The organism is Streptomyces sp. NPDC002004, assembly GCF_053593975.1.
This window is the reverse complement of record NZ_JBSFDP010000008.1, coordinates 167,755-225,425: the sequence shown is the minus strand read 5'-3', so window position 1 is coordinate 225,425 and position 57,671 is coordinate 167,755. Positions and strand designations below refer to the sequence as shown.

Sequence of the window (57,671 nt, the reverse complement as noted above, 5' to 3'; positions counted from 1 at the left end):
TTGATCCTGTGCTGGGCGAGCTGGTCGTACTTCTCCGGCCCGGCCTGCGAGAGGTAGATGTTCTCGAACCAGTCGGTGAGCGTCCAGCCGTCGGCGCCCGCCACGGAGACCGGCGTGACACCGGAGTCGTAGATCTTCTGCGCGGTGGCCAGGAAGTCCTTCCAGGTCTTCGGGGCCGTCGCGCCGGCATTCTCGAAGACCTTGGAGTTGTACCAGACGAGGGACTTGTTGGCCGCCTTGAACCACACGCCGTACTGCTTGCCGCCGACCTTCCCGAGGTCCTGCCAGCCCCGTGCGTAGTTCTTCTGCAACTGGGCCGTCGCGTCCTTGCCCACGGGCTTGGCCCACTTCTTGTCCACGGCCTGCTTGATCGCTCCGACCTGCGGCAGCATCGCCACGTCCGGCGGCTCACCGCCCGCGATCTTCGAACCGAGGAAGTTGATGATCGGGTCCTGCGCCGGGACGAACGTCACCCGGGCGCCCGTGCGCTTCTCGAACTCCGCCAGCACCTTCTTGAAGTTGTCCTGCTCGGGTCCCGTCCACACGGCGGAGACCTCGAGCTTCGCCCCGTCGAGCCGGGGCAGCTTCACACTTCCCTGCGGAGCCGCCGTGCCGCCCCCGTTGTCCTTCTTCCCGCCACCGCCGCCGCTGTCGCACGCGCCCAACGAGAGCGCGAGCGCGCCCACGACGACCGCTGCCGCGGCCCGGGCGGCGGTTCGTCCGTGCCGCCGATTGAGGGTTGTGCTTCGCCGACGAAGAGTGCTGCGCATCACTGCCCCGTTCTCTTCTCCCGCGCGCCAACGCGAGTTACGAGCGCTGTCCCGTGCGATCTGGTCTACGCCGCCCATCCGGGAGCGGCAAGGGCGCCTCCCAGCCCGGCGATCCGATCGTGACGGGGTCGTGATGTCGCCCCGGCTGGGCCTGCCGGGGCAGAACACCCCCTAGAGCAGCGAGGGCACCGGGGCGACGGACACGGAGCGTGCGGCCCGCTCCAACGCGCTGGCCAGCAGGGCCAGGTCGGTGGGGCCGTTCCCCAACTCCCGTACGGACCGGCGCGCCGGCGGATCCCCCATCCGCTCCCATTCGATCGCCACGACGGTGGGCCGCAGGGTGGCGGTCCTCGGGATCCGCCCGGTCACCCGGCCCGCCTGGAAGGTCGTCGCCCGGCCGTCCCTGGCTCCCCGCACCCGCCCGCGCCCGGGCCCTGGCTCCTCCGGCCCCGGGTTCACGGCGTCCAGCTCGGCCCGCAGCGCCATGTGCCGTACGAGTTCCGCGTCCTCCATACGTCCCGCGCGCCCCGTGCCCGCCGCCACGAGGTGCACCCCGAGCCGCTCCCCGTCGCGCGCGACGGCCTCCAGTGCGCGGACGACCGAGCCGGCCGCAGGGCGCCCGGGGGATCCGAGCGGCGGGGCGAGCAGCGCGTCGACGTCGTCGACCACCACGACCAGCCGCGGCAGCGGCGGGCCGGGCTCCGGGCGGGCCCGGTCCGCCGGCGGGCGCAGGCGCAGAGTGGAACTGGTCGGTGTGTCGAGGTCGCCGCCGCGGAGCTGTGCGGCCCCCTTGATGCGCCGGGTGACGGCACCGGGGACCTCCCGCTGGGCGTGCCACTCGGCGAAGCCGAGCCGCCCGAGCAGTTCGGCGCGCCGCTTCAGCTCGCCCGTCAGCGACTGGGCGAACTCCCGCATCCGTACCGGGTCGTTGGCGGTGAGATATGTGGTGACGTGCGGCAGATCCGTACAGAGCCGCAGTCCTTCGCCGCGCTCGGAGCCGGTGGCCGGGGTCGTACCGCCGCCCGCGCTGTCCTTGCCGTCGATGAGGACGATCCCCAGCCGGTCCGGCCGCTCGGCCGCGGCGAGCGACGCGGCGACCGACCGCAGCAGCTCCGTCCGCCCGCTGCCCGCCGGACCCTCGACGAGGAGATGGGGCCCCTCGGCCGCGAGGTCCACGCAGACCGGTCCGCGCGGCCCGGCGCCGAGCACCGCCCAGGCCCGGCCGCCCAGGGCGTCCAGGTCGTCGGCCGCCGCGGCCCACCGCGCCATCAGGGACGCCGGGGTGGCCCGTGCCAGCCCCAACTCGTCGAGCAGCCGCGCCGCCTGGGGCAGCGGCGCCGACACGCGCGCCTGCCGCTCGCCCGGGCCGCCCTCCGTGCGCAGCGGCGCGAGCGCCCGTGCGAACCGCTCGGCCCATGCCGCCGACACCGCGTCCACCGTGGCCACGGTGCCGTGTCCCGCGATACTGCCCCGCGCCGTCCGCAGCACCCGCAGCGCGGTCGCCACGTCTCCGCTCAGCAGTCCGACGGCCCCGCAGGCCCGGAACGCGGGGGACACCGCGCACGCCGCCTCGTACGTGTCCGCCACCGGCGAGGCCGGTGAGGCGGCCGCAGTCTCCGCCAGGCACACCGCGTGGATGCCGGCGAGCGGTCCCTCGGTGCAGAGCCGCGCCACAGCGTCCCGCAGGTCCGCGGAGCCGGGGTCGCCGTCCACGACGACGACCGTGTGCCCCGCGGCCCCGGGAGCCGCGCCGCCGTCGCCCGCGGGGGCCTCGGCGAGGCGGTCGTCCAGCCGGCGCAGGAGTTCGTCGGTGCGGGCCACGGCCTGCTCGCGGTCGTAGGCGAGGAGGAGGCGGCAGTCCTGGCCGTGGGCGGGGCGCAGATGGGGCAGCCAGCCGAGCCACGACCACTCGGCGGTGCGCTCCTGCACGGGCCGGGAACGGTCCGTGCTGATCAGCACGATTTCCAGGGTGTCCGGCGCGTGCAGCGCCGCCAGCTGTGTGACCACGGACCGGGCGAGCCCGGTGAGCCGGGTCCGCGGGCCCGCGAGGCCCAGCGCGCCCGCCTCGCGCAGCCCGACCGTGACGGGCACCGCGGGCAGCAGCCCGGAGCCGTCCGGGGCGGGCCGGTCCGCGGTGCCGAGCCGGACCGCGAGCGCCTCCGGATGGCCCGGGACGCGCTCCCAGAGACGGGGCCCGGGGCCGAGCGCCGTCAGCAGCAGCGCCGCCGGGTCCGGCCAGACCTCCGGTGCCCGCCGCCGGGCGGCAGGCACGGGAGCGGCCGTCTCGTCCTCGTACCCGTCGCCGGGGTCCCGGCCTGCCTGGTCGCGGCCGCCGGCGAGCCGGCGTGCCCAGGCCGTGAGCCCGCCGCGTCTGCGGACGCCGCGGGGCACGGTCGTCCCCCGCAGCGGTGTGCCCACGCGAGTCCCCTCGGCGGTCGGGACGCCGCCCTGCCGGGGGACGAACGGCTCGTCGGCCGCGGACCGTGCGTCCGCCTCGTGGCTCCGCGCCTGCCCCTGGCCGGGCTCCGGCCCTTCGCCGGACGCGCCCGCGGCGCCCCATCCGGCCGACCCGTACGCATGGTGGGTCTCCGCCACCGCCGCGGGACGCGCCCCGGTCGGGGTGCCCGCCGGGCTGCTGCCTCCGGGGTGTTCCCCGGACGGCCCGTGCGGGGCGGCCCGCCGGGGGCCCGGTACGCCCCCGGCCGCTGCTGCGGTGCCGTCACCGGCGCCGTTCCCGGCGGGCGGGCCCGGCCGCTCCGCCGTTCCCGTCGGCTGCACGGTGACGGGCTGGGGAGCGGGGCCCGCGCTGCCTATCGCCTCCGGGTCCGCGGGCCGCCCGCCGGCCGGCTCCTGCGGCGGCCCGGCGGCCCGCACCCGGACGTGCCCCTCCCCGTCGGGCGCCGTCGGCAGGGCGGCGGGCGACGGGTCCGGTGCGGTCAGGCTCAGTGCCGACTCGCCGATGCGCAGGAGGGCGCCCGGCGCGAGGGGGACGGGGCGGTCCGTGACGGGCGCGCCGTCGATCGTCGTGCCGTTCGTGGACCCCAGGTCGCTGACCGTGACGCCGCCGTCCGCGGTGACCGTCACCGCGCAGTGCAGCCGCGAGACGTCCGGGTCGTCCAGGGGCACGTCCGCGTCGGCGGAGCGGCCCACGTCGATCCGGCCGCCGTGCAGCAGATGGACACCGCCGGCGTCGGGGCCTGCCACCACGTGCAGCTGGGCCGCCGCGCCTGCCAGGTCGGGGCCGGGGTCGGCGGGACCGCCGAGCGTCAGCACCGCTCCGTCGGTCAGCGGCGGCTCGCCGAGCACGCGGCGCTGCGCGTCCAGCCGCTCCGGACCCGCATAGAGCACGACCGGGCCCTCGCCCCGCTCGCCCGCCGCCGCGAGACCGGAGGCCACCGCGGCGAGCGGGGTGCCGGCGGGCGCCGTGACGAGCACGTCGCGCGCCGCCGCGCGGCCCTGCGATTCGGTGCGCGTCCCCTGCGGGTCTACGACGGTCAGCCGGATCTGCATCGCCGTCAGCGGTCCCTTCTGCGCGGGCGCCCGCCACGGGGGGCTGCGCTGTGATTCCCCCCACCGCACACGGGCACGTCGGCCAGTACTGGAGGCATCCTCGCACCTGCCGCGGACATCACGCCCGGCGGTCACCAATAAATGATCTTGATTGGTCGGCTCTGCCCGCAAAAGTGCCTGCACAGGAACGCCGTCTTCCCTTTGGGATCGCTCGCGGCAACCAACCACTCCCGTCGAACGTCTTCCCCGGAACAACGGCGTGCGCCCGGGAGCGGACGCGCGCGGCCGGTCCGGCCGGTGCCACGGAGTGCGGCACTACAGTGGGTCGGAACATCGGAAGACCGGGCACAGCAAGTGAAGCCAGGACCAGTCACAGCAAGCAGGGAGCGCATGACGTGCGGCCGGTAGGCAGCAAATACCTGCTCGAGGAGCCGCTCGGACGCGGCGCCACGGGCACCGTCTGGCGAGCCCGCCAGCGGGAGGCGGCAGGCGCCGAGGCGGCCGTGCAGGGCCAGCCCGGCGAGACCGTGGCCATCAAGGTCCTCAAGGAGGAGCTGGCCAACGACGCGGACGTGGTCATGCGCTTCCTGCGCGAGCGCTCCGTGCTGCTGCGCCTGACGCACCCGAACATCGTCCGGGTGCGCGACCTCGTCGTCGAGGGCGATCTGCTGGCGCTCGTCATGGACCTGGTCGACGGCCCCGATCTGCACCGCTACCTGCGCGAGAACGGGCCGCTCAGCCCGGTCGCCGCCGCCCTGCTCACCGCGCAGGTCGCCGACGCGCTCGCCGCCAGCCACGCCGACGGCGTCGTCCACCGCGACCTCAAGCCCGCGAACGTCCTGCTGAAGCAGGACGGCGACGGCATGCACCCGATGCTCACCGACTTCGGCATCGCGCGCCTCGCCGACTCGCCGGGCCTGACCCGCACCCACGAGTTCGTCGGCACACCCGCCTACGTCGCCCCGGAGTCCGCCGAGGGCCGCCCGCAGACCTCCGCCGTCGACATCTACGGCGCCGGGATCATGCTGTACGAGCTGGTCACCGGCCGCCCGCCGTTCTCCGGCAGCTCAGCACTCGAAGTGCTGCACCAGCACCTGAGCGCCGAGCCGCGCCGGCCCTCCACCGTCCCCGAGCCCCTGTGGACGGTGATCGAGCGCTGCCTGCGCAAGAACCCCGACGAGCGCCCCAGCGCCGAGAACCTCGCGCGCGGGCTGCGCACCGTCGCCGAGGGCGTCGGCGTGCACGCGAACGCCGCGCAGATCGCGGCCGCCGAGGGCGTCGGCGTGCTGCTCGCCCCGGACCCCGCTCCCGCGTCCGTCCCGGCCGACCCGGGCGCCGCCGACCCCACCCAGGTGCTGCCGACCGGCTCCGGCGGCGCGGGCGCGTACGACCCGAACGCCGCCACCAGCTTCCTCCCGCACACCGGCGGCGATGCCGACCCCACGTCCGTCCTGCCCCGCGGGGGCGCGGCGGACCCGACCGCGGTCATGCCGCCGGTGCCCCAGCACCGGCCCGGCGGGCAGCAGGGCGAGGAACCGCACCCCTGGCAGAACCAGCTGCGCGCCGCCCGTGACCGCAACGAGCAGACCCAGGTGCAGCAGTACCTGGACCCCGGCGAGGACCCGCTGCGCCGCCGCCCCCAGCGGCAGGTCGCGCGCCCGCAGCAGCAGCCCCGGCAGCCCCAGGGGTACCCGCCCCAGCAGCAGCAGCCGCAGCAGTACGCCCCGCGGCAGCAGCCCCAGCGGTACGCCCCGGCGCCGCAGGGCCGCCAGCAGGGGTACGCGCCGCCGCAGCCGCCGCCGCGTCAGCAGCCCCCCGCCCGTGCCCCGCGCGAGCCCCGGCAGCGCAGCGCCAACCCGATGAAGATCCCCGGCCTGGGATGTCTCAAGGGGTGCCTCTTCACGATCGTCATCCTCTTCGTCGCGGGGTGGCTCGTCTGGGAGCTGAGCCCGCTTCAGCACTGGATCGGCACCACGAAGGGGTACTGGGCACAGCTGTCGGAATGGTTCGACAAGCTGAGCTCGGCGATCGGGAACCTCGGGTCGAAGAACAACTAGTCACGGGCGTGGGCCGGCGTCCCGCCCCGGCCCACGACTCTGGGGATTTGTCGACATCCGCGGGGTGAATTCCCTTCCTGGTGAGAAGGTTGGCTCCCCGGGCGCGTAGTTTTAGCGCAACACGCGTCTGTAGGAGCAGCCTTGGCACGGAAGATCGGCAGCCGGTACACCGCTCATCAGATCCTGGGGCGGGGCAGCGCCGGCACGGTGTGGCTGGGCGAGGGGCCCGAGGGTCCGGTCGCCATCAAGCTGCTGCGCGAGGACCTCGCCGCCGACCAGGAGCTCGTCGGGCGCTTCGTCCAGGAGCGCACCGCGCTGCTCGGTCTCGACCACCCGCACGTCGTCGCGGTGCGGGACCTCGTCGTCGACGGCAACGACCTCGCGCTCGTCATGGACCTCGTCCGCGGTACGGACCTGCGGACGCGGCTCGACCGGGAGCGGCGGCTCGCACCCGAGGCCGCGGTCGCGATCGTCGCCGACGTGGCGGACGGGCTCGCCGCGGCGCATGCCGCAGGTGTGGTGCACCGGGACGTCAAGCCGGAGAACGTCCTGCTGGACATGCAGGGGCCCCTCGGGCCGGGCGGGGCCCATCCCGCGCTGCTCACCGACTTCGGTGTGGCCAAACTCATCGACTCGCCGCGCCGCACCCGCGCCACGAAGATCATCGGCACGCCGGACTACCTCGCCCCCGAGATCGTCGAGGGGCTGCCGCCGCGGGCCGCCGTAGACATCTATGCGCTCGCCACGGTGCTCTACGAGCTGCTGGCGGGGTTCACGCCGTTCGGCGGCGGGCACCCCGGCGCCGTGCTGCGCCGCCATGTCACGGAGACCGTGGTACCGCTGCCGGGCATCCCCGAGGAGCTGTGGCAGCTCCTCGTGCAGTGCCTGGCGAAGGCACCGGCCTCGCGGCTGCGGGCGTCGGAGCTCGCGGCGCGGCTGCGGGAGCAGCTGCCGGTGCTGGCCGGGATGCCGCCGCTGGACGTGGACGAGCCGGATCCGGAGGACGGGCCGGACGGCGAGGCCGGGACCGCGCCGCAGGGCGGCGCCGCTCCGTCGCCGATCGACCCCAGGGCGGGGCGGCCCGTGCGCGGGGCCGTGCCGCTGGTCCGTGGGGCGAGCCCCGACTCGAACCGGGACACGCACACGAGCATGCGGGTTCCCGCGCCGGACGAGCTCGCCGGAGGCGCGCGGGGCACCGCCCGTGCGCCGCGCGCCAGCGGGGCGCCCCGGCCCGGCTCCGCCCGCCACCGGTCCGCCACCCGCCGCCGTCGCGTGGCCCTCGGCGCGGCGGCCCTGGCCGTGGCGGCCGCCGTGGGCATCGGCGCCTGGGCCGCCACATCGACCGACGACCGAACCCCGCCGACCCACCACGCGACCCCGTAGCACGGGGTGCCGGTGCCGCTTCGGGTGCCGCTTCCGCCGTAGCGCCGGGCCGGCACCGCGCGGTTCACCACGGGTCCGCGTGGGGCGCGGTCCGCTTCGCCGTGGGGCGGGGGGCCGCGCCCACCGCTCCCCTCACCCTCCGGTACCCGAGGTCTCCCACAGCACCCCTCGCGTTCCAGGCACCCGCACCGGGGGCCGTGCCCACCCGTTCCGCCCCAGGCGGAACGCATGCCCACAGCGGTAGGTGGCCCGTGCCCAGCACCACCGCTCTACGGAGCGACCGTCCACAGCTGCTGCGCCACCGGCCGCTCGCCGTGCCGGCGATGGTGCGTATCCGCCACGAGGGAGAGCCGTCATCCGGCTGGAGGGGGCGTGGCGGGACCTCCGCCCGCAGTGGCCGGCGCGTAGACGCCGGGAGCCCGACGGGCTACGGAGGCGCGCAGGTCCGAGGACGGAGGTCCCGGCGCGACCCCGCCCCACGACGAAGCGGACAGCGCCCCCACACGGAGGACCCCCGGGACGGGGCCCCGGAGGGGGCCCGGGAGCGGGAGGGACCCTCGTGGGGGTTTGTCGGCGAGCGTTGCCGTTACGCTGGAGGCGTGGCAGTCGTCGATGTATCCGAAGAGCTGAAGTCCCTCTCCTCGACCATGGAGTCGATCGAGGCCGTCCTGGACCTCGACACGTTGAGGGCAGATATCGCCGTGCTCGAGGAGCAGGCGGCCGCACCGTCCCTGTGGGACGACCCCGAAGCGGCACAGAAGATCACCAGCAAGCTTTCCCACCTCCAGGCCGAGGTCCGCAAGGCGGAGAACCTCCGCGGCCGGATCGACGACCTGGGCGTGCTGTTCGAGCTCGCCGAGGCTGAGGACGACCCGGACACCCGCGCCGAGGCGGAGGCGGAGCTCACCGAGGTCCGCAAGGCCCTCGACGAGATGGAGGTCCGGACGCTGCTGTCGGGCGAGTACGACTCCCGCGAGGCCCTCGTGAACATCCGGGCCGAGGCCGGCGGTGTCGACGCCGCCGACTTCGCGGAGCAGCTCCAGCGGATGTACCTGCGCTGGGCCGAGCGGCACGGGTACAAGACCGAGGTGTACGAGACCTCGTACGCCGAGGAAGCCGGCATCAAGTCCACCACCTTCGCCGTGCAGGTCCCGTACGCCTACGGCACGCTCTCGGTGGAGCAGGGCACGCACCGCCTGGTGCGCATCTCGCCCTTCGACAACCAGGGACGCCGGCAGACCTCCTTCGCCGGTGTCGAGGTGCTTCCCGTCGTCGAGCAGAGCGACCACGTCGACATCGACGAGTCCGAGCTGCGGATCGACGTCTACCGGTCCTCCGGTCCCGGCGGCCAGGGCGTCAACACGACCGACTCCGCCGTGCGGATCACGCACATCCCGACGGGGATCGTGGTGTCCTGCCAGAACGAGCGGTCGCAGATCCAGAACAAGGCGACGGCCATGAACGTGCTCCAGGCGAAGCTGCTCGAGCGGCGGCGCCAGGAGGAGCAGGCCAAGATGGACGCGCTCAAGGGCGACGGCGGCAACTCCTGGGGCAACCAGATGCGTTCGTACGTCCTGCACCCGTACCAGATGGTCAAGGACCTGCGCACCGAGCACGAGGTCGGCAACCCGCAGGGTGTCCTCGACGGTGAGATCGACGGCTTCCTCGAGGCCGGCATTCGCTGGCGCAAGCAGCAGGAGAAGTAGTCGGACGCTTTGTCGACAAGGCAACTGTCGCCCCAAGGGCGGCAGTTGCCTTTCGTTTGTGGGGTTTGTGTCACAGTCGCGTGTGAGGCGGCGGCCCAACTCCCGCAATCCGGGCATCGCGTGCGCAACGTCCTTGACGTTGCTGTGAAATCTGGGAAGGCTAGCGTTCGGCATGCGCATGTCTGGGGCGCGTGCGAACTGCGGGGGCGGGCCTGAATGCTCCGCCCTCGGCGGCCGAAGCCCCCGTGTGCTGCTCCACTGACGATTTCAGCTACTGGGGGTAGCAGGTCTATGACCAAGAAGATGCGGATGCGCGTGGCGCGCATAGCCGCAGGTGCGGTGATCGCGGCCGGTGCGTCGCTGACCGCCGCGGGCGCCGCCTCGGCTCTCGAGATCAACGTAGGCGTGGGCGGTCTGGGCGTCGGCGCCCATGCCGACAAGTCCGGCATCGGTGTCGATGTCGACGGGCCGGACGGTCCGACCGGGACGCCGACCGCCGACCCGACCGAGATCCCGACGGACCCGGGCGAGCCCAGCGACGAGCCGACGACTCCGACGGATGAGCCGACGCAGCCCACCGAGGAGCCGACGGAGCCCACCGAGGACCCGACCCAGCCGACCGAGGACCCCACCTCGCAGCCGACCGAGCAGCCCACGAGCCCCGGCCACGGCGGCAACGGCGGCGGCCACGGTCACGGCAACGGTGGGGGCAACGGCAACGGCAACGGCAACACCGACCCCGACGGCGGCTCGCAGCCGGTCGAGCAGGGCCACGGCAAGGAGGCCCTGACGGACACCGGCTCCAAGCCTGCCGAGCAGGGCAAGGCCAACGGTGAGCTGGCCGAGACGGGTGCCGCTCAGACCACCTTCCTGCTGATCGGCGCCGCGACGATGATCGCCGGCGGCATCGGCTTCCGGATGCTGCCGCGCCTCGTGGGCGGCGGCCGCACCGCCGTCTGACCCGGATCGCGTCACATCCGGTCACACAGTGTGAGGCGCCAGTGACACGGGAAGGGCCCGGAGCGTCTGCTCCGGGCCCTTCTTCGCTTGTCGGGGGAGGGAGAGCCACGGTCTCGGGGCGTGGGTCCCGGTCGAGGGGCCTCGGCCTGCCCTCCAGGGGGGCGTACGCGCCTCTGAGTGCGCCGTGGCCGCCCGGGGCGGGCTAGGCGGTCTGGTGGGCCAGCAGGGCCAGCGCGGCGATCAGCACCGCGAGCAGCGCGATCAGCGTCATCGGGTTCACACCGGCGAAGAAGCCCTCCTGCTGCAGCCGCTGGCGGCTGGCCCTGCAGACGGGGCAGCGGCCCTCGTTCACGGGCGCCGCGCAGTTCGCGCACACCAGTCGGTCATAGGTCATGCGCCGTCCTCCTCCCGCGCGGCGGAGCCTGCCGCATAGCGTTCTCTCCGCACAACGCTCAGGGAAACGCAACCGTTCCCCCTACCACTGTGCCAGCTTCCGGGGATTTCGGCGCGGCCCGCCGTATCCTGCCCGGTCCCGGCGTATTCGGCACGTTCCGTTACGTGACAAATCGCGCAACCGGTGCACAACTACGGCCGTCGACTGCACTGTCGTACCGGCTTCGCGTATGGTCACGCTCACCTACCCCCGGACAACCGTGGTGCATCCGTGATCCGATTCGACAATGTCTCCAAGGTCTACCCCAAGCAGACCCGCCCTGCTCTGAGGGACGTCTCCCTCGAGGTGGAGCGCGGCGAGTTCGTCTTCCTCGTGGGTTCCTCCGGCTCCGGAAAGTCCACGTTCCTGCGGCTGCTCCTGCGCGAGGAGCGGGCCAGCCACGGCCAGGTGCACGTCCTGGGCAAGGACCTCGCACGGCTGTCCAACTGGAAGGTGCCGCACATGCGCCGCCAGCTGGGAACCGTCTTCCAGGACTTCCGGCTGCTGCCGAACAAGACCGTCGGCGAGAACGTCGCCTTCGCGCAGGAAGTGATCGGCAAGTCGCGTGGCGAGACCCGCAAGTCCGTGCCGCAGGTGCTCGACCTGGTCGGGCTCGGCGGCAAGGAGGACCGGATGCCGGGTGAGCTGTCCGGTGGTGAGCAGCAGCGCGTCGCCATCGCCCGGGCCTTCGTCAACCGGCCCAAGCTGCTGATCGCCGACGAGCCGACCGGAAATCTCGACCCGCAGACCTCCGTCGGCATCATGAAGCTGCTGGACCGGATCAACCGGACCGGCACCACCGTCGTCATGGCGACCCACGACCAGAACATCGTGGACCAGATGCGCAAGCGCGTCATCGAGCTGGAGCAGGGCCGACTCGTCCGCGACCAGGCGCGCGGCGTGTACGGCTACCAGCACTGAAGCGACGTACGTACCGAAAGGCTGAAAGCACGCGATGCGCGCCCAGTTCGTTCTGTCGGAGATCGGGGTCGGTCTCCGTCGCAATCTGACGATGACCTTCGCCGTCATCATCTCGGTGGCCCTGTCGCTCGCCCTGTTCGGCGGCTCCCTGCTCATGCGGGACCAGGTGAGCTCGATGAAGGGCTACTGGTACGACAAGGTCCAGGTCTCGATCTTCCTGTGCAACAAGGCCGATGCGGAGAACGACTCGCACTGTGCCAAGGGCGCCGTCACGGCGGAGCAGAAGGACCAGATCAAGCGGGACCTGAAGAACCTGCCCGTGGTGCAGGACGTGTTCTACGAGTCGGCGGACCAGGCGTACAAGCGGTACAAGGAGCAGTTCAAGGACTCCCCGCTGGCCTCCTCGCTCACGCCGGACCAGATGCAGGAGTCGTACCGGGTCAAGCTCAAGGACCCGCAGAAGTACGAGGTGATCAAGACCGCGTTCTCCGGGCGGGCGGGCGTGCAGTCGGTCGAGGACCAGCGCAACGTGCTGCAGAACCTCTTCAACCTGCTCAGCGGAATGAACTACGCGGCACTCGGCGTGATGGGCCTGATGCTGGTCGTGGCGATGCTGCTGATCGTCAACACCGTGCGTGTCTCGGCGTTCAGCCGGCGCAGGGAGACCGGCATCATGCGCCTCGTCGGCGCGTCCAGCTTCTACATCCAGGCGCCCTTCATCATGGAGGCCGCGATCGCCGGTCTGATCGGCGCGTGCGTCTCCGTGGTCCTGATCGTGGGCGGCAAGTACTTCCTGGTCGACCAGTGGCTCGCGGAGCGGATCCCGCTGATCAACTTCATCGGCTGGGACGCCGTGATCACCAAGTTGCCGCTGGTCCTGGCGATCGGACTGCTGATGCCTGCGCTTGCCGCGTTCTTCGCGTTGCGCAAGTACCTGAGAGTGTGATGCGTCACTCACGGGTGTGACGGTGTGGGATGTGACCTGGGCGCCGCGGGGTTCAACCAACCCTGCGGCGCCCTGCGTTGTCCTAGACTCACCGGCATGTCGGGTCCCGACCTGTTTCCCGCACCCCGCCGCATTCGCCGTGGGGCGGCCCTGACATTGGTCTTCGCGGGCGTCCTGGCCAGCGGGTTCGCGGTCGGCTCCTTCGACGGGACCCCCGGTCACGGCCGGAAGGTCCCCTCCCCGCGCGCGGGTTCGGCGAGCCTGTCGGCGGCCGCTCGCCAGCAGGCGGTGGCCGACGCCGCCGCCCAGGCCATGGCCGACGGCAAGTCCCCCACGGAGGCGGCCCAACGAGCCGTCAGCCGCAGCGGCGACCGCTGGGGCGCGGTCTACTCCGAGGGTCAGTACGAGGAGTTCGAGCGGGCGCTCGACGGCGAGTACACGGGCGTCGGCCTGTGGGCCAGGCGCAGCGCCGACGGCCGTATCGAGGTGACCCGCGTGCAGTCCGGCGGGCCGGCCGACCGGGCCGGGATCCGCCCCGGCGACCGGCTGCGCTCCGTCGACGGCGAGCGCGTCGACGGCCGCCCCGTCACCGAGGCCGTCGCCCTGCTGCGCGGCGACGGCGACCGGGACGGCGCCGCCCCGTCCGTGGCCGGGACCCGTGTCGTCCTCGGCCTCCAGCGCGCCGGGCGCACCTGGACCGAGACCCTGCGCAGGGCCACCCTGACGACCGACCCGGTGAGCGTGCGCCGGATCGGCGACGCCGTCCTGATCAAGATCGCCGCCTTCACCAAGGGCACCGGCGAGCGGGTGCGGTCCGCCGTGCACGAGGCGCCGCCCGGCGACGGCATCCTGCTCGACCTGCGGGGCAACTCCGGAGGCCTGGTCACCGAGGCCACCGACGCGGCGTCCGTCTTCCTCGACGGCGGCCTGGTGGCGACGTACGACGTGCACGGGGAGCAGCGCGCCCTGCACGCCCGGCCGGGCGGCGAGACCCGCAGACCCGTGGTCGCGCTCGTCGACGGCGGCACGATGAGCGCGGCCGAGCTGCTCACCGGCGCCCTCCAGGACCGCGGCCGCGCGGTCGTCGTGGGCACCAGGACCTTCGGCAAGGGCTCCGTCCAGATGCCGAGCCGCCTCCCCGACGGGTCGGTGGCCGAGCTCACCGTCGGCCACTACCGCACCCCGTCCGGCCACAGCGTCGACGGCCGGGGCATCACGCCCGACCTGGAGGTCGACCAGGGGGCCGAGCGGCGCGCCGAGCGGGTGCTGGGCGGTCTGGGGGACCACGCGTAGGACCGCGTCGTGACCCGCTGTGCAGACTCCGTAATGCAGTGGCTCGAAGGGCCCCCCGTGGTGCGAAAATGGCCGCACTATGGCTAAGGAAAAAGGGCGCAAGCTGATCGCGCAGAACAAGAAGGCGCGGCACGACTACCACATCCTCGACACCTACGAGGCCGGGCTGGTGCTCACCGGCACCGAGGTGAAGTCGCTGCGCCAGGGGCGTGCCTCGCTCGTGGACGGGTTCGTGCAGCTCGACGACGGAGAGGCGTGGCTGCACAACGTGCACGTGCCCGAGTACAGCCAGGGCACCTGGACCAACCACAGCGCCCGGCGCAAGCGGAAGCTGCTGCTGCACCGGGTGGAGATCGACAAGCTCGTGTCCAAGTCCCAGGAGACCGGGCACACGATCGTGCCGCTCGCCCTCTACTTCAAGGACGGCCGCGCCAAGGTCGAGATCGCCCTGGCGAAGGGCAAGAAGGAGTACGACAAGCGGCAGACCCTGCGCGAGCAGCAGGACCGCCGGGAGACGGACCGGGCGATCTCCGCGGCGCGGCGGCGTCAGCGCGCCTAGGGTGCCGCGGGCGGCCGGGGCTCACCCGGCCGGGGAATGAGCTGGCATCGTCCCGTGTTGGTCACGTACGATGGCATCGCACCTCACAGAGGGTGCGTGCTTTGAAAACACCACATGGGGATGATCGGTTTCGACAGCGGCTGTCGAAGCAGGGGAAGCGTGTCGAGGAAGCGGCAATGATCTCGTAAACCACGCGCCGAAACCAATAATCGCCAACACCAAGCGCGATTCCTTCGCCCTCGCTGCCTAAGTAGCGACTTGCGAAGTGTCAGCCCGGGGCTGTTCCCGACCCGGATCCTGGCATCAGCTAGGGGACTAAACTCCTAAACCCGGTCACGGGGTGTAGGAGGAAATCAAACAGTGGCTGAGCCCGTCGGAGACTTGTCCGCGTGATCTCCGGGGCTGAGAAAAGCACAGCGGACTGCACACGGAGAAGCCCTGATTCCGCACCGTTGGACGCGGGTTCGATTCCCGCCATCTCCACAAGACGACAGGCGACGTGTGCCCGCGAACTGCGCGGGCGCACGTCGCCTTCGTCGTTTCTGCGCGGCTGCGCCGCGCGTGCGGGGGCTTCGCCACCCGCGCCCCCGTGTCCGGGGTGGGCCGGAGAGATCAGGGGGCCGTGGGTGTGGCTGCCGGCGGTCGGTGAGGCGGAGGGTGTGCCCGCGAACTGCGCGGGCACGCGTCGCCTTCGTCGTTTCTGCGCGGCTGCGCCGCGCGTGCGGGGGCTTCGCCACCCGCGCCCCCGTGTCCGGGCGTCGCCAACCACGCCCCCCCGTGTCCCCAGTGGGCCGGGGAGTTCGCGGTGCCGTCGGGGTGGCTGGGTCGGGGTGGGTCCGGGAGGGCGAGTGGGCGGCGGGGCGGGTCGGCGAGGCGCCCTTGCCGGACGGCCCACGTGCGCGATGCTCCTGTGGCATGACTAGACGCGTGAGCCGCGCCCTTCGTGGGCGTCACTGGATCCTGACCGCCGTCGTCGCTCTGGCCGTGGTCGGTGCCGGCCTCGGGACCCCGGCCGGAGCGGCCGACGACCGCAGCGGACTGCCGGAGGCGATCGACACCCTGCTCGGCGACGCGCGTATGGCCGGCGGAGCCGCGAGCGTGATGGTCGCCGACGCCCGTACCGGCGGCCTCGTCTATCAGCATCAGGCCGACGGACGGCTGATGCCCGCCTCGAACACCAAACTGCTCACATCGGCGGCCGCCATGGCCGTCCTCGGTCCCGGTCACCGCTTCACCACCGATGTGCTGCACACCGGCGAGCGGCACGGCTCCGACCTCGACGGAGATCTCTACCTGCGCGGCACGGGCGATCCGACGCTGCTCGCAGGCGACTACGACAAGCTGGCACGCGCCGTCGCGGACTCCGGGGTGCGGCGGGTCACCGGACGGCTGGTCGCCGACGACACCCGGTTCGACGACCAGCGGCTGGGCTGGTCGTGGGGCGCGGACGACGAATCCGCCTACTACGAGGCGCAGATCTCCGCGCTGAGCGTCGCCCCCGACACCGACTACGACACGGGCACCGTCATCGTCCAGGCGACCCCCGGCACCGCCGTCGGCGCCAAGCCCCACGTCACGGTCACCCCGCCCAACCACTACGTCCGCCTCGACGTCCGTGCCACCACCGTAGCCAAGGGCAAGCCCGCCGGCCTCACCGTCGGGCGTGCGCACGGCACCAACACGATCACCGTCGGCGGCACGCTGCCCGTCGGCGGAGCAACCGCCAAGGAGTGGGTCACCGTCTGGGAGCCCACCGGCTATGCGGCGGCCGTCTTCCGGGACGCACTCGCCGCGCACGGAGTGCAGGTCGACGGCGGCACCCAACTGGGCCGGGCCACGCCCACCGGAGCGCGGACGCTCGCCACGCACGGCTCGATGCAGCTGAAGGACCTCCTCGTGCCGTTCCTGGAGCTGTCCAACAACATGCACGCCGAGTCGCTGACGAAGGCCATCGGATACGCGACGGCCGGAAAGGGGACCTGGGACGCGGGCCTCGCCGGCATCGGACGCTATCTGAAGGGCGCCGGCGTCGACACCGGCGCGCTCCGGCAGGTCGACGGCTCGGGGCTGTCCCGCGTGAACAGCATCCCCGCCCGGCAGTTCGTCCGGCTTCTCCTCAAGGTGCAGTCCGAACCCTGGTTCGCCGACTGGTACCGGGCACTCCCGGTGGCCTGCGACCCGGACCGCATGGTCGGCGGGACGCTGCGGACCCGGATGTGCGGCACGCGGGCGGCGCACAACGCGCGCGGCAAGACGGGGTCGTTGACGGGCGTCTCCGCACTGTCGGGGTACGTCACCGACGCGGGTGGCCGCCGGCTCGTCTACAGCATCGTCCTCAACGGGTTCCTGGCCGACTCGGTCAAGAGCCTGGAGGACGCCGTCGTGGAGACGCTGGCCGCGTCCGACGTGCAGCACGCCGTCCTCGTCAGGCCCGGCACGGCACGGGTCGCCCAGCGCCGCAGCGACCTGGAGTGCTCGTGGCTCAAGCCCGCGCGGTGCTGAGGCCCGGCAGGGCGACCAGCAGCGCACATCCGGCGGCGGCGACGGGAACCGTGTAGCCCACGGCCGAGCCGAGGTGCTCCACCACCCAGCCGCCGCTCGCAGCGCCGCAGGCGATGCCCCCGAGGAGGCCGGTCACCACGAGGGTCATGCCCTCGTTGAGCCGCCCCTCGGGGGTACGGCGCTGCACCAGGGTCATGCCGGTGACCATGGTCGGCGCGGTCGCCATCCCGGCGATGAGCAGCGCTCCTGCCAGCGCGGTCAGCGATCCGAGGGCGCCGGCCGCGAGCAGGGGCAGGCACATCAGGGCGGCCATCGCGGCCACACAGAGCGGGAAGCGGCGTTCGGCGGGACCCGAGGGACGTAGCGCCCCGAACAGCAGGCCGGCCGCGCACGACCCGGCGGCCTGCAACGCGAGGATCGCACCCGCCGCCGAGCGGTGTCCCTGTCCGTCCGCGAAGGCGATCGTGACGACCTCCAGGGAGCCGAACACCGCACCCGTCGCGAGGAACGCGGTCAGCAGGGCGGGTATCCCGCGCGCGCGGAGGGGCGACGGCGCCTTCGTAAGCGCCCGGGGCGGCGGCTGGGTCGACCGCTGGGCGGAGAACACCAGGACGCCGGTCACCAGCAGCGCGGCACCGGTGAGGGTGCCCGCCTCGGGGAACAACGAGCCGCACAGGAAGGCCGCGAGCACCGGGCCCAGCATGAAACAGAGCTCGTCGACGGACTGTTCGAAGGAGTTCGCGGTGTGCAGGGCCGCCGCGTCGCCCTCCAGCAGATGCGCCCACCGCGCGCGGGACATGCCGCCGGTGTTGGGCGTGGTCGCGGTCGCCGCGTACGAGACGAACAGGGCCCAGTCCGGGGCCCCGTACCGCACGCACAGCACCAGCGCGAGCGAGCCGAGCGCGGCGAGCACCGTCGCGGGCACGGCCGCACGGGCCTGGCCGTACCGGTCGACCATCCGCGCCGTCCACGGCCCGACGACCGCGGTCGCGGCGAGCCCCGTCGCGGTGACGGCCCCGGCCAGTGCGTACGACCCCCGCGATCCGGCGATCATGAAGACGGCGCTCACGCTGAACATCCCCGAGGGCACGCGCGCGATCAGATTCCCGGCGGTGAAGGCGAGCGCGCCGGGGACGGCGAAGAGGCGCAGGTAGGGGTTGGTGCGCGGACGGACCGCGAGCGTGGATGACGGCATGGACCAACCGTCGCCCGCGGCGGTCCCCGCGGTCCAACACCTTCTCGGTGCCGATTCACGCGCCCGCGTTGTAAGTTCGGCGGATGCCGCCGGAAGACGCCCCCTCCAGTCCGCACCCAGCCCCGTCCGGTTCGTACGCAGCCCCCTCCGGCCCGTACACCGTGCCCCGCGCCCGCTCGCGCGATCTCGACCCCCGGCTGCTGCGCGCCTTCGTGACCGTCGCCGACGAGCTGCACTTCACCCGGGCCGCGCAGCGGCTGTACGTGGCGCAGCAGGCGTTGAGCCGGGACGTCCGCCGGCTGGAGCGGGAACTGGGCGCCGAACTGTTCGTGCGCAGCACCCGTCAGGTCGCGGTGACCGCCGACGGCGAGCGGCTGCTGCCGTACGCGCGACGGGTCCTCCAGGCGCAGGACGAGCTGCTGGCGGCCCTTCCGTACGGCGGCGGCGCCCGGCCGCTGCTGGTCGATGTGAACAGCCCCGGCCTGGCCTTCGAGCGGGTCCTCGCGCGCGCCCGTGACCTCGCGCCCGAATGCGAGTTGATGGCGCGCTTCGAGAGCGGGCTCACCGGCGCCGCCGGTGAGCTGCTCGCGGGGCGGCTCGACGCGTCCTTCGGGCGGTACGCGGGTCTGGACCCGGCGGTGCGGGCGCAGCTGGCCCAGCAGCCGGTGCGCTACGAGCCGATGGCGATCGTGCTGCCCGCGGACCACCGGCTGGCGGACCTCGACGCGGTGCCGCTAGCCGAGCTCGCCGGGGAGTCGGTGTACGCGGGCGCGGGAAACCCCCGTACCCGTGAGTGGACCGAACTGGCCGGGCTGCTGTTCGAGGGCCGGGGGATCGACGTGGCGCCGCCCATGCCGCTCGCCGTGGGCAAGGAGGAGTTCCGGAGGATCATGGCCAAGAACCGGAACCCCGTCCTCGCCGTGGTGGACTTCCCGCCGATGCCGGACACGGTGATGCGGCCTCTCGTCGACCCGGTTCCGCTGTCGCCCGTGTCCCTGGTGTGGCGCAAGGGGCTGAAGCACCCAGGTGTGGATGCCCTCAGGGCCGCGGCCAACGCCCTTGCGGCGGAGGAAGGATGGCTCGAACGGCCCGCGGACGGATGGATTCCAGCCGCCGATGCACTCGTCATGATGACCGTTACCGAGGAATAAGTCCGACAGTCAACCAACTGCGCTGCATTCCCCCTCCGGGTGCCAAATGGTGGAAGGGGGGCGCTGGGGTCAGGTGGGGGCCCGGCCCGGACGGCGCATGCCCGGGGTCGTGTGCGCACCTCGGTTCATTCCCGTGGGGGGAAGTGCGTGCGCGTGGATCCTTGGCGAGAAGACGCCCGACCAGGTCATTCCCATGACCCGAACGACGTGACGATCCGGATCGACGGTGCCGGGCGCCGACTGGACGACCCGACCGCCCGGCCGGACGCCCGGGAGGCCCCGGACACGCCGGTGTTCGTCGACGAGACGGGCCGCCGCGGCCGCCGCTTCCGTACGGCCGGCATGCTCCTCGGTCTGGCCTGCGCGGTGTACGCGTGGTCATCGCCGTGACCCTGCTGTCCGGCAACGCGACCGCACCCTGGCTGCCCATGCCGGGCCCGCAGGGCGACCCACCGGCAGGCAGGGTCGAGACCTCGCCGCTGCCCTCCGGCTCCGCGAAGCCGCCGGAGGCCCGTGGCGCCACCCCCGGCACCGCCGCCACCGGCAGCACGGGCAGCACGCCCGTGCCCCGCGGCAGCAGGGCACCCGCGCCCTCCGGCAGCGCCGCGCCCGAGGCCACCGAACGCGGTACGACGCCCACCGGGGCGGCGCGCGGCGGTACGCGCAGACGGCGGGGGAGAGCGGCGGCGGCTTAGCGGGCCGGGGCGCGGGGTGCCGGCCCGCGATGCGTTCCCCGGTCCCCGCCGATGGTGAGGACGCCGTGCCCCGGCGCCCGCACCGCACCCGCCGTCACCGCTCCGGTCCGCCGCCGTGCGCTCAGGCTCCGAGGGACATGTACAGGCGGGTGCCCCGGGGCCGGTACCCGATGCGCTCGTACACACGGCGGGAGCCCTCGCCCGAGTACTCCAGCCACACCGACGCCGCGCCCCGCTCGAACATGACCCCGGTCAGCGCGGCCGTGACCGCCGCCGCGATGCCGCGGCCCCGGAAGGCGGGGCGCGTGCCCACGCCCGCCAGTTCCGCGGTGCCCACGGCCGGCGCGGAGCAGGTCGCCCCGCCGGCGCAGCTGCCGTCGGGAGCCCGGACGAAACGGACCGCACCGCCGCCGTCCTCGGTGCGGCGCAGCCGGGCCGCGCCCTCCGGCGACGGGGCGAACGCGTCGTCGAACGCCTCGGACAGGGCGGCGTCGACCGATGCGTAGTCCTCGTCCGACGAAGGCGCCTCGACACGGGGCGCGGCGGACGGGTGCGCGCCCGGGCCGGTGGCGCAGCCGGTCCCCGGCACCGTCAGCGTGGCCGGGGTGCAGACCAGGTACTCGTGCACCGCCTCGACGGTGAACCCCGCGGCGCGCAGTGCGACGTCGGTCGCGGGCGCGGTGTTCGGCGCGAACTCGAGCCGCGGCGTGAGACCGCGCTCCCGGAACGCCGCGATCAGCGCCGCGACCTCCCGGTCGGTCGGCGCGGCACCGGGCAGGGGCGTGGCGTAGTTGACGAACGGGCTGGTGGTGCCGGGGTCGAACCCCGCGACGAAGCACCCCGTCTCGACGACGACGGGGCGGCGGCGGAGGTTGGTGACGGCAAAGCTCTGGACGTTGTTGTCCACGGTGATGTGACCTCACGTAGATGGCGTGCGGAAGGCAACGTCGGGCCGCCGTGAGGTGAAGGGCCTGGCACTCGTGATGCGGTTTCCGGTGTCCCGAAGGGGGACGGAGAACCGGTCAGTGCCGACGGCGGCCGCTGTGGGACGCCGGGATCATGGGCTTCATTCCCTTGAGGTTCCGGGTACGCGGGCGCGTACCTCGACGGGTGCTGTGCAGCGCGGCCGACGCTGCCACGGGGAACGCGGACGCGCAACGGAATATCCGGCCGCGAGGGCCCCGGCCCGGCGCCGCCTCACCGCCCGCCCCTCCGCCGAGTGAGAGCAACGTTCCGTGCCGGTCACCCGGTGGCACAGGGGCGAAACCAGCCGTCCCTACCTTCGGGCTTCATCGCCGACATCCGTGCAGACGTGGAGGCCCGACATGACAGCCCCGACCACCACAGCAGAACGCAAGGGGGGCCGCTGGATCGAGCAGTGGGACCCGGAGGACGAACGGTTCTGGAAGGAGACGGGGGAGCGCACCGCACGGCGCAATCTGGTCGTCTCGGTCCTCTCCGAGCACATCGGGTTCTCCGTCTGGAGCCTGTGGTCCGTACTCGTCCTGTTCATGGGCCCCGAGTACGGCATCGACCCGGCCGGAAAGTTCTTCCTCGTGTCGATGGCGACCCTCGTCGGCGCCTGCGTCCGGGTCCCGTACACCTTCGCAGTGGCCCGCTTCGGCGGCCGCAACTGGACGGTGTTCGCCGCGGCCCTCCTGCTGCTCCCGACCGTCGCCGCCTTCGTCGTGATGAAGCCGGGCACCTCCTACGGGACGTTCATGCTGTGCGCGCTGCTCACCGGCGTCGGCGGCGGCAACTTCGCCTCCTCCATGACCAACATCAACTCCTTCTTCCCGCTGCGCAGGAAGGGCTGGGCGCTGGGGCTGAACGCGGGCGGCGGCAACATCGGCGTCCCCGTCGTGCAGCTCGCCGGACTCGCCGTCATCGGAGCGGCGGGCGGGCCGCGGCTGCTGCTCGGGATCTACATCCCGCTCGTCGTGGTGTCGGCCGTCTGCGCGCTGCTGTTCATGGACAACATCGCGTCGGTGCGCAATGACACGGGGGCGGCGAAGGAGGCCGTACGCGATCCGCACACCTGGATCATGGCGCTGCTGTACATCGGTACGTTCGGCTCCTTCATCGGCTACAGCTTCGCCTTCGGTCTCGTGCTGCAGACGCAGTTCGGGCGTACGCCGCTCCAGGCCGCGTCGATCACCTTCATCGGCCCGCTGCTCGGCTCCCTCGTACGGCCCGTCGGGGGACGGTTCGCCGACCGGTTCGGCGGCGCGCGCATCACGCTCGCCGTCTTCGCCGCCATGGCGGTCGCGACCGCGGTCGTCGTGGCCGCCTCCATGGAGAAGTCGCTGGCGCTGTTCACCGGCGCCTTCGTCGTCCTGTTCGTCCTCTCGGGCATCGGCAACGGATCCACGTACAAGATGATCCCCGCGATCTTCCAGGCCAAGGCGCACGCGCAGGGCCTGAGCGGGGAGGAGGCCGCGGCCTACGGACGGCGGCTCTCCGGCGCCGCGATGGGGCTGATCGGTGCGGTCGGTGCACTCGGCGGGCTCGGCATCAACCTCGCCTTCCGCCAGTCCTTCCTCACCGTCGGCACGGGCACGGGAGCGTTCGTCGCCTTCCTGGCCTGCTACGCGGTGTGCTCCGCGGTGACCTGGGCCGTATACCTTCGACGGCCCGCGGCCTCCGCCGCACCGGACGACGCCTCCGGTGCCGAGGCGGAACAGCCACGGCTCGGTTACGCCAACGTCTGACGTAACACCGCTGACATCCGGGTGAACCGAGCCTGTCATGCACCGTTGACAGGCTCGGTCCACTGCCTTTTCCACCCCATCCGCTTCTCCCCCCATCCCCCCTTCACTCCCCTTCTCCTTCCTGACGAGCCGGCCGAACCATCACCTGAGCGGGACGAGAGCCATGGACGACGACGCACAGCACGAGGCGGCACACGGTCCGCTCTCCGGGTTCACCATCGGCGTGACCGCGGCCCGGCGCGCCGACGAACTCGGGGCGCTGCTCCAGCGGCGCGGCGCGGCGGTGCAGCACGCGCCCGCGCTGCGCATCGTGCCGCTCTCCGACGACGGCGAACTCCTCGCGGCGACCAAGGACCTCATCGACCACGCGCCGGACGTCGTCGTCGCCACCACCGCGATCGGGTTCCGCGGATGGATCGAGGCGGCCGACGGCTGGGGCCTCGGTGACGGACTGCTCACCCGGCTGCGCGGTGTCCGGCTCCTCGCCCGCGGGCCCAAGGTGAAGGGCGCCGTCCGGGCGGCCGGGCTCACCGAGGAGTGGTCGCCGTCGTCCGAGTCGATGGCCGAGGTCCTCGACCGGCTGCTCGACGAGGGCGTCGAGGGACGCCGGATCGCCGTCCAGCTGCACGGGGAGCCGCTGCCCGGTTTCGTCGAGGCGCTGCGGGCCGCGGGCGCCGAACTCGTCGGCGTGCCGGTGTACCGGTGGATGCCGCCGGAGGACCTCGGGCCCGTCGACCGCCTGCTCGACGCCACGGTCTCGCGCGGCCTGGACGCGCTGGCATTCACCAGTGCACCCGCCGCCGCGTCCCTGCTGCGCCGCGCCGAAGCCCGCGGTCAGCTGGATGATCTGCTGGCCGCGCTCCACCACGACGTGCTGCCCGCGTGCGTCGGCCCGGTGACCGCGCTGCCGCTCCAGGCGTACGGCGTCGACACCGTGCAGCCCGAACGGTTCCGGCTCGGACCGCTCGTCCAGGTGCTCTGCCGGGAACTCCCCGGGCGGGCACGGGCCTTGCCCATCGCGGGGCATCGCGTGGAGATCCGGGGGCACGCCGTGCTCGTCGACGACGTGCTGCGGCCCGTGCCGCCCGCCGGGATGTCGCTGCTCCGGGCCCTGTCACGGCGGCCCGGGTGGGTCGTGGCGCGCGCCGACCTCCTCCGGGCGCTGCCCGGGGCCGGGCGGGACGAGCACGCAGTCGAGACGGCGATGGCCCGGCTGCGCTCCGCCCTCGGTGCCCCCCGGCTGATCCAGACGGTCGTCAAGCGGGGCTACCGCCTGGCCCTGGACCCGGCGGCGGCGGACGCCAAGTACGCGGGGGCCTGAGGCCTTTCCCCGTCCCCGTCAGCCGAGGGGCCGGGGTGCCAGGGGGGCGGAGCCCCTGGTTCGGGAAGGGACGGGGTGGGGAAAACGTGCCGCAGGCCGACCCGGCCGGTACCGGGACTTCCGGCCGCGCCCCGGGACGGGCACTGTAGGGGGTACGGCACCCCGCGCACCCGTACCCGAGGCACGTACGACCACGGCACGTACCCAGAACTCACCGGCATCCCCCCACAAGGCGGTGACACGCGTTGCGGTTCGACTCCGGCCGGATCTGCCTGGACCTGGTGGCGACGGCCCACCCCGACGACCGGCTCGACTCACCGGCCCGGCTGCGCGCCTGGTGCGCGGCCGCCGGCATCGTCCCGGCCGGCACCCCCCTGCCCGAGGCCGACCACCACTGGCTCTCGGCGTTCCTCGAACTCCGCGGACACATCACACAATTGGTGCGCGGGGAGCTCCACGGGCATCCCGCCGGCGCCGCCCTGGAACGCGTCAACACCCTCGCCCGTGAAGCCCCGCCCGCGCCCCGCGCGGTGCGCGCCCCGGACGGCAGTCTCGCCCGGGCGCTGGACACCGACCCGGGCTGTACGGCCCTGCTCGCCGTCGTCGCCCGCGACGCGGTCGATCTGCTCACCGACCCGGCCGCCCGTGCGGCACTGCGCCAGTGCGAAGGGGACAACTGCCCGTTGATCTACCTCGACACCTCGCGGGGGAGGCGCCGCCGCTGGTGCTCCAGCGAAGGGTGCGGCAACCGTGAGCGCGTCGCCCGCCATCGCCGCCGCGCGGCCCTGACCCGCGCCTGACGCCCTCGCAGAAACCCGCACCGAAGCCGCATAAGCGCGCAGCCCGCACCGCCGAACCCGCGGTAACGCCCCCCGGTGTCGAATACTTCCGGCGGGCGTTGAACACTTCCCTCACTTTGCACGTATGGAGTGTCAAGCGACCGGCTGGAAAGCCCAGCCGAATGGGGGACAGCGGAGGCAGGCGTGCGCAAGGATTTCGTCGTGGCCGATGAACGCCCGCCGAGGGCACGACATCGCATGTCGCCGCCGACATCCGGTGGACCTGACGAGGACCTCATGCGCACCCTCTACCAGGAGCACGCGGGTCCTCTGCTCGCCTATGTCCTCCGGCTGGTCGCCGGCGACCGGCAGCGCGCCGAGGACGTCGTGCAGGAGACGCTCATCCGTGCCTGGAAGAATGCCGGTCAGCTCAACCGAGCGACCGGTTCGGTACGCCCCTGGCTGGTGACGGTCGCACGCAGGATCGTCATCGACGGCCACCGCAGCCGGCAGGCCCGGCCGCAGGAGGTCGATCCGTCGCCGCTGGAGGTCATCCCCGCGGAGGACGAGATCGACAAGGCGTTGTGGTTGATGACACTCTCGGATGCGCTCGACGACCTGACCCCGGCGCACCGGGAGGTTCTGGTCGAGACCTACTTCAAAGGGCGTACCGTCAATGAGGCGGCCGAGACGCTCGGCATACCCAGTGGCACCGTGCGCTCCCGGGTGTTCTACGCGCTGCGCTCGATGAAGCTGGCGCTGGAGGAGCGGGGGGTGACCGCATGACCATGTATGGGTCCTACAACGAGCCGCAGGGCGTGCACGAGGACGTCGGGGCGTATGCGCTCGGCATCCTCGACGACGCCGACGCGACCGCTTTCGAGGCACATCTCGCAGGCTGCACATGGTGCCAGCGGCAGCTGGAGGAGCTGTCCGGCATGGAGCCGATGCTCGCCGCGCTCGCCGACCTTCCCGGCGGCCCGGGCACCCTGGGCGGCACACCGGAGATCGGGGCGCAGCTCGCCGCCAAGCCCAGTCCGCGACTGGGCGACCGGCTCATCGACGAGGTCGCCGTGCAGCGCGCCAAGAAGCGCCGGCGCGGGATGTACCTGGTGGCGGCCGCGGCCGCGCTGATCGTCGGTGGCCCGCTGACCGTGATGGCCGTCTCCGGCGGAGACGCGTCGGACGCCAACACCCTGGCGGACCCGCACCCGACCAGCCCCGCCGAGGACGCGTTCTTCCACCACATGACCACCAAGGTGAGCGCCACCGACCCCACCACCAAGGTCACCGCCACCGTGGGCATGGAGAAGAAGATGTGGGGCACCCACGCCGTTCTGGAGCTGAAGAACGTCACGGGTCCGCTGAAGTGCTCCCTGATCGCGGTCGGCAAGAACGGTGAACGCGAGACCGTGACCACCTGGGCCGTTCCGAAGTGGGGCTACGGCATCGAGAACAGCCCCCACAAGGACGCCAAGCACCCGCTCTACGTGCACGGCGGAGCGGCCTTCGAGCAGAACCAGATCGACCACTTCGAGGTGCGCACCCTGGACGGCAAGCAGCTCGTGGAGGTCGGCGCCTAGGCCGTCGCGCACGCGCGTCCGCACACCGATGCATGTCCGGGCACATGCGTCGGCGTCTCCGCGCGTGCGCACGGCGACGCCCGTGCCGGCGTTCACGGCGGCGTACCGGCGCGCACGCCGGCGCGTATCTCGGCGTGCACGCACGAGCACGTACCGGCACACGTTCCGGCCCCCACCCCGGTGGACACCCCGGCATCCGAGCGGGCCGCGAGCGGACGCGTAGCCTCCCGGGCCCCCCTTCGCGTACGGTGGACGGCTGCCCAGCACGTCAGAAGGGGGCCCGGTGGCCGCACAGCAAGCCGCGCACGCCGCTCTTGATCCGGTTCGCGACGACTCGGTCCGCGACCGGGAGATCCACATCGAACAGGAGCACCTCGACCAGGTGTACCGCCGCCTCGAGGAGAAGATCCACGAGGCGGAGTTCCTGATGGACGACGCGGCCAAGCGCGGCCAGGTCGGCACGCCCGGCGCGCTCGCGGAGCGCGACGCGCAGGTCTTCCGCGCCGGTGTCCACCTCAACCGGCTCAACAACGAGTTCGAGGACTTCCTCTTCGGCCGGATCGACCTGCTGCCCGGCAAGGACGGCAAGAAGGGCCCGGACGGCGCGTACACCGCGGTGGAGCCCGCGGAGGGTGCGGTCCGCGAGGACAACACCGCCGACATCGCCGAGACCCTGCACATCGGCCGCATCGGCGTCCTGGACTCCGACTACGCACCGCTGGTGATCGACTGGCGGGCACCGGCCGCGGCGCCCTTCTACCGCTCGACGCCCGTCGACCCCGGCCGGGTCGTACGCCGCCGGGTCATCCGTTCCAAGGGGCGCAGGGTCCTCGGCGTCGAGGACGACCTGATGCGCCCCGAGCTGACCGCCTACCTGGACGGCGAGAAGCTGCCGTCCGTCGGCGACGGCGCCCTGATGGCGGCCCTCGGCCAGGCCCGCAGCCACACCATGCGGGACATCGTCGCGTCCATCCAGGCCGAGCAGGACCTCGTCATCCGCGCGCCCGCCGCCTCGGTGACCTACGTCGAGGGCGGCCCCGGCACCGGCAAGACCGCCGTCGCGCTGCACCGCGCCGCGTACCTGCTCTACCAGGACCGCCGCCGCTATGCGGGCGGCATCCTGATCGTCTCCCCGACCCCGCTCCTGGTCGCCTACACGGAGGGCGTCCTGCCCTCCCTGGGCGAGGAGGGCCAGGTCGCCATCCGTGCGGTGGGCTCGCTCGTCGACGGTGCGGAGGCGTCGGTGTACGACTCGCCGGCGGTGGCCCGGGTCAAGGGCTCGTCGCGCATGCTGAAGGTGCTGCGCAAGGCGGCACGGGGCGCCCTGGAGACATCGGGCAACGGCGGCACCCCGGCGCGCCTGCGCGTCGTCGCCTTCGGACGGCGTCTCGAACTGGAGGCCGACCAGCTCAGCCGCATCCGCGGCGCCGTGCTCGGCGGCACCGCTCCGGTCAATCTGCTGCGCCCGCGGGCCCGCAAGCTCCTCCTCGACGCCCTCTGGGAGCAGTCCGGGTCGGCGACCCGGCACACCGATCCGGAGCTCGCCGCCGAGCTGCGCTCGTCCTTCGACGAGGACGTCACGTCGGAGGACGGCTTCCTCGCCTTCCTGGACGCGTGGTGGCCCGAGCTCACCCCGCGCGGCGTGCTCGCCGCGATGGCGGACGAGAAGCGTCTGGCCCGCTGGTCCCGCCGCGTCCTGAACCCGGGCGAGTGCCGCCGCGTGGCCCGCTCCCTCAAGCGGCAGGCGCTCTCCGTGCACGACGTGGCGCTCCTCGACGAGCTCCAGGCGATGCTCGGCACCCCGGCGAGGCCGCGCAAGCGGCGTGAGCTGGACCCGCTGGACCAGCTCACGGGCCTGGAGGAGCTGATGCCGGTGCGCGAGGAGACCCAGCGCGAGCGTGCGGAGCGGCTGGCCCAGGAGCGCACCGAGTACGCGCACGTCATCGTCGACGAGGCGCAGGACCTCACGCCCATGCAGTGGCGCATGATCGGCCGCCGCGGCCGGCACGCCACCTGGACCGTCGTCGGTGACCCCGCGCAGTCCTCCTGGTCCGACCCGGACGAGGCGGCCGCGGCGCGCGACGAGGCCCTTGGCACCCGCCCGCGCCGCCGCTTCACGCTCACCGTGAACTACCGCAACCCCGCCGAGATCGCCGAGCTGGCCGCGAAGGTCCTGGCCCTTGCGATGCCCGGGTCCGAGTCCCCGTCCGCGGTCCGTTCCACGGGTCTGCGGCCGCGCTACGCGGTCGTCCACGACGGCGGACTCGCCGCGACCGTCCGGGACGAGGCGGCCCGCCTGCTCGGCGAGGTCGACGGCACCGTCGGCGTGGTCGTCGCGATGAACCGCCGCGACGAGGCCGCGCGCTGGCTGGCGGGGCTGGGGGAGCGCGTGGTGGCGCTGGGCAGCCTGGAGGCGAAGGGACTGGAGTACGACGCGACGGTCGTCGTCTCGCCCGCCGAGATCGCCGACGAGTCGCCCGCCGGACTGCGTGTGCTGTACGTCGCACTCACCCGTGCGACGCAGCAGCTGACCGTCGTCTCCGGGAACCGGGACGAGCCGGACGCGGACGGGGTGCCGGACCTGCTCCGGGACTGACGGGCCGGGGCCCGTGACCCGCTCGCCACGGGTCATGGGGCCGACGGGCCGACGCCCGGGAGGATGACTTCCGCGGACGGGAATTGCCTTATGAGGATCGTTTGTTACCTTTGACGTGGCACCGGCTCGATCCAAGCCCCCGGGCCCAACCTTCGTCGCTTCGAGCGACCACTTGCCGCGAGGCGAGCATGGCGGGTCGGTGTCACTGAACGTAGAAGAGGTCCGCGTCATCAGCTGACGCGGACCTCTTTTTTTGCCCCATCACTTCTCGTATGGTGGAAGTCGTTTTCCGAAAACGACGGAACGGTGCGAGAACACAACGTTCGCAATCCGGGGCGGCTACCAGGTACTCGACGGTAGGTGCGACCATCGGATGGCGCCGCCCGCGACACCGCGGGCCGCGCGCACGCGACACAAGGGAAAGCAGAGGAAGTCGGCCATGGCAACGGCGCCCAGCGTCTCCTACTCGATGACGGTCCGGCTGGAGGTGCCGGCGAGCGGAACCGCGGTCTCGCAGCTCACCACCGCCGTGGAGTCCTCCGGAGGCTCGGTGACCGGCCTCGACGTCACTGCTTCCGGTCACGAGAAGCTCCGCATCGACGTCACGATCGCGGCCACCTCCACCGCGCACGCCGAGGAGATCGTCGAGAAGCTGCGCGGCATCGAGGGCGTCACGCTGGGCAAGGTCTCCGACCGTACGTTCCTCATGCACCTCGGCGGCAAGATCGAGATGGCGTCGAAGCACCCCATCCGCAACCGTGACGACCTGTCCATGGTCTACACGCCGGGTGTGGCGCGCGTCTGCATGGCGATCGCCGAGAACCCCGAGGACGCCCGGCGTCTCACCATCAAGCGCAACTCCGTTGCGGTCGTGACGGACGGCTCCGCCGTCCTCGGCCTCGGCAACATCGGCCCCAAGGCCGCGCTGCCCGTCATGGAGGGCAAGGCGGCCCTCTTCAAGCGCTTCGCCGGCATTGACGCCTGGCCGATCTGCCTGGACACCCAGGACACCGACGCCATCGTCGAGATCGTCAAGGCGATCGCCCCGGGCTTCGCCGGCATCAACCTCGAGGACATCTCCGCGCCCCGCTGCTTCGAGATCGAGGCCCGGCTGCGCGAGGCCCTCGACATCCCCGTCTTCCACGACGACCAGCACGGCACCGCCATCGTGGTGCTCGCCGCCCTCACCAACGCCCTGCGCGTGGTGGGCAAGGCCATCGGCGACGTGCGCGTGGTCATGTCCGGCGCCGGCGCGGCCGGTACGGCCATCCTGAAGCTCCTCCTCGCCGCGGGCGTCAAGCATGCCGTCGTCGCCGACATCCACGGTGTCGTGCACGCCGACCGCGCGGACCTGGTGAACGCCGCGGCGGACTCGCCGCTGCGCTGGATCGCCGACAACACCAACCCCGAGGGCGTCACCGGCACGTTGAAGGAAGCGGTGCACGGCGCCGACGTCTTCATCGGCGTCTCCGCGCCGAACGTGCTCGGCGGCGAGGACGTGGCGGCCATGGCCGACGGCGCGATCGTGTTCGCGCTCGCGAACCCGGACCCGGAGGTCGACCCCGCAATCGCCCGCCAGACGGCGGCAGTTGTGGCGACCGGCCGCTCGGACTTCCCCAACCAGATCAACAACGTTCTGGTGTTCCCGGGTGTCTTCCGCGGTCTCCTCGACGCCCAGTCGCGTACGGTCAACACCGAGATGATGCTGGCCGCCGCCACCGCCCTCGCCGATGTCGTCACCGAGGACGAGCTGAACCCGAACTACATCATCCCGAGCGTCTTCAACGACAAGGTCGCCGGTGCCGTCGCCGGTGCCGTCCGCAACGCCGCCAAGGCTGCGGGGGCGGCTGTGACGGGCACCACGGCCTAGCCGGGGGCGGCTCGGCGCGTCGCGGAATGCGGGCTCCGAATGCGCCCTTTAGGGTGGCGGCAGGAGGCCCGCGGGCCTGCGGTCCGCTGCCGGGAGCGGACGGAGCGTCACCATTTCGAGGCAGTGGCGCTTTTCGTGTGACTCCCAGGGGTGCCGGATTGGCGTTCCCGCCGCACGTAGGGGCAGGATGCGTCTCTGGGCGCGAGGGTCTGGCTACGGACCCGGGTCCGGGGACCGACCGAGGACCCTGGCAGCATCGGCTTCGATCTCACGCCTCAATGGCAAGAAGAACACGGGAGTACAAACATGAACCGCAGTGAGCTGGTGGCCGCGCTGGCCGACCGCGCCGAGGTGACCCGCAAGGACGCCGACGCCGTGCTGGCCGCGTTCGCCGAGACGGTCGGCGAGATCGTCGCCAAGGGCGACGAGAAGGTCACCATCCCCGGCTTCCTCACCTTCGAGCGCACCCACCGTGCCGCTCGTACCGCGCGGAACCCGCAGACCGGCGAGCCGATCAACATCCCGGCCGGCTACAGCGTGAAGGTGTCCGCGGGCTCCAAGCTCAAGGAAGCCGCGAAGGGCAAGTGAGCCTGCGTACGCAGGGCTGACCTTCGTACGCGGGGCCGACCCTCGTGCGAAGGGCTCACAAGCCCCTGGTACGCCGATGGGGCGGCCACCCGGTTCCGGGTGGCCGCCCCATCTGCTTGGCGTCGGGAGGCAGCCGTCAGGCCACCGGCGTGCCGGACGGCAGCTCGACCTTCGCGCCGAGCTCCTGGAGCTTCTCCATGAAGTTCTCGTAGCCGCGGTTGATCAGCTCGATGCCGTGGACGCGGGACGTGCCCTGGGCCGCGAGCGCGGCGATCAGGTAGGAGAAGCCGCCGCGCAGGTCGGGGATGACCAGATCGGCGCCCTGGAGCTTCGTGGGGCCCGAAACGACCGCCGAGTGAAGGAAGTTGCGCTGCCCGAAGCGGCAGGCGGAGCTGCCCAGGCACTCGCGGTAGAGCTGGATGTGTGCACCCATCTGGTTCAGCGCGGAGGTGAACCCGAGCCGCGACTCGTACACCGTCTCGTGGACGATGGACAGGCCCGTCGCCTGCGTCAGGGCCACGACCAGCGGCTGCTGCCAGTCGGTCTGGAAACCGGGGTGCACGTCCGTCTCCAGCGCGATCGACTTCAGCTGGCCGCCCGGGTGCCAGAAGCGGATGCCCTCGTCGTCGATCTCGAAGGCGCCGCCGACCTTGCGGTAGGTGTTCAGGAAGGTCATCATCGAGCGCTGCTGGGCACCGCGCACATAGATGTTGCCCTCGGTCGCCAGCGCCGCGGACGCCCAGGACGCGGCCTCCAGGCGGTCCGGGAGGGCGCGGTGCCGGTATCCGCCGAGCTTGTCGACACCGGTGATCCGGATGGTCCGGTCGGTGTCCATGGCGATGATCGCGCCCATCTTCTGCAGTACGCAGATGAGGTCCTCGATCTCGGGCTCCACGGCGGCGTTGGACAGCTCCGTCACGCCCTCCGCGAGCACCGCCGTCAGCAGCACCTGCTCGGTCGCGCCGACCGACGGGTACGGCAGGCGGATCTTCGTACCGCGCAGCCGCTGCGGGGCCTCCAGGTACTGGCCGTCCGCACGCTTCTCGATCCGCGCGCCGAACTGCCGCAGCACGTCGAAGTGGAAGTCGATGGGCCGGCCGCCGATGTCGCAGCCGCCCAGGCCCGGGATGAAGGCGTGCCCGATGCGGTGCAGCAGCGGGCCGCAGAACAGGATCGGGATGCGGGACGAACCGGCGTGCGCGTCGATGTCGGCGACGTTCGCGCTCTCCACGTGCGTGGGATCCATCACGAGTTCGCCGGGCTCCTCGCCCGGGCGGACCGTCACGCCGTGCAGCTGGAGCAGGCCGCGCACGACGCGGACGTCACGGATGTCCGGGACATTGCCCAGTCGGCTCGGACCACTGCCGAGCAGTGCCGCGACCATGGCCTTGGGCACGAGGTTCTTCGCGCCGCGGACACGGATCTCGCCCTCCAGCGGGGTTCCGCCGTGGACAAGGAGTACATCGTCGGTGACGGTCATGAATCTCGCGTTCCGGTGAAGTGGGCAGGGGTCGAAGGGCAAGCGTAATGGCCGCCTACCCCCGTTCCGTAAGCCCAAGTGCGGGGTTTGTGCGTCATGACTTCGCTACAATACGAAATGTGCCTAAACGGACACGCGGGGTCACTGATTCCGGGGCGCGTCCGCACCGCGTACCGGCGCTGGCCCGCCCCTGTCGGCCGCGCTCACTCGTGTACCGGCATTGAGTCCCCGTATACGGCCGATCTGCGGGATCATGTCTGCCATGACCGAGGTGTCCTCGCTCACAGGGCGGCTGCTCGTGGCAACGCCCGCCCTGGCGGACCCGAACTTCGACCGCGCGGTCGTACTCCTCCTCGACCACGACGAGGAGGGCTCGCTCGGTGTCGTCCTCAACCGGCCCACGCCGGTCGACGTCGGCGACATCCTCGAGGGCTGGGCGGATCTCGCCGGGGAGCCCGGCGTCGTGTTCCAGGGCGGCCCCGTCTCGCTCGACTCGGCGCTCGGTGTCGCGGTCATCCCCGGCGGGGCCGACGGCGACGCGGCGCCCCTGGGCTGGCGGCGCGTGCACGGTGCGATCGGGCTGGTTGACCTGGAGGCCCCGCCGGAGCTGCTCGCCTCGGCCGTCGGGTCCCTGCGGATCTTCGCCGGTTACGCCGGATGGGGGCCCGGCCAGCTGGAGGAGGAACTGGTCGAGGGCGCGTGGTTCGTGGTCGAGTCGGAACCGGGTGACGTCTCGTCCCCCGCGCCGGAGAGCCTGTGGCGGCAGGTGCTGCGCCGCCAGCGGAACGAACTGGCCATGGTCGCGACGTATCCGGACGACCCGTCGCTGAACTGACCCGTTCGGCTCCTCGCGCCCCTGCCCGGACGGTCTGCCGCGCGATGGTGACCGGCCGCACACCCGGAGCCCGGGCGCTTAAGTACCCTTGGCTGTTATGAGCACTCTTGAGCCCGAGCGCGGTACAGGTACGGGGACCCTCGTAGAGCCGACGCCGCAGACGTCGCACGGTGACGGCGACCACGAGCGCTTCGCCCACTACGTCCAGAAGGACAAGATCATGGCGAGCGCGCTCGACGGCACGCCCGTCGTCGCGCTCTGCGGCAAGGTGTGGGTGCCGGGCCGTGACCCGAAGAAGTACCCGGTGTGCCCCATGTGCAAGGAGATCTACGAGTCCATGGGCGCCGGCGGCGACAAGGACAAGGGCGGCAAGGACAAGTAACCGTCCGAGCGGCCGGGTGGGGGTCCCCGGGGCGCGCTCCGGCGCAGCGGTACGCCGTCGGGGGCACGCGACCGACCTCTGTGGCCGGGTTCCCGGCGTGTGACGCGAGGTGGTGCCGGGCCGCGCCCGGTGCCCGGCGGGCGGCCCGATGTGGTGCCGGGCCGTACCCGCGCGGCGCGGTCCCGTGGCGCGTACGGTCGGACGGCATGACCTTCATGGATCTCATCCCGGCGCCCACGGGAGCCGTGCTGCCCCGACCGGGCGGGTTCGCAGCGACCGAGTCGACCGTGCTCGACGCGGGGCCCGGCACCGAGCGGACGGAGCGCTGGCTGCGCGCCACGCTCGGCGCGGCGCTCGGGCTGCCGCTGCGTCCCGCGCGCGAGGGTGAGGCCCGGGACGTCATCGCGCTGCGGACCGACGCGAACCTGGAGCCCGAGGCGTACCGGCTCGGTGTCGACGGGGACCGCGTGGAGATCCGCGGCGGCGGCCCCGCCGGTGTCTTCTGGGGCGCGCAGACGCTGCGTCAGCTCCTGGGCCCCGACGCCTTCCGGCGCGCGCCGGTACGGCCGCACGCGGCCCGTACCGTCCCGGCCGGCACCCTCGAGGACGCCCCGCGGTTCGTCTGGCGCGGGCTCATGCTCGACGTGGCACGGCACTTCATGCCCAAGGGCGGCGTGCTGCGCTACCTCGACCTGATGGCCGCGCACAAACTCAACGTCCTGCACCTCCATCTGACGGACGATCAGGGCTGGCGCATCGAGATCCTGCGCCACCCGGAGCTCACCGGGACCGGTGCTTGGCGCTCCCGCACCCGCTACGGCCACCGGGCCTCATCGCTGTGGGAGGACAAGCCGCACGGCGGCTTCTACACGCAGGACGACATCCGCGAGATCGTCGCCTACGCCGCGGACCGGCACATCACCGTCGTCCCCGAGATCGACATCCCGGGCCACTCGCAGGCCGCCATCGCCGCCTACCCGGAACTCGGCAACACCGACGTCGTCGACACCGCCTCCCTCTCCGTCTGGGACGACTGGGGCGTCTCCGCCAACGTACTCGCCCCCACCGACACCACCCTGCGCTTCTACGAGGGAGTCCTGGAGGAGGTGCTGGCACTGTTCCCGTCGACGTTCGTGCACCTCGGCGGTGACGAGTGCCCCAAGGACCAGTGGCGTGCGTCGCCGGCCGCGCAGCGGCGGATCCGGGAACTCGGCCTCGCCGACGAGGACGAGCTCCAGTCGTGGTTCATCCGCCACTTCGACTCCTGGCTCTCCGCGCGCGGGAGACGCCTCATCGGCTGGGACGAGATCCTGGAGGGCGGCCTCGCGCCCGGCGCCGCCGTGTCGTCGTGGCGCGGCTACCGCGGCGGCGTCGCGGCCGCCAAGGCCGGTCACGACGTGGTGATGTGCCCGGAGCAGCAGGTCTACCTGGACCACCGGCAGGCCGGCGGCGGGGACGAGCCGGTGCCCATCGGCTACGTGCGCACCCTGGAGGACGTGTACCGGTTCGAGCCGCTGCCGCCGCAGCTCACCCCCGGCGAGGCGCGGCGCGTGCTCGGCACCCAGGCCAACGCGTGGACCGAGGTGATGGAGAACCACGCGCGCGTCGACTACCAGGTCTTCCCCCGGCTCGCGGCCTTCGCCGAGGTCGCCTGGAGCCGGCTTCCCGTACCCGCGGCACGCGACTACGCCGGCTTCGAGCGCCGTATGGCCCGGCACTACGCACGACTTGACGCCCTCGGCGTCGACTACCGCCCGCCGGCCGGCCCGAAGCCGTGGCAGCGGCGCCCCGGGGTGCTCGGACGCCCGATCGAGGGGGCGCCCCCGAACGTGTGAGGCCTGCCCCGCGGCGGGGGCCGGAGGGCCGCCGTCCTGGGACCGTGGGACCTCGTCGGAGAAGCCCTGCAAGGGTCACCGAAGAGTGGCCGTACACGCCGACCGGTGAGGCCATGCGAAATCGGACCATCCCCTCAGAGGGGGAGCAATACCTCGTATGTCTCCTAGCGGACCCCCGCGTCGGGGTCCTGCGAAGATGTGCCAGAGTTGCCACGTCCGCCCTGTCGGCACGTACCGTACGGCAGCACAGGTGGGACCAGGTGGACCGCGGGAAGGGGCAGCCGGTTTGACCACGCACGCACCGCAGGCGGCGCAGTCCGTGACGCTGCCGGCCTCGCTCGACGAGGCCGTGGCGGCCCTGGTCGCCATGCCCGCCGCCGTACCCGTGGCGGGCGGTACGGATCTCATGGCCGCGGTCAATTCGGGCCTGCTGCGGCCCACCGCGCTCGTCGGCCTCGGACGCATCAGCGAGACGCGCGGCTGGCAGTACCAGGACGGACACGCCCTGCTCGGCGCCGGACTGACGCACGCGCGCATGGGCCGCCCCGACTTCGCCGCCCTGATCCCCGCCCTCGCGGCCGCGGCGCGCGCCGCGGGCCCCCCGCAGATCCGCAACGCCGGCACCCTCGGCGGCAACATCGCGTCCGCCGCCCCGACGGGTGACGCGCTGCCCGTGCTGGCCGCCCTGGAGGCCACGCTCGTCGTCGCCGGACCCGGCGGCGCCCGCCGCGAGATTCCCGTCTCGCATCTGCTCGCCGGCATGGACATGCTCCGCAGCGGCGAACTCATCGGCCATGTGCGGGTACCGCTGCTGCACGCCCCCCAGATCTTCCTGAAGGCCACGGGCCGCACCGGGCCCGGTCGCGCGGTCGCGTCCGTCGCGCTGGTGCTCGACCCGGCACGCCGCGGCGTCAGGTGCGCGGTCGGCGCCGTCGCGCCGATGCCGCTGCGGCCCCTGGAGGCCGAGCAGTGGATCGCGTCGCTCATCGACTGGGACGGCGGGCGTACGGTGGTGCCCGAGGCGCTGAACGCCTTCGGCGAGTACGTCGCAGCGGCCTGCGTCCCCGACCCCGCCCCGGCCGAGGACGGTACGCCGCAGCAGCTGCCGCCCGCCGTACTGCACCTGCGGCGGACCGTCGCCGTACTGGCCCGACGAGCACTGGGGAGGGCGCTGTCGTGACCGACGAGCAGAACCGCACCGGCGGGGCCGACGGTGGCGCACCGGGCGCCGACGCACCGCACGGCGCCCACGGCCCGCACGGCATGCACGGTTCCTGGGAGCCGCTCCCGCAGGGCGAGTACGACGACGGTGCCACCGCCTTCGTGAAGCTGCCCGAGGGCGGCATCGACGCCCTCCTGGGCAGCCCCCTCGCGGCGCCCGGCCACGGCTACGTACCGCCGCGGATAGCGGCCGCCGCCACCGACCCTGCGGCCACGGGCTCCTGGGCCATGCCGGAGACCGGACCGGACGGGTCTCCTGGGCGGCCCGGGACGCCGGCGGGCCCCGGGCAGGCGCCGCAGCCGGTGCACTGGCCGGACCCGAACGCGCTGCCCGACCCGGAATCAGCCTCCGGCACGCCCGCGCACGGGACGCCGTTCCACGGGACCCCCGCCCACGGCACGCCGGTGCACGGCACGCCCGCCCACGGCACGCCCCTGCCGCAGCCCGGTGCCGGGCAGCCCGCGCGGGACCCCTTCGCGTACGACCCCGGGACGACCGGGCAGTGGACCTTCCCGGAGGCCGCCGACACCGCAGCGGGAGCCGAATCCGGCGCCGCCCAGATGACCGGACAGTGGTCCATCCCCGTCGCCGACGGGGATCTGCCGGACGAGTCCGGCGAGTTCACCACGTCCGCGCTGGCCTCGCAGTGGACGACGACCGCGCCGGCGACCCTCCCGGGTGGCGCCCCCGCGCCGTGGGCCACCGAGGCCGGGGCGGGACAGCCCTGGTCGTCCGAGCCGCACGCGTCCGAGCCGCAGTCGGCCGAGCCGCGGGAGGCACACCTCCGGCATCCGCAGCATGCGGACGTGGCGGAGGAGACGGCCGCCGCGCCCGGTGACGCCGACGCCGAGGTCACCGCCTCCGCGGGGACGGCCCCGGAACCGGTCCACCCGGCGCCCGCGCCGTCGGCCGCGTCCGAGGACCCCGGCCACGCCCACCCCCAAGCGACCGCCGCCGACGACTCCCACCCCCAGGGGCACACCTCCGAGGACGCCTCCCCGGAAGGGGTCGGCCACTCCGGCGCGGCACCCGAGGACGAGGCCCCCGCGGCAGCCGAAGGCGCTGTGCCCGCGTCCGGGACGGACCCCCGGGAAGCGCCCGCCCAGGAGGCCGCAGCCCCCGCCGACGCCCCCGCCGGCCCTCCGCTCCACGACGACCGACCCCTCGTCTCGTACGTGCTCCGCGTCAACGGCGGCGACCGGCCGGTCACGGACGCCTGGATCGGCGAGTCCCTGCTCTACGTCCTGCGCGAGCGGCTGGGCCTCGCCGGCGCCAAGGACGGCTGCTCCCAGGGCGAGTGCGGGGCCTGCAACGTCCAGGTGGACGGGCGGCTCGTCGCCTCCTGCCTGGTGCCCGCCGCGACCGCGGCCGGCAGCGAGGTGCGCACCGTCGAAGGCCTCGCCGCGGACGGGCAGCCGTCCGACGTCCAGCGGGCACTGGCCCGCTGCGGCGCCGTGCAGTGCGGCTTCTGCGTCCCGGGCATGGCGATGACCGTGCACGACCTCCTGGAGGGCAACCCGTCCCCGACCGACATGGACACCCGCCAGGCCCTGTGCGGCAACCTGTGCCGCTGCTCCGGCTACCGCGGAGTCCTGAAGGCCGTCCAGGAGGTCGCGGCCGAGCGCGCGGCGTCCGCCGCGGGCGGCGGGACGCACGCCGGCCCTGCCCCGGACGGGGACGTCCCCGAAGAGGCCCGTATCCCGCACCAGGCCGGCCCCGGACAGGGCGGCGTGCACCCGGGCGCCCATGACCCGTCCCACGGGGACTTCGGGTCCTACGAGCCCTACCAGCCGTACGACCAGGACGGAGGCCAGGCGTGAGCAGCGAAACAGCGGCAGCCACCGTGACCGGTACGGTGCCCGCCCCGGGCCCCGAGCCGCTGCCGCACGGCCTCGGGGTGTCGCTCCCCGCCACGGACGCCCGCGCCAAGTCGGAGGGCACGTTCCCGTACGCATCCGACCTGTGGGCCGAAGGCCTGCTGTGGGCCGCGATCGTGCGCTCCCCGCACGCCCGCGCGCGGATCGTCTCCATCGACACCACCCACGCGCGCGAGATGCCCGGCGTGCACGCCGTCGTCACCCACGAGGACGTGCCCGGCACGGCGTCCTACGGCCGGGGCACCCCCGACCGCCCCGTGTTCGCCTCCGAGGCGGTCCGCCACCACGGCGAGCCCATCGCCGCCGTGGCCGCCGACCACCCGGACACCGCACGCATGGCCGCGGCAGCCGTCATCGTCGAGTACGAAGTCCTCGACCCGGTCACCGACCCGGAGCAGGCCTTCGAGGCGGAACCGCTCCACCCCGACGGCAACCTGATCCGGCACATCCCGCTGCGACACGGCGACCCCGAAGCGGCCGGCGACATCGTCGTGGAGGGCCTGTACCGCATCGGCCGCCAGGACCCGGCGCCCATCGGCGCGGAGGCCGGACTCGCGGTGCCCCGCCCGGACGGCGGCGTCGAGCTGTACGTCGCGTCCACCGACCCGCACGGCGACCGCGACAAGGCGGCCGCCGTCTATGGACTGGGCCAGGACCGCGTCAAGGTCGTCGTCACCGGCGTCCCCGGGGCCACCGCCGACCGCGAGGACCCGGGCTTCCAGCTTCCCCTCGGCCTCCTCGCCCTGAAGACGGGCTGCCCGGTCAAACTGGCCGCCACCCGCGAGGAGTCCTTCCTGGGCCACGTCCACCGCCACCCGACCCTGCTGCGCTACCGCCACCACGCGGACGCCGAGGGCCGCCTGGTGAAGGTCGAGGCCCAGGTCCTGCTGGACGCGGGCGCCTACGCGGACACGTCGTCGGACGCGCTGGCCGCCGCGGTCTCCTTTGCCTGCGGCCCCTACGTCGTCCCCAACGCGTTCATCGAGGGGTGGGCGGTCCGCACCAACAACCCGCCCTCCGGACACGTACGCGGCGAGGGCGCCATGCAGGTCTGCGCCGCATACGAGGCGCAGATGGACAAGCTCGCCAAGAAGCTCGGCATCGACCCCGCGGAACTGCGCCTGCGCAACGTCCTGGCCACCGGCGACGTCCTGCCAACCGGCCAGACCGTCACCTGCCCCGCCCCCGTGGCGGAACTCCTCACCGCCGTACGGGACTTCCCGCTGCCCGCCCTCCCCAAGGACACCCCCGAGGACGAGTGGCTGCTCCCCGGCGGCCCCGAGGGCGCGGGCGAACCGGGCGCGGTGCGCCGCGGCGTGGGCTACGGCATCGGCATGGTCCACATGCTCGGCGCCGAGGGCACCGACGAGGTGTCCACGGCCACCGTGCGGGTCCAGGACGGCGTGGCGACGGTCCTGTGCGCGGCCGTGGAGACCGGCCAGGGCTTCTCGACCCTGGCCCGCCAGATCGTCCAGGAGACCCTCGGCATCGACGAGGTGCACGTCGCCGCCGTGGACACCGACCAGCCCCCGGCCGGCCCCGGTTGCCGCGGCCGCCACACCTGGGTCTCGGGCGGAGCGGTCGAACGCGCCGCGAAGATGGTCAGGACCCAGCTCCTCCAGCCCCTCGCCCACAAGTTCGGCATGTCCACCGAGCTCCTCCAGATCGCCGATGGCAAGATCACTTCGTACGACGGTGTGCTGTCCACCACCGTCACCGAGGCGCTGGACGGCAAGGAACTGTGGGCGACCGCCCAGTGCCGCCCGCACCCGACCGAGCCCCTGGACGCCGACGGCCAGGGCGACGCCTTCGTCGGCCTCGCCTTCTGCGCGATCCGCGCGGTCGTCGACGTCGACATCGAGCTGGGCTCGGTACGCGTCGTCGAACTGGCCGTGGCCCAGGACGTCGGCCGCATCCTGAACCCCACCCAGCTCACCGCCCGCATCGAAGGCGGCGTCACCCAGGGGGTCGGCGCGGCCCTGACCGAGAACCTCCGCACCCCGCGCGGCCTGGTACGCCACCCGGACCTGACGGGCTACGCCCTGCCCACCTCGCTCGACGCCCCCGACATCCACATCGTGAAGCTGGTCGAGGAGCGGGACGTGGTCGCCCCCTTCGGCGCGAAGGCCGTCAGCGCGGCACCGGTGGTCGCCTCCCCGGCGGCCGTGGCCTCCGCGGTCCGCGCGGCGACGGGCCGCCCGGTGAACCGCCTGCCGATCCGCCCGCAGGCAGCGGTGGTCACGGGCTGACCGCCGTCCGTCCGTCCGTGCTGAACACGGGCTGACCGCCCACCCGTCGACTGCGGTGCCACGGGCCGCCCGTCCTCACGCGTCCGCGGTGGTCACGGGCAGACCGTGCTCCCGCCGTCCGAGCCGGCGTGCCGTGTGTCGCATCCTTGTGCGCATCAAGTCACGGTGGCGTGATCTCGATTGCTCCTGCAACGGGCCCCGGGGCAGACTGTCAGAACCGATGGCTAGAGTTGCGCGTGAGGCTTTCTGACTGACTGGCATCGGCTCTACGGGGAGGGCAAAGTGCTGCCGAGCGAAGGCGGTTCGTCGTCGGAGTCGAGTTCGGAGGGCCCATTGTGGCCGTTCGACGTCTTCGAATCGGCGACGGACGCCGTGGCCGACGTGGTCACCGAGCTCTCGTCGTTCCAGAAGTTCCAGCAACGGGTCGACGAACTGATCCGCGACCTCAAGGGTTCGGCGGCCGGCTCCAAGAAGCTGGGTGAAGAGCCGCTGTCGCGGCACCAGTTCGGCGGGGGAGACGGTGCGTGGGTCGAGGCATCGGGCCTCTTCGCCTCGTACCACTCGGTCATCAGCGAACTCGAGACCCTGTCGAAGCTGCTCTCCGACTCGATCGAGGGCATGGGCATCGCGGTCATGGCCTCGCACGAGGGCTATCACAAGATCGACACCGACCTTCGCGACCGGATGGCGGCGATCTCGGCGGAAGCCACCGAGCACTACGGCGGCAGCTACGACCCGGACCACGCCAAGCACACGTCCGCACAGGGCGGCAGCGGCACGGGCGGCGGCAGCGGTGACGACACCGGTACGGGAACGGACCGGTCCGGCCGGTCCGGCCAGGCGCCCGCGGGCGGCGGCAACTCGGGCGGACAGATCTGATGGGTGACTTCTGATGGGTGGCAAGGGCAAGGGCGGGAGCACGTCCTTCGAAAACATGAGCCACGAGCAGATGCTGGCGTGGCTCGACCAGGCGGACAGCGGCGTGGTGCAGGCCGCCGCCGACAAGCTCAAGGCGGCGGCCACGGAAATCAGCAAGATCGCCGAGGAGCTCAAGGTCCGCCCCCAGTACGTGACATGGAAGGGCAAGGGCGCCGACGCGTTCCGCAGCTGGGGCGGCGACCTGGCCAACGCCACGTTCCGACTGGCCGACTTCAGCGAGGGCTCCGCGAAGTGGCTGGGCCACGCCTCCGCCGCCATCGCCTCGGCCCAGTCGTCCGTCCCCCGCGACAGGAAGAGCGCCCAGGCCAACCTGGACGCGGCCAGGGCGGCCCACGGCGACCCGGACGCGCACATCGCCGCCAGCAAATCCGAGAGCAATCTGGCGGCCATCGCGGCGGACAAGGAGAAGGTCCGCCAGGAGGCCGCCGCGGAGATGCGGAAGCTGGCGGGAACGTATTCGTTCTCGGCCACGCAGATGGACCGGCTGGAGAGGCCTAGGTTTCCGCCGCCGCCGTCGGCTATTTCGCCGGAGGGGAGCGGTGGCAAGTCTATTGACGGTGCTCAGGCTTGGACTCGGCCGACCACGTCTGGCCGAGGCACTACAGGCGGTGCTTCTGTTCCTTCTTCGCAGGGGCATGCCGCAGCGACCCACGCGTCGGCCCCTGGGGCACCGCACGTACCGGGCGGTGGCCGGTCTTCTGGCGTGAACCTTCCGGAGCGTCATGTGGAGGCGAACAGCGACCGTCCAACACATGTGGACATCGACTCCGCAGACACACTTCCCAAGGCGCATCACGTACCTGTTCACCCCAGCGACCCGGTACCGAACGGCCCGAGCCCAACTGGCCCGACCGGCCCCACCGGCATGCCTCCTGTCACCGGAACCCCGCCGATCGTTGGCCGCGGGGGTGGCGGAACATTCGAAGGCCGCGAAGGAGGGACGACCGTCGGGCGCCGTGGGGGCGGAGGACCCTTCGAACGCAGCACATCACCCATCGGTGGTACGGGAGCGACCCGGCCTGGCAACCCGCCGGTGACTGGCGGTGGAGGTCGCTCAACCGGTGGCATGCGCGGCCCGTTGATGCCGGGGCAGAGCGGCACAGGTGCTGGACGAACAGGATCGCTTCCTGGGCGTCTCCCGACCAACAACGGAGTTGCTGGTGGGCGCCCGCAGCAGGCGACGGGCAGGCCTACCACGGGGATTCCCCGGGGGACGGTCATGGGCGGCGAAACCCCGACTGGGCGCGGACCGGTCGGTCGGGGTGCAGCGGGAGCCAGGCCCGGTGCCACGCCGGAAGGGCCGCGTGGTGCCGCCTCCGGACGCCGGATCGCCGGTGAGAACGAAGGCATCGTCGGTGGGCGGCCGCAACGACAGGGCCGCTCCAGTACGCGCTCCTTCAGCTCGGGCGGTTCCGGCCTCGTTCGCGAGCAGCAGCCGGGTGGCACTTCGTCCGAACCCATGCCCGGATCAGCTCAGACGGGCCGCGGCGGGCCTCTGCCCAACGGCTCCAGATCTGCGTCGCGTCGCACTGACGAACGAGGCGAGCGGCCGGACTACCTCACGGAGGACGAGGAGACCTGGCGGCCGAGCGAGCGTCGTAACGTCCCGCCGGTTGTCGACTGACACGCGCAAAGGGAGCGAGAGGGAACCGCATGGACACCAGCAGTAACCGGCGCAGGCACAGAACTGGGACCTCAGCAGTCCTCGGTCTCCTGCTGATGGGTGTCGCGGTTGCACCTGCCCACGCTGAATCGACTCGCTCGGAGCAGTGGTATCTCGATGCCATGAAGGCCGAGCAGATGTGGGAAACCAGTACCGGTAAGGGCGTCACCGTCGCTGTGATCGATACTGGAGTCGACCCGAGTAACCCTGACTTGAAGGGTCGAATTCTGCGCGGCAAGGATTACGCGAAGGGCTCACCCGGGGATCAGCACACGGATTACCAGGGGCATGGGACGGGCATGGCCGGCCTGATCGCTGGCACCGGCGCTTATGGAGGCGGAAAGGGATCCTTCGGCGTTGCGCCAGATGCGAAGATCTTTCCGATCCGACTGCCCGATGCCACGAAGGCAGCCAATCAGCTTGAGTCTGATGAGGAGTTCGACAAAGCTGTCTCGCAGGCAATCCGATACGCAGCGGACGCGGGCATCAAGGTCATCAACATCTCCCAGGCTACGTCGGAAGGCTCGCCGCGTATGACTGCGGCCGTAAAGTATGCATTGAACAAGAATGCATTGATCTTCGCTGGGGTCGGCAACAACGGGCAAGCGGGGAACGAAGTCATGTATCCCGCTGCAACCCCAGGCGTTGTCGGTGTCGCCGCCGTCGGGAAGAACCTCCACAAGACCGCAGAGTCTGAATTCGGGCCACAGGTAGACATGGCAGCCCCCGGCGACGAAATGGTCCACGCATGCGGCGGTAAGACTGGCCTCTGCAAGAGCCACGGCACCAGCGACGCCACCGCAATCGCCTCCGCCAGCGCCGCCCTCATCTGGTCCAAGCACTCCAACTGGACCAACAACCAGGTCCTCCGGGTCATGCTCAACACGATCGGCGGGCCCACGGACGGGGCCAAGCGCAACGACGCCATCGGCTACGGCATCGTCCGCCCCCGGATCGCCCTGAAGAACCCGGGCGACCCCGGCCCCGCCGACGTGTACCCGCTCCCGGACCTCGCTGCGGCAGCGTCCAAGTCCCCGTCGCCCTCGGCCCCGGCTTCCGGTTCCCAGGGCAAGGACGCCAAGCCGCAGAGCGACGACGGAGCCGCCGCCGCGTCCAAGGACAGCGGCTCAAGCCCCACCCTGTGGATCGCCCTGGGCGCGGGCGCCGCCGTAGTCCTCGGAGTCGTGGCGGCGGCCCTCCTCGTACGCAACCGAAGGCGCCGGAGCCAGGCATCACAGCCCGCGATGCCGCCCTGTGCGCCGAGCCAGTTCGGCAACCCGAATCAGGCGTACGGCCACCCGCCGCAGCCCCCGAGTTCCACGCCGGCCCCTCCTGGTTACGGCACCCCGCCCGGTCCGGGGCCGTCGGCCTGAGCGTACGAACCCAGGCCGGACGAGGGGCTGCCGGGACGTTGGGCGCCGGCGCCCCAGTGGGTGCGGCCAAGGACCCGAAGCCCGAAGCACGAAGGACAGGACCCGCTCGGCAGTCGCACGCCGGGCCTATGGCGTTCCGGACGGTGTCTGCCGGACGCCCGAGGGAGTGGACACACATGGCGTGGAACGAATGGGAACAGCTCAAGGCGACTGCGGCCCAGGGCCACTCCTCACGGATGCAGCTCAAACAACTGCCGGTCGACCCGGGCGGTTCGGGCGGCTCGGGCGGCTCGGGCGGCCCGAACGGCGGTTGGGAGCCCGACCTGGCTTCTTCGCCGGCGGAGATGCAGACCGCGGCCAACGCCATCCACGACCGAATCGAGGGCACCCGCAAGGCCGGCCGCTGGGCGGATGACGACACGGACGACGCGGTCAAGGCGTTCGGCCCCAAGGACGGCGACGGATGGCTCACAGCCGCGGCGATCAAGAAGGCGCACAAGACCTGGGGTGACCAGGTCCAGAACCTGCTGACACAGCTCGCATCGGAACGCGCGGGGGTGTGCGGGACCAACAAGGTCCTCACGGGCACCGACGGAGAGACGGGTCTCAAGGTGCGTGCCTCATCGCCGCTCGACAACTGCTGAACGGATTGACGGGGTCATGGGCCCGGGCAGGGCCGTTCCGAGTCGGTGCTCAGCCGGCGCCGACGACGGGCCGTTTCGCCGCGTACATCGACATCAACGGGGAACCAGTGCCGACGTTTCACGAGATCATGACGACCGATCTCTCCACTCTGACGACAGCCGCCGAACGCTGGGACGGCATGGCGGGACAGTTCCACACGCAGGAGACTCGGTACAAGACCGATGTCCATGCCCTTCCCCAGACCCCTTCCTGGTCGGGCTTGGGCGCGAACGCGGCGAAGAATCGTTTCAACATCACGCTCGGCGAGTTGCAGAAGGCGCAGACCGAGGCCAAGGCGATCGCCTCACTGCTGCGAGACGCCCACACGCAGTTCGTCGACCTCCGGAGCAAGCTCAAGTCGGCTCGCGAGGACGCCGTCAAGGCCGGGATGAAGGTCTCGGACCAGGGCGTCGTCAGCCTCGACTACGAGAAGCTCAGTGAAGCCGAACGCACCGCCTACCACCATGATCCCGACTATCAGGAGAGCGTGCGCAAGAGCGTCGGCTCGTGGCAGGAACACATTGACCGGTGTGTGAAGAACGCGGGCGATGCCGACAAGGGTGTTGAGGTCGCTTTCAAGGCCGTGGTGATCGACTCGGACGTCACGGACGGCACCATCAACGGCTTCAACGGTGCCGCCAAGGGCGGGCCGCATGCGATCGAGAAGTACGAGGCCGAAGAGGCTCAGGACATCGCGATGCGTATCGACTCGAAGAAGGCGACCGCGCACGACTACCGGGAACTCCAGCGACTGTTCCGCGACAACTCGCACGACAAGGCCTTCAGCCAGACGTTGCTGGACGGGCTCGGCGCACGGGGCACGCTGAAGCTCTCCAACGAGCTCGAAGGCCTGGCGCACTACGACGACACGAAGCACGACGGCCGGTACCTCGATATCGAGAAGGGGCTCGCGACGACGCTGGCCACAGCGACGAGCGATCCGAAATCCTCCTTCTACAAGAGCTTCCGTGCGGACCTGGCGAAGGCGGGGACCGCGGAGTTCAAGATCGACGGACTCAACTCGACACCGGACGGGAAGATCCGCGGATACCAGAGCCTGGCGACCCTGATGGAACAGGGGCACGGGTATTCAGGTCGATTCCTCATGGACACCGCGGACGACATCCAGGCCGCGGAGCGGTCCTACGCCTCGAAGGGCAACCTCCAGCCCCTGTGGTCGTCCTTCGGGGACAAGGTGCGTGGAAACGACCGGAGTTGGTTCGCCGACGACCCGCTCGACGGCGTGCTCGGCATCATGTCGCACGATCCGGCGACCAGCACCGCGTATCTGGACCCGGCGCACAACAAGAATCTGGAGTACCTGCTCAACGGCCGCGACTGGGACAACGTCATCAAGAGCTACGCGACGTCGCCCGACGGGACCACGCTGGGTACACCGATCATGGGTGAGGACGGCGACGTCCGAAAGGGGTTTGCTGCCGCCCTGGAGGCCGCCACGACCGGGCAGGAGCCCGGAACGTACCATCCCGACGCCCATCACACCGTGCCTCAGGCCCGCATCCTGCAGCACACCATCGACACTCTGAACACCATGGACAAGGCGCAGGAACTGCCGAAGAATTTCGTGAAGCCGATGGCGCACATCATGACGTCGTACACGTCCGACACGCATGAGATCTTCGCGCAGTCGCAATCGCACTTCGACCGTGACAGTCCGGGGTCCGAATGGAGCGACAAGGACGGCGGACACATTGCCGTGGGTCGTGAGTACCTCACCAAGGTGATGCGGGGTATCGCCGACGATCCGGAGGCTTTCGGGCACCTTTACGGCGCCGAGCAGAAACATGCCCATGACGTCCTGGCGGCCATTCCTGAACATGCCGGGGACACGGCCGTGGGGAATCGAATAAGTGACTGCTCGCGCGCCATGGGGGCTTACGACGGGGTGCGGGCCGACATCATCTTCGATGAACGGTTCAACAAGACTCAGTGGGCTGCCGACTTCAACCATGGCATCGGTACGTCGCTGGGCACGGCTCTGATCTTCAAGCCGCTGGGGGACGACCTCAGCCCGGTCGGCGACCTTGCTTCGAAGGGCCTCGACGTCTGGGCGTACGACTCCAACAAGGAGCACGTCTCCGAGGCGAACCTCAAGGCGACCGAGGACAACGCGAAGACCTACGACGCAGGTCAGCATGACGTGAGCCATATGGTCAGGACGTGGGCGCAGAGTCGCGGCCACGGTATCGACAGTGACTACGCGGTCAAGTGGGTTCATACCGGTCAGCACGACTACGACTTCGGCCGTGACCGAGCGCTCGACGTGCTGCGAGCCGACCGATGAAGTCGCCTGCAGCGACCCCCGACAGGATGAGTATCGTGCGGAACAGTTCCAGGAACCGATGGAGTCGTGCGGGCTGGTATGCAGGAGCGGTGGTTCTTGCGCTCGGCATCGTGGTGGCGGTGTACGCGGGCCCCGGGGTCTACGGATCGTGGCGGGACGGCCGTTCGCTGGACCAGGCCTGTGACGGCACCTTGGCGCAGGGAGGACTCCAGGCCGCCCTGCATTCCTCGCACATGCGTGCCAGGCGCGACGACGATGGGCCGGACTACATAACGTCCTGCCTGGTCAACAGGCCGGACACGGGTGACCGGGGCGGGGCCCTGGAGGTGCGCTTGCGCTGGAGCAGCAGCGAGGTCCCTTCCGACGCCGAGGTGTGGTACGAGGGCAGTGACGACGACTTCAGGGGGCGGGCCGCACCTCTGGGCGGCGGCTGGCCGGGCATCGTCAGGAACGACGGCAACGCTCAGATCATCGTTGCGCTTGACTGCCAAAACCAGAAGAACAAGGCGCTCGTCGCGCAGGGAGACCTCGTCTCGCCGCCGCGCGACGGGGCAAAGGAAGGCCCCGTCGTCACCGGACTGGGCCGGGTGACCGCGGAGACCGCTCTGAAGGCGGCGGGGAAGTACGGGTGCAAGGCGAGTGCCGGCGGGACACTCGCGCATGTGACGGTCCCGTCCCGCGGCAGGACTGGTACGACCAAATCCGTGCAGCGGGCGGAAGGGTCCTGCTCCGCCGTGCGTGGACTCGCTCGGCAGGCGGCGGCGGCCGGGGTGCCGGACGTTATGGAGTATCCCGCGGATTCCCGTGCTCCGCAGGTCAATTGCTACTACCTCACGCCCGCCAAGAAGGCTGGCTACGGCCTGTACGCCTATTACGGCGCCATGGCCAAGGACTTCCAGGCGAGCTCCACTGACGGATCGAGTTCCACGGACAAGGGCGCCGTCCGGGCCACCGCCCGATGCCCCCAGTCCGCGGAGCCCGCCCGGTTCGTGCTGTACCGCCTCTACGACCGCGACACCGATACGTTCCCCGTCCGCAAGTACTCCGCCCACTTCGCCGAAACCGCGCTGAAAGCCTTCGCCGACCACGAGGCGAAGCAGCGCGGTTGCACCGACGTACGGATGGAGACAGGTTCAGGCGGTCGTTGACAAGAACCGGCACTGACGGGAACCCAAGTCCGCCCGACAGCACTCAGGACCGGACCCGGCCGGCTCGCGGCCGGCCGGGTTGTGAGCGGACTCCCCGTCGTGCCCCGACCGTGCGTTCAAGGCGGGCGACGGTCGTGCCGCGTCCGAAAGCGGAGGGCATCGGCGTGATCCCGCCCCCTCACCCGGGAGAGCGCACCTGATCGTCGCGGCCCCGGAAGGAACACCTGCTCACCAGGCATGACTGAGTACGGATACTCAGGGGCCCCGGTTGACGACACGAATGGAGCAACAGCCGGGGAACGCTACGGTACCCCTCGATCACGCACCGTCACCATGCGGACGTCCGCGGCCCGAGGCCGCAGGCGGCGTCCGCCATGGCGCACGACGAGAAACGGGAGGGGACCACGCATGGTGTGGCACGAGTGGGACCGGTTCAAGAGCGCCGCCGCGCAGCAGCACTCCGTACAGCACTCCGCACGGACGCAGCTGAACCGGCACCCGGTCGGGCCGGGCAGGCCCGGCGGTGGGACCTCCGGCGGCGGGACGGGTGCCGTCGGCCTTCGCATCAGTGAGGGGCCGTGGACGAGGGCGTCGGGCGTCGCCCGGGAACTGTGCACCTCCATGCACGGCGGCCTGACCGAACTCAAGGAGGCCGGCGCCGGCATGGCCGATGGCACCGACGGGGTCGCGTGCGCCGCCGCGCTGGGCGAGATCCTCAGCAGCTGGGAGTCACGGCTGACCGCCGTGCGCAACGAGTGCGAGCGCTTACGCGGCTCCCTGGCCAGGACCGGGAGGCACTTCGGCGAGATCGACCACGGGGTCGGAGCCCGCGTCGACCGCGTGCGCATCGGTGACCGCCACGCCTGGGCCGGGTGAGGCGGGTGCCCACCTGGCAGCAACTCCGGGACCTGAACCTGTCGAAGTACCGGGACGCCGCCGACGGCTGGGGCAAGGTCAGCCACCGCGCCGACGCCGCCCGCATCCGGGTCGACCACGAGATGACCATTCCCGTCCGGTCCACCCAGAGGGGCGACACGGCCACCAGGGCGGCCGGGGAGTTGGACCGGCTCAGTCGCAACTACCAGTACGTCCACGGCCAGTGCGGTCTGGTCCGTACGACGCTGGACGGGCTCGCCGCCGACCTGGAAGGCCCGTGCCGCAGGCTGCGGCAGGCCCTCGAAGACGCCGCAGCCCTGTCCTTCACTGTGAACGCGGACGGCTCGGTGACGTATCCGTCCGTCCCGGATGACGGCACACCCCGAGCGGCGGGCAAGGGGCCGCTCGCGCCCGGAGCGGGCGGAGGGACGGCGAACCCGGGAGCCCCCGCGCCCTTCCTGCCCGGCGCCGGCGAAGGCGGTGGCAACCCCAACAGGGCCAAGGCCGAGGACATCGCGGAACGCATTGCCCATGCCGTACGCGAAGCAGACGAAGTCGATGCGCGCTATGCGGCGATGCTGCGCAGGCTGAAGGCCCCGACGGGACTCGACGTCACCGACGACATGCTGGTGGACGCCGCCCGGGACATGAAAGCCGTCCGGAGGGGGACGGGAGAGCTCGTCGCCGGGAACGACATCCCGCGCGGCAAGTCGGCGGCCCGCAACAGGCAGTGGTGGGACGGCCTGAGCGATGAGCAGCGCGACGCATACGCGACGCTCCATCCGGCCGTGATCGGTGCACTCGACGGCCTCCCGTCCGACGTCCGCGACACCACCAACCGGATGGTCCTGGCGGAGACACACGCGCAGGTGCGGGACGCGTACCACCGGCTCGGGCCCGAGCCACCCCGGTACGTCGAGGCCGGTGACACCCGTTCGACGGTCCTCAACCCGGCCTGGCGGCAGTGGCGCGCCGCGGGCGGCGAACGGCTGCGGTCCCAGCTCGAGGGCATGGACGCGATCCAGGCCCGGATCGACGCGAGCGGCGTGCCCGGGAAGAACGGCAGGGCGCCCCTGCCGCCCGTGTACCTGCTGGGCCTCGACACCAGGGGCGACGGCCACGCGATCATCGCCAACGGCAACCCCGACACGGCGCACAACACGGCGGTGTACGTGCCGGGGACGGGGGCGAGACTGTCCGACGCCCGCAACGCCATCAACCGGATGACGGACACCTGGCGAGAGGCCCACGCCCAGGCCCCGGGACGGTCCCACTCGACCATCAGCTGGATCGGCTACGACGCCCCTCAGAACCTCCTGACCGACTCACCCCGGACGAGCTACGCCCACCGGGGTGCCCCCGCACTCAACGGCTTCCTCGACGGCCTGGCGACCGCCCAGGGCGGCGCAGGCTCCAGCCATACGACGGTCATCGCCCACAGCTACGGGACCACGGTGGTCGGTGTCGCCGCCCAGGAACACCGACTCGCCGCCGACGACCTGGTGGTCGCCGGAAGCCCCGGCATGCTGGTCGGCGACGCGAGCGAACTCGACGTGGGCAGGGACCACGTTTGGTCCGAAGCCGCCCGCTCCGACCCGGTGCCCTACATCGGCCGGGAATTCCTCGGCGGCCACAAAATCGGTGCGCAGACCTGGCACGGGATTCCCTACGGGGTCGGCGGCATCACGACGATCCCGTCCGACGAGGCTTTCGGGGCGCATCGGATGGACGTGGATACGCGGGGGCACAGCGGCTATTGGAACAAGGGCTCCCTCAGCCTCAGAAACCAGGCCTTCGTGATCAACGGTCAGTACGATCAAGTCAAGGAAGACCAGTGATCCGCCTCACATTCCGGCGGCGTGGATCGCTTCGCTCCTCGCTCGCCGCTTCCGCACTCGCTCTGTCCCTCCTCGCGACAGGATGCACCAGGACCGTGGACGCTCTCGGTTACGAGCCCACCACCCTTGCCGTCGACGACGCCAGGGCGAAGGCCAATCACGTCTCCAGCCAGATTTTCGACTTGATCGACATCAAGGAAGGGCAGGTGGCGGGAGGAGGCGCAGGTGTCTCCGTCTGTGAGGAGGACCCCGATCACCTCTACCGAATGCAGCATCCCTGGTCGATCTACAGCGTTCCGGAGGACACGCTGAAACGGGGCTTCCAGCGCCTCAGAGAAGGCCTTCCCCGGCATGGCTGGAAGATCGTCGAATATGGTCCCAACAACAGCAGGGCGAAGACCCTCGAACTCACAGCGGACTCGGAGACCGAGCAATTCTCGGCAAACATCGAGCTCATCGTGTCGACGCCGACCCACCCGAACGAGCCGGAGCCGAAGATTCTCGTCAATGTCGTCTCCGGCTGCTTCCGCGCTCCCAGAGGCACCGACCTGGACCGGGAGTACTGAGCCCGGTGCCGCTCCGAGGGGTCGGCCCGGGCTCGCCCGGGCGTCGGCGTGCCGTGGTCGGCGCCCCTGCAGGAGGGAGGACAACGTCGATGTCCGTGGAGCCGTCGCCGAAAGCACCGTCGGACCCGCAGCCGGACACGCCGCCGGATGCTCCCTCGCAGGATGCCGGACCGGTCGCCCAGCCGCCCCGTGCCTACGAGCCCGGGCCCAGTGCCGGGAAGCTGCTGTCGGTGCTCCTGCTGTTCGTGCTGGCCGCCGTGGTCGTGGTCCGGGGCGGCGTCTACTTCAGCTCAGGCGGATGACCGTGTGACGGGGCCGGACCGGACCACGCGTCCGATGCCGGCGGGCGGCGGGCGCTCGGCCGGATTGTCAGTGGTGCCTCCTAGAGTTCTTGAGTAGTGGAGCTCGGCCTCGGGGTGGCCGGGACTTCGGGTGCCGGGGTAACGGCCGGCGCGGGGCGATGGGGGCGCACGATGGGCACGACCGGGACGATCGTCTTGGACGAGGGCGCGCTGCGTCCTTGCATCACGCACGAGAGCACGTTGCGGTGGCTGACGGGACCCGGGCTCCCGGCGGGGAGTTCGCTGTTCGGGTTCGAGGCGCTGCGGAAGGCGGGGCGGCCGGACCGGCTCGCGGATGCGGTCGGTGTACCGGAGCTGCTTCCTGGCGGGCTGGGGGATCTCCTGGTTGTGGGCGACCTTCTCTCCGCCGCCGGGGAGACCGCGCAGACCGTGCTGCTCGACGGGGCCTCGGGCGAGGTCTTCACGACTTTCGTGCTGCACGACCGCCCGGACATGACGGAGCTGACACCCCTCGCGCCGTCGGTGGGAAGTCTCGTGCGGTTCATGACGCTCGTGGAGGAACTGCGGGACACCCGGGGACAGTTCGCCTCGCTTGCGGGGCGGTTCGGCACGAAGGCCGTCGCCGAGGCACAGGAGCAGCTGCTGGCCGTCTTCGAGGAAGGGACCGGCGGCGCCGTTCCCGCCTACTGGCGCATCGCCGCGGTCGTCCACCCGCTGGCCCGGATCGCCGGGCCCGGCTCCGGGCTGCGGCTGGAGATACCCGAGCGGCTGCTCGACCGGGAGTTCGGGGACGGCGAGATCGTCCGCTTCGAGGACGTCGACCTGCCGGGCGTCCTCACGCACGAGCCGAGCCGCCGCTTCCTGACCCGGACCGGTCTGCCGGAGGACGGCGTCCCCATGTTCCAGCTGGACACGGACGTGCCGCTGCCGACGCTCGTCGCGTACCACGAGGAGGACGGTGACGACGGCGAGGACGTCGACTGCCTCCCGGACGGCGCCGATCGCCTCATACGTCTCGGTCATCTCGCCGAGGACACCGATCTCGTCGTCGACGGTGCCACCGGTGCGGTCTTCGCCTGGGTCCTGCCGGAGGCCTCGCTCCTCCCGCTCAACGCCGACCTGTCGACCCTCGCCTTCACCCTGTGGCTCGTGCACCGGGAGAGAGCCGTCGGCAAGCCGTACGAGGTGACGGCCCAGGTGTACGAGCAGTTGGCGGCGACCATGACGAACGTCCTCGACGCGGTCGACCCGGTGGCCTGCCGTGTCACGGCCGCGCCCGACGATCACTGGAGGTACTGGCCGGAGGTCTTCAAGGACCAGGCCGGCCCGGTCTTGTGACACCGGCGGTCTGTGGTCACAACGTCGGGACGCGCGAGGTCCGCCACGTCGTCTGCCACGCGGGCGGGTTCAGCGGCCCGTCCACGCGGGGGGTTCAGTAACGCTCGGCCTTGGCGAGCTTCGGGGAGGTGTCCGTGTGGTGGCTGAAGGCAAGGACCACGGTCGGCTTGCCGGGGGCCACATCGGTGGCGGTGACGAAGGCGGTGTCGACCGTCTTCCCGGACTTGTCGGTGAAGTCGACCTGTACCGCGTAGGAGGCCGGGCCCTGGGTCCTGTTGGTGATGGTGACCAGTGCCGCGCGGGTGCTGGGCGGAGTGGCGTTGGGCAGGCCTCTGACCGAGACGTCCCCGGCGGCGTTGCCGGTACCGGAGACGGACTTCAGCCGGTTCTCCGCCGACGCCCGGGACCTTTCCAGCTGTGCCGAGACCGAGGCCTCGAACTCCGATGCGCGTGCCTGTAGGGAGGAGGCGATGGCTACCGAGGAAGGGTGTGAGGTGGCGAGCGATGCCGCGGCGGACTGGAGTTCCGATGCGTCGGCAAAGACCCTGGTCTCGCCCGGGCTCGGCATTCCGGAGGCCTGGGCTGCGACGGAGGCTGCCACCCGGGAGGCGTAGGCGGCCGCCGAGGACGCGGCGGACTGGGCCGAGCCGGTGTTCGATGTGCTGGTGCATGCCACGGCGCCTGCCGCGATCCCGCCGGCGATGAGGGTCACCGCGACGGGGGCCGACACGGCCGCAGGGAGAACGGTCCTGCGTGTGCGCCCGGTGCTGCGGGGTGCGGAGCGGTCGTCGCTGGTGGCCACAGTGTCTCCGTGAAGGTCGGTGGACGGGGCAGAGGCTTCATTCAGCCTGTGCCGTGCCGACCGAAGGTGCGACCAGTGGGGCTCTGACCGGGGGAACGGACCGGTGTACCTGCCTTCTGCCGGCGGATGGCGGCCGGCGTCGCGCCCGAACGTGTGAGCGATGACCTTGATGGGGGCGTGGTCCTGCCCTGCCGGGGTGCTCACGTCCGAGCCTGGAAGCCGGCCCGGGGGAGGCCCGGCAGGGAAACCCGCTGCCGACCGAACACGCGACCGGGCAGCGACGAGGGCGTCGACCGAGACGGAGACGAGACGGACCGAGAACCGGGCGGCACCCTTGGCAGGGGAGGCCGCGGTGCAACTGGGACGAGAACTGAGACGGACGAGCGAAAGGGCGGCATCCCCTCTGGGGCGCCGCCCTTTCGTTCTGCCTGCTCAAGGCGCAGGAGGCCGTGGCGGGATTCGAACCCGCGTAACCCGCTTTGCAGGCGAGCCCCTCAACCACTCGGGCACACGGCCGAATCGGACGTCCGGAGCGTCGGGGTTCCGGGGATCCGGAGGCCCGACGCTGCGGGGTTTCCGAAGCGATGCCTCGACCGTAGACGCGGGCCGAGAGGTGACTCAAGCGGCCGGCGCGGGCTGCAACGGGACTGCCATGTTGCGTTCACGAGCGGGCTCGCGGGTGCCCTGCGCGTGGAGCACCGTGCGGACTGTCGGGCGGGCCCGGTCTCCCCCGGACGCTCCGCGACGGCCGCGGGCCAGGCGCCCGGGGAGCAGGGACAGGGCGGATCGACCTCCATGCCGAGCTCGGCGAGCGCCAGGGCGCTGCCCAGGCCGCCTCCGTCCGACGCAGTCAGGCCATTGTTGTCACTTTGACAACACCGTTGTGGGGGCCTGCAGTTGCGTGGTGGAGGCGTGATGCAGGTGATGCGCCCGCTCCGGTCGGCCGGTTGGCCGGCCGACCGGAGCCGCTGCCGCGCAGCACACTCGTCCGCGGCCCCGGCAGGCGCATCCCGGCCCCTGGCAGGCGCATCCGGGCCACCGGGACCTACGACCAAGGGACCAGGGATCACCGCCTTCCGGCAGGGGGTGAAGGGGGCTTCTGCCTCTTACCCTGACCTCCATGAGCGCCTTGGAACACCGCGACGCCGGGGTCGGCGACCCCGACAGAAGCGCAGCCCCCTCCGGCTCCGGGATCCTGGGACGCCCGTACCGCGCCCTGAGCGCCGGGATCGTCTCCGTCGTCCTGCTGATCGCCTTCGAGGCCACCGCGGTCGGGACCGCCATGCCGGTCGCTGCACGGGAGCTGGACGGTCTGCCGCTGTACGCGTTCGCGTTCTCCGGGTACTTCACGACGAGCCTGTTCGGGATGGTGTTCGCCGGACAGTGGGCCGACCGGCGCGGACCGCTCGCGCCGCTCACCGCCGGCATCGCCGGGTTCGCCGCGGGGCTGCTGCTCTCCGGCACGGCCGGGGCGATGTGGCCGTTCATCCTGGGGCGGGCCGTCCAGGGGCTGGGCGGCGGGCTGGTCATCGTCGCGCTGTACGTGGTGATGGGCCGCGCCTACCCGGAACGGCTGCGGCCGGCGATCATGGCGGCGGTCGCGGCGAGTTGGGTCGTCCCGTCCGTGGTGGGGCCCCTCGCATCGGGCGCGGCGACCGAACACCTCGGCTGGCGCTGGGTGTTCCTCGGCATACCGGCGCTGGTGGTGTTCCCGCTGGCGCTCGCGCTGCCCGCGATACGGCGGACGGCGGGAGGCCCGGCCGCGGCCGGCGGCGCGCCCTGGGACCCGCGGCGCATCCGGCTCGCGCTCGGCATCTCGCTGGGCGCCGGACTCCTCCAGTACGCCGGTCAGGACCTCCGTCCGCTCTCGGCGGTGCCCGCCGCGCTGGGCACCGTGCTGCTCGTGCCGGCGGCACTGGGGCTGCTGCCGCGCGGCACGTTCCGGGCCGCCCGCGGGCTGCCGTCGGTGGTGCTGCTGCGCGGGGTCGCCGCGGGGGCGTTCATCACGGCGGAGTCGTTCGTGCCGCTGATGCTGGTGACCCGTCGGGGGCTGTCGCCGACGATGGCGGGGCTGTCGCTGGCGGTCGGCGGCGCGACCTGGGCGCTCGGCTCCTACGTCCAGTCGCGGCCGCGTATGGAACGCCACCGCGACCGGCTCGTACGCAGCGGGATGTTGCTGGTGGTCGCCGCCGTCGTGGCCGCCGCCACGGTGCTGGGCGAGGCGGTCCCGGTGTGGGTCGTCGGCGTCGCCTGGGCCTTCGGCTGTTTCGGCATGGGCATCACGATCGCCTCGACGAGCGTGCTCCTGCTGGGACTCTCCGCCCCCGAGGAGGCCGGAGCCAACTCGGCGGCGCTCCAGATCTCCGACGCCCTCTCCAACATCGTGCTGCTCGCCACGGGCGGCGCCGCCTTCGCGGCCCTCGGCGGC

At 72.0% G+C, this 57,671-nt stretch carries 45 protein-coding genes, 1 tRNA gene and 1 other RNA gene (2 of these 47 only partly in view); 39 read left to right on the top strand and 8 right to left on the bottom strand.

Annotated elements, in window-relative coordinates; translation table 11 throughout:
* On the bottom strand, window positions 1-770 hold the 5' portion of the coding sequence (locus ACWCP6_RS15940; protein ID WP_450933012.1) for an ABC transporter substrate-binding protein. The gene continues 631 nt to the left of window position 1, outside the view; only the first 770 of its 1,401 coding nucleotides appear in the window; it begins with the start codon at window positions 768-770; its stop codon lies beyond the left edge, outside the window.
* A gap of 171 nt (window positions 771-941) precedes the next feature.
* Window positions 942-4,280 carry an FHA domain-containing protein gene (locus ACWCP6_RS15935; RefSeq protein WP_450933011.1) on the bottom strand — a complete coding sequence of 1,113 codons (3,339 nt, stop codon included), beginning with the start codon at window positions 4,278-4,280 and terminating at the stop codon, window positions 942-944.
* Window positions 4,281-4,675: 395 nt separating this feature from the next.
* On the opposite strand from ACWCP6_RS15935, the gene ACWCP6_RS15930 reads away from it, so the two are divergent.
* The 4 genes from ACWCP6_RS15930 (at window position 4,676) to ACWCP6_RS15915 (ending at window position 10,386) form a co-directional block, all read left to right on the top strand.
* Window positions 4,676-6,337: a serine/threonine-protein kinase gene (locus ACWCP6_RS15930; protein WP_450933010.1), complete on the top strand. Its 1,662-nt coding sequence runs from the start codon at window positions 4,676-4,678 to the stop codon at window positions 6,335-6,337.
* A 141-nt stretch (window positions 6,338-6,478) separates the two neighbouring features.
* Complete coding sequence (locus tag ACWCP6_RS15925) at window positions 6,479-7,720, top strand: serine/threonine-protein kinase (protein WP_450933009.1); 1,242 nt, start codon at window positions 6,479-6,481, stop codon at window positions 7,718-7,720.
* Window positions 7,721-8,319: 599 nt separating this feature from the next.
* Complete coding sequence (prfB, locus tag ACWCP6_RS15920; protein ID WP_450933008.1) at window positions 8,320-9,426, top strand: peptide chain release factor 2; 1,107 nt, start codon at window positions 8,320-8,322, stop codon at window positions 9,424-9,426.
* Window positions 9,427-9,717: 291 nt separating this feature from the next.
* Entirely contained in the window at window positions 9,718-10,386 is a 669-nt protein-coding gene (locus ACWCP6_RS15915; protein ID WP_450933007.1) for an LPXTG cell wall anchor domain-containing protein, read from the top strand.
* Between the two features lie 202 nt (window positions 10,387-10,588).
* Here ACWCP6_RS15915 and ACWCP6_RS15910 read toward each other — a convergent pair whose 3' ends face one another.
* A complete protein-coding gene (locus ACWCP6_RS15910; protein ID WP_450933006.1) occupies window positions 10,589-10,780 on the bottom strand; it encodes a hypothetical protein in 192 nt (63 codons plus the stop codon).
* 270 nt (window positions 10,781-11,050) lie between these two features.
* Between ACWCP6_RS15910 and ftsE the strand changes: the two genes are divergently transcribed.
* The 6 genes from ftsE (at window position 11,051) to dacB (ending at window position 17,040) form a co-directional block, all read left to right on the top strand.
* Window positions 11,051-11,740 carry a cell division ATP-binding protein FtsE gene (gene ftsE / locus ACWCP6_RS15905; RefSeq protein WP_450933005.1) on the top strand — a complete coding sequence of 230 codons (690 nt, stop codon included), beginning with the start codon at window positions 11,051-11,053 and terminating at the stop codon, window positions 11,738-11,740.
* 34 nt (window positions 11,741-11,774) lie between these two features.
* Window positions 11,775-12,686 carry a permease-like cell division protein FtsX gene (ftsX, locus tag ACWCP6_RS15900; protein WP_450933004.1) on the top strand — a complete coding sequence of 304 codons (912 nt, stop codon included), beginning with the start codon at window positions 11,775-11,777 and terminating at the stop codon, window positions 12,684-12,686.
* A 96-nt stretch (window positions 12,687-12,782) separates the two neighbouring features.
* Window positions 12,783-13,979, top strand: a complete 1,197-nt coding sequence (locus ACWCP6_RS15895; protein WP_450933003.1) for a S41 family peptidase — start codon at window positions 12,783-12,785, stop codon at window positions 13,977-13,979.
* A gap of 79 nt (window positions 13,980-14,058) precedes the next feature.
* The gene (gene smpB, locus ACWCP6_RS15890; RefSeq protein WP_450933002.1) at window positions 14,059-14,538 is read left to right on the top strand and encodes an SsrA-binding protein SmpB; all 480 of its coding nucleotides are present in this window, start codon (window positions 14,059-14,061) and stop codon (window positions 14,536-14,538) included.
* 116 nt (window positions 14,539-14,654) lie between these two features.
* Window positions 14,655-15,024: a transfer-messenger RNA gene (gene ssrA / locus ACWCP6_RS15885) on the top strand.
* Between the two features lie 429 nt (window positions 15,025-15,453).
* Window positions 15,454-17,040: a D-alanyl-D-alanine carboxypeptidase/D-alanyl-D-alanine endopeptidase gene (gene dacB / locus ACWCP6_RS15880; protein ID WP_450933001.1), complete on the top strand. Its 1,587-nt coding sequence runs from the start codon at window positions 15,454-15,456 to the stop codon at window positions 17,038-17,040.
* Here dacB and ACWCP6_RS15875 read toward each other — a convergent pair.
* Window positions 17,021-18,235 carry an MFS transporter gene (locus ACWCP6_RS15875; protein ID WP_450933000.1) on the bottom strand — a complete coding sequence of 405 codons (1,215 nt, stop codon included), beginning with the start codon at window positions 18,233-18,235 and terminating at the stop codon, window positions 17,021-17,023. The genes dacB and ACWCP6_RS15875 overlap by 20 nt on opposite strands.
* An 83-nt stretch (window positions 18,236-18,318) precedes the next feature.
* Here ACWCP6_RS15875 and ACWCP6_RS15870 point away from each other — a divergent pair, with 83 nt between their 5' ends.
* The 3 genes from ACWCP6_RS15870 (at window position 18,319) to ACWCP6_RS15860 (ending at window position 20,081) form a co-directional block, all read left to right on the top strand.
* Entirely contained in the window at window positions 18,319-19,386 is a 1,068-nt protein-coding gene (locus ACWCP6_RS15870) for a LysR family transcriptional regulator (RefSeq protein WP_450932999.1), read from the top strand.
* A gap of 207 nt (window positions 19,387-19,593) precedes the next feature.
* Window positions 19,594-19,776, top strand: a complete 183-nt coding sequence (locus ACWCP6_RS15865; RefSeq protein WP_450932998.1) for a hypothetical protein — start codon at window positions 19,594-19,596, stop codon at window positions 19,774-19,776.
* Complete coding sequence (locus ACWCP6_RS15860; protein ID WP_450932997.1) at window positions 19,761-20,081, top strand: hypothetical protein; 321 nt, start codon at window positions 19,761-19,763, stop codon at window positions 20,079-20,081. Before ACWCP6_RS15865 ends, ACWCP6_RS15860 begins: the two co-directional genes overlap by 16 nt.
* 121 nt (window positions 20,082-20,202) lie before the next feature.
* Here ACWCP6_RS15860 and ACWCP6_RS15855 read toward each other — a convergent pair whose 3' ends face one another.
* Window positions 20,203-20,988 (bottom strand): GNAT family N-acetyltransferase, encoded by a 786-nt coding sequence (locus ACWCP6_RS15855; RefSeq protein WP_450932996.1) that lies wholly within the window; start codon window positions 20,986-20,988, stop codon window positions 20,203-20,205.
* 418 nt (window positions 20,989-21,406) lie between these two features.
* Here ACWCP6_RS15855 and ACWCP6_RS15850 point away from each other — a divergent pair, with 418 nt between their 5' ends.
* From ACWCP6_RS15850 to ACWCP6_RS15815, 8 genes are all read left to right on the top strand, one after another.
* Entirely contained in the window at window positions 21,407-22,792 is a 1,386-nt protein-coding gene (locus ACWCP6_RS15850) for a nitrate/nitrite transporter (protein WP_450932995.1), read from the top strand.
* A 163-nt stretch (window positions 22,793-22,955) separates the two neighbouring features.
* On the top strand, window positions 22,956-24,113 hold the full coding sequence (locus tag ACWCP6_RS15845) for a uroporphyrinogen-III synthase (protein ID WP_450932994.1): 1,158 nt from the start codon (window positions 22,956-22,958) through the stop codon (window positions 24,111-24,113).
* 245 nt (window positions 24,114-24,358) lie between these two features.
* Window positions 24,359-24,913 carry a CGNR zinc finger domain-containing protein gene (locus tag ACWCP6_RS15840; RefSeq protein ID WP_450932993.1) on the top strand — a complete coding sequence of 185 codons (555 nt, stop codon included), beginning with the start codon at window positions 24,359-24,361 and terminating at the stop codon, window positions 24,911-24,913.
* A 237-nt stretch (window positions 24,914-25,150) separates the two neighbouring features.
* Window positions 25,151-25,678, top strand: coding sequence for a sigma-70 family RNA polymerase sigma factor (locus ACWCP6_RS15835; RefSeq protein ID WP_450933065.1), 528 nt, complete (start codon window positions 25,151-25,153; stop codon window positions 25,676-25,678).
* Window positions 25,675-26,475 carry an anti-sigma factor family protein gene (locus ACWCP6_RS15830; protein WP_450932992.1) on the top strand — a complete coding sequence of 267 codons (801 nt, stop codon included), beginning with the start codon at window positions 25,675-25,677 and terminating at the stop codon, window positions 26,473-26,475. Before ACWCP6_RS15835 ends, ACWCP6_RS15830 begins: the two co-directional genes overlap by 4 nt.
* Window positions 26,476-26,758: 283 nt before the next feature.
* Window positions 26,759-29,071 carry a HelD family protein gene (locus ACWCP6_RS15825; RefSeq protein WP_450932991.1) on the top strand — a complete coding sequence of 771 codons (2,313 nt, stop codon included), beginning with the start codon at window positions 26,759-26,761 and terminating at the stop codon, window positions 29,069-29,071.
* 439 nt (window positions 29,072-29,510) lie between these two features.
* Window positions 29,511-30,941 carry a malic enzyme-like NAD(P)-binding protein gene (locus tag ACWCP6_RS15820; protein ID WP_450932990.1) on the top strand — a complete coding sequence of 477 codons (1,431 nt, stop codon included), beginning with the start codon at window positions 29,511-29,513 and terminating at the stop codon, window positions 30,939-30,941.
* A 306-nt stretch (window positions 30,942-31,247) separates the two neighbouring features.
* Entirely contained in the window at window positions 31,248-31,529 is a 282-nt protein-coding gene (locus ACWCP6_RS15815; RefSeq protein WP_016645140.1) for an HU family DNA-binding protein, read from the top strand.
* A 136-nt stretch (window positions 31,530-31,665) separates the two neighbouring features.
* Here the strand turns inward: ACWCP6_RS15815 and murA are convergent, their stop codons facing one another.
* On the bottom strand, window positions 31,666-33,009 hold the full coding sequence (gene murA, locus ACWCP6_RS15810; RefSeq protein WP_450932989.1) for a UDP-N-acetylglucosamine 1-carboxyvinyltransferase: 1,344 nt from the start codon (window positions 33,007-33,009) through the stop codon (window positions 31,666-31,668).
* Window positions 33,010-33,271: 262 nt separating this feature from the next.
* Between murA and ACWCP6_RS15805 the strand changes: the two genes are divergently transcribed.
* The 17 genes from ACWCP6_RS15805 to ACWCP6_RS15725 all read left to right on the top strand — a co-directional run bounded on the left by ACWCP6_RS15805 (window position 33,272) and on the right by ACWCP6_RS15725 (window position 54,441).
* Window positions 33,272-33,844, top strand: a complete 573-nt coding sequence (locus tag ACWCP6_RS15805; RefSeq protein WP_450932988.1) for a YqgE/AlgH family protein — start codon at window positions 33,272-33,274, stop codon at window positions 33,842-33,844.
* A 97-nt stretch (window positions 33,845-33,941) separates the two neighbouring features.
* Window positions 33,942-34,226 carry a DUF3039 domain-containing protein gene (locus ACWCP6_RS15800; RefSeq protein ID WP_450932987.1) on the top strand — a complete coding sequence of 95 codons (285 nt, stop codon included), beginning with the start codon at window positions 33,942-33,944 and terminating at the stop codon, window positions 34,224-34,226.
* A 215-nt stretch (window positions 34,227-34,441) separates the two neighbouring features.
* Window positions 34,442-36,061 (top strand): beta-N-acetylhexosaminidase, encoded by a 1,620-nt coding sequence (locus ACWCP6_RS15795; RefSeq protein WP_450933064.1) that lies wholly within the window; start codon window positions 34,442-34,444, stop codon window positions 36,059-36,061.
* A gap of 286 nt (window positions 36,062-36,347) precedes the next feature.
* Entirely contained in the window at window positions 36,348-37,241 is an 894-nt protein-coding gene (locus ACWCP6_RS15790) for an FAD binding domain-containing protein (RefSeq protein ID WP_450932986.1), read from the top strand.
* An 83-nt stretch (window positions 37,242-37,324) separates the two neighbouring features.
* Window positions 37,325-39,103, top strand: a complete 1,779-nt coding sequence (locus tag ACWCP6_RS15785) for a 2Fe-2S iron-sulfur cluster-binding protein (RefSeq protein WP_450933063.1) — start codon at window positions 37,325-37,327, stop codon at window positions 39,101-39,103.
* Window positions 39,100-41,409 (top strand): xanthine dehydrogenase family protein molybdopterin-binding subunit, encoded by a 2,310-nt coding sequence (locus ACWCP6_RS15780; RefSeq protein ID WP_450932985.1) that lies wholly within the window; start codon window positions 39,100-39,102, stop codon window positions 41,407-41,409. The genes ACWCP6_RS15785 and ACWCP6_RS15780 overlap by 4 nt, the downstream gene beginning before the upstream one ends.
* Window positions 41,410-41,691: 282 nt before the next feature.
* On the top strand, window positions 41,692-42,288 hold the full coding sequence (locus tag ACWCP6_RS15775) for a hypothetical protein (protein ID WP_450932984.1): 597 nt from the start codon (window positions 41,692-41,694) through the stop codon (window positions 42,286-42,288).
* Window positions 42,289-42,301: 13 nt separating this feature from the next.
* A complete protein-coding gene (locus tag ACWCP6_RS15770) occupies window positions 42,302-43,972 on the top strand; it encodes a translation initiation factor IF-2 (RefSeq protein ID WP_450932983.1) in 1,671 nt (556 codons plus the stop codon).
* A 29-nt stretch (window positions 43,973-44,001) separates the two neighbouring features.
* Window positions 44,002-45,384 carry a type VII secretion-associated serine protease mycosin gene (mycP, locus tag ACWCP6_RS15765; protein ID WP_450932982.1) on the top strand — a complete coding sequence of 461 codons (1,383 nt, stop codon included), beginning with the start codon at window positions 44,002-44,004 and terminating at the stop codon, window positions 45,382-45,384.
* 176 nt (window positions 45,385-45,560) lie between these two features.
* Window positions 45,561-46,028 (top strand): hypothetical protein, encoded by a 468-nt coding sequence (locus tag ACWCP6_RS15760; RefSeq protein ID WP_450932981.1) that lies wholly within the window; start codon window positions 45,561-45,563, stop codon window positions 46,026-46,028.
* Window positions 46,029-46,156: 128 nt separating this feature from the next.
* Window positions 46,157-48,373, top strand: a complete 2,217-nt coding sequence (locus ACWCP6_RS15755; RefSeq protein ID WP_450932980.1) for a hypothetical protein — start codon at window positions 46,157-46,159, stop codon at window positions 48,371-48,373.
* Between the two features lie 89 nt (window positions 48,374-48,462).
* Window positions 48,463-49,521, top strand: coding sequence for a hypothetical protein (locus ACWCP6_RS15750; RefSeq protein ID WP_450932979.1), 1,059 nt, complete (start codon window positions 48,463-48,465; stop codon window positions 49,519-49,521).
* 408 nt (window positions 49,522-49,929) lie between these two features.
* Window positions 49,930-50,397, top strand: a complete 468-nt coding sequence (locus tag ACWCP6_RS15745) for a hypothetical protein (RefSeq protein WP_450932978.1) — start codon at window positions 49,930-49,932, stop codon at window positions 50,395-50,397.
* Window positions 50,398-50,402: 5 nt separating this feature from the next.
* A complete protein-coding gene (locus tag ACWCP6_RS15740; RefSeq protein WP_450932977.1) occupies window positions 50,403-52,235 on the top strand; it encodes an alpha/beta hydrolase in 1,833 nt (610 codons plus the stop codon).
* A 95-nt stretch (window positions 52,236-52,330) separates the two neighbouring features.
* Entirely contained in the window at window positions 52,331-52,801 is a 471-nt protein-coding gene (locus tag ACWCP6_RS15735) for a hypothetical protein (RefSeq protein ID WP_450932976.1), read from the top strand.
* 89 nt (window positions 52,802-52,890) lie between these two features.
* Window positions 52,891-53,103, top strand: coding sequence for a hypothetical protein (locus ACWCP6_RS15730; protein WP_450932975.1), 213 nt, complete (start codon window positions 52,891-52,893; stop codon window positions 53,101-53,103).
* Window positions 53,104-53,274: 171 nt separating this feature from the next.
* Window positions 53,275-54,441, top strand: coding sequence for an SUKH-4 family immunity protein (locus ACWCP6_RS15725; protein WP_450932974.1), 1,167 nt, complete (start codon window positions 53,275-53,277; stop codon window positions 54,439-54,441).
* A 94-nt stretch (window positions 54,442-54,535) separates the two neighbouring features.
* On the opposite strand, the gene ACWCP6_RS15720 is transcribed toward ACWCP6_RS15725, so the two are convergent.
* Window positions 54,536-55,243 (bottom strand): hypothetical protein, encoded by a 708-nt coding sequence (locus tag ACWCP6_RS15720; RefSeq protein ID WP_450932973.1) that lies wholly within the window; start codon window positions 55,241-55,243, stop codon window positions 54,536-54,538.
* A gap of 444 nt (window positions 55,244-55,687) precedes the next feature.
* Window positions 55,688-55,759: transfer RNA gene (locus ACWCP6_RS15715), tRNA-Cys, on the bottom strand.
* A 604-nt stretch (window positions 55,760-56,363) separates the two neighbouring features.
* Here ACWCP6_RS15715 and ACWCP6_RS15710 point away from each other — a divergent pair.
* Window positions 56,364-57,671 carry the 5' portion of an MFS transporter gene (locus ACWCP6_RS15710; RefSeq protein ID WP_450932972.1) on the top strand. 147 nt of this gene lie beyond the right edge of the window, so 1,308 of the gene's 1,455 nt are visible here — the first part of the coding sequence; the start codon lies at window positions 56,364-56,366; its stop codon lies off the right edge, out of view.

What these genes read in the sequence shown, in the direction of transcription:
- ACWCP6_RS15935 (WP_450933011.1), bottom strand. Translation starts at nt 4,280, where the DNA reads ATGCAGATCCGGCTGACCGTCGTAGACCCGCAGGGGACGCGCACCGAA.
- ACWCP6_RS15915 (WP_450933007.1), top strand. Translation starts at nt 9,718, where the DNA reads ATGACCAAGAAGATGCGGATGCGCGTGGCGCGCATAGCCGCAGGTGCG.
- ACWCP6_RS15910 (WP_450933006.1), bottom strand. Translation starts at nt 10,780, where the DNA reads ATGACCTATGACCGACTGGTGTGCGCGAACTGCGCGGCGCCCGTGAAC.
- ftsX (WP_450933004.1), top strand. Translation starts at nt 11,775, where the DNA reads ATGCGCGCCCAGTTCGTTCTGTCGGAGATCGGGGTCGGTCTCCGTCGC.
- ACWCP6_RS15895 (WP_450933003.1), top strand. Translation starts at nt 12,783, where the DNA reads ATGTCGGGTCCCGACCTGTTTCCCGCACCCCGCCGCATTCGCCGTGGG.
- smpB (WP_450933002.1), top strand. Translation starts at nt 14,059, where the DNA reads ATGGCTAAGGAAAAAGGGCGCAAGCTGATCGCGCAGAACAAGAAGGCG.
- dacB (WP_450933001.1), top strand. Translation starts at nt 15,454, where the DNA reads ATGACTAGACGCGTGAGCCGCGCCCTTCGTGGGCGTCACTGGATCCTG.
- ACWCP6_RS15875 (WP_450933000.1), bottom strand. Translation starts at nt 18,235, where the DNA reads ATGCCGTCATCCACGCTCGCGGTCCGTCCGCGCACCAACCCCTACCTG.
- ACWCP6_RS15870 (WP_450932999.1), top strand. Translation starts at nt 18,319, where the DNA reads ATGCCGCCGGAAGACGCCCCCTCCAGTCCGCACCCAGCCCCGTCCGGT.
- ACWCP6_RS15850 (WP_450932995.1), top strand. Translation starts at nt 21,407, where the DNA reads ATGACAGCCCCGACCACCACAGCAGAACGCAAGGGGGGCCGCTGGATC.
- ACWCP6_RS15845 (WP_450932994.1), top strand. Translation starts at nt 22,956, where the DNA reads ATGGACGACGACGCACAGCACGAGGCGGCACACGGTCCGCTCTCCGGG.
- ACWCP6_RS15835 (WP_450933065.1), top strand. Translation starts at nt 25,151, where the DNA reads ATGTCGCCGCCGACATCCGGTGGACCTGACGAGGACCTCATGCGCACC.
- ACWCP6_RS15830 (WP_450932992.1), top strand. Translation starts at nt 25,675, where the DNA reads ATGACCATGTATGGGTCCTACAACGAGCCGCAGGGCGTGCACGAGGAC.
- ACWCP6_RS15820 (WP_450932990.1), top strand. Translation starts at nt 29,511, where the DNA reads ATGGCAACGGCGCCCAGCGTCTCCTACTCGATGACGGTCCGGCTGGAG.
- ACWCP6_RS15815 (WP_016645140.1), top strand. Translation starts at nt 31,248, where the DNA reads ATGAACCGCAGTGAGCTGGTGGCCGCGCTGGCCGACCGCGCCGAGGTG.
- murA (WP_450932989.1), bottom strand. Translation starts at nt 33,009, where the DNA reads ATGACCGTCACCGACGATGTACTCCTTGTCCACGGCGGAACCCCGCTG.
- ACWCP6_RS15805 (WP_450932988.1), top strand. Translation starts at nt 33,272, where the DNA reads ATGACCGAGGTGTCCTCGCTCACAGGGCGGCTGCTCGTGGCAACGCCC.
- ACWCP6_RS15800 (WP_450932987.1), top strand. Translation starts at nt 33,942, where the DNA reads ATGAGCACTCTTGAGCCCGAGCGCGGTACAGGTACGGGGACCCTCGTA.
- ACWCP6_RS15795 (WP_450933064.1), top strand. Translation starts at nt 34,442, where the DNA reads ATGGATCTCATCCCGGCGCCCACGGGAGCCGTGCTGCCCCGACCGGGC.
- ACWCP6_RS15785 (WP_450933063.1), top strand. Translation starts at nt 37,325, where the DNA reads ATGCACGGTTCCTGGGAGCCGCTCCCGCAGGGCGAGTACGACGACGGT.
- ACWCP6_RS15770 (WP_450932983.1), top strand. Translation starts at nt 42,302, where the DNA reads ATGGGTGGCAAGGGCAAGGGCGGGAGCACGTCCTTCGAAAACATGAGC.
- mycP (WP_450932982.1), top strand. Translation starts at nt 44,002, where the DNA reads ATGGACACCAGCAGTAACCGGCGCAGGCACAGAACTGGGACCTCAGCA.
- ACWCP6_RS15760 (WP_450932981.1), top strand. Translation starts at nt 45,561, where the DNA reads ATGGCGTGGAACGAATGGGAACAGCTCAAGGCGACTGCGGCCCAGGGC.
- ACWCP6_RS15755 (WP_450932980.1), top strand. Translation starts at nt 46,157, where the DNA reads ATGACGACCGATCTCTCCACTCTGACGACAGCCGCCGAACGCTGGGAC.
- ACWCP6_RS15745 (WP_450932978.1), top strand. Translation starts at nt 49,930, where the DNA reads ATGGTGTGGCACGAGTGGGACCGGTTCAAGAGCGCCGCCGCGCAGCAG.
- ACWCP6_RS15730 (WP_450932975.1), top strand. Translation starts at nt 52,891, where the DNA reads ATGTCCGTGGAGCCGTCGCCGAAAGCACCGTCGGACCCGCAGCCGGAC.
- ACWCP6_RS15725 (WP_450932974.1), top strand. Translation starts at nt 53,275, where the DNA reads ATGGGCACGACCGGGACGATCGTCTTGGACGAGGGCGCGCTGCGTCCT.